The organism is Phyllobacterium sp. TAF24, from assembly GCF_052113785.1.
GTDB lineage: Bacteria > Pseudomonadota > Alphaproteobacteria > Rhizobiales > Rhizobiaceae > Phyllobacterium.
Genome location: NZ_JBFRDN010000025.1, coordinates 1 through 57,671, shown reverse-complemented (window position 1 = coordinate 57,671; position 57,671 = coordinate 1). Strand labels below are relative to the sequence as shown.

At 55.9% G+C, this 57,671-nt stretch carries 53 protein-coding genes and 1 pseudogene (1 of these 54 running past the window's edge); 25 read left to right on the top strand and 29 right to left on the bottom strand.

All coding sequences use genetic code 11. The features are described 5' to 3' along the window. From AB4Y96_RS19580 to AB4Y96_RS19520, 13 genes are all read left to right on the top strand, one after another. On the top strand, positions 1–88 hold the final stretch of the coding sequence (locus AB4Y96_RS19580) for a LapA family protein (protein WP_441919291.1). Its footprint begins 242 nt before the window's first position; only the last 88 of its 330 coding nucleotides appear in the window; its start codon lies beyond the left edge, outside the window; its stop codon occupies positions 86–88. A 24-nt stretch (positions 89–112) separates the two neighbouring features. Continuing rightward, complete coding sequence (locus AB4Y96_RS19575; RefSeq protein ID WP_441919289.1) at positions 113–1,087, top strand: ornithine cyclodeaminase family protein; 975 nt, start codon at positions 113–115, stop codon at positions 1,085–1,087. 270 nt (positions 1,088–1,357) lie between these two features. Continuing rightward, on the top strand, positions 1,358–2,323 hold the full coding sequence (locus tag AB4Y96_RS19570; RefSeq protein ID WP_441919310.1) for a class I SAM-dependent methyltransferase: 966 nt from the start codon (positions 1,358–1,360) through the stop codon (positions 2,321–2,323). Beyond that, positions 2,320–3,198: a TrmH family RNA methyltransferase gene (locus AB4Y96_RS19565; RefSeq protein ID WP_441919287.1), complete on the top strand. Its 879-nt coding sequence runs from the start codon at positions 2,320–2,322 to the stop codon at positions 3,196–3,198. The genes AB4Y96_RS19570 and AB4Y96_RS19565 overlap by 4 nt, the downstream gene beginning before the upstream one ends. A gap of 4 nt (positions 3,199–3,202) precedes the next feature. Continuing rightward, the gene (gene lspA, locus AB4Y96_RS19560) at positions 3,203–3,706 is read left to right on the top strand and encodes a signal peptidase II (RefSeq protein ID WP_441919285.1); all 504 of its coding nucleotides are present in this window, start codon (positions 3,203–3,205) and stop codon (positions 3,704–3,706) included. Between the two features lie 157 nt (positions 3,707–3,863). Next, positions 3,864–4,703 carry a GNAT family N-acetyltransferase gene (locus tag AB4Y96_RS19555; RefSeq protein WP_091880135.1) on the top strand — a complete coding sequence of 280 codons (840 nt, stop codon included), beginning with the start codon at positions 3,864–3,866 and terminating at the stop codon, positions 4,701–4,703. 147 nt (positions 4,704–4,850) lie between these two features. Further along, positions 4,851–7,571: a DNA mismatch repair protein MutS gene (mutS, locus tag AB4Y96_RS19550; protein ID WP_441919309.1), complete on the top strand. Its 2,721-nt coding sequence runs from the start codon at positions 4,851–4,853 to the stop codon at positions 7,569–7,571. Between the two features lie 71 nt (positions 7,572–7,642). Next, the gene (locus tag AB4Y96_RS19545) at positions 7,643–10,453 is read left to right on the top strand and encodes a [protein-PII] uridylyltransferase (RefSeq protein ID WP_441919284.1); all 2,811 of its coding nucleotides are present in this window, start codon (positions 7,643–7,645) and stop codon (positions 10,451–10,453) included. 37 nt (positions 10,454–10,490) lie between these two features. Next, complete coding sequence (murJ, locus tag AB4Y96_RS19540) at positions 10,491–12,089, top strand: murein biosynthesis integral membrane protein MurJ (protein WP_441919282.1); 1,599 nt, start codon at positions 10,491–10,493, stop codon at positions 12,087–12,089. Beyond that, the gene (locus tag AB4Y96_RS19535; RefSeq protein WP_441919281.1) at positions 12,086–12,472 is read left to right on the top strand and encodes a VOC family protein; all 387 of its coding nucleotides are present in this window, start codon (positions 12,086–12,088) and stop codon (positions 12,470–12,472) included. Before murJ ends, AB4Y96_RS19535 begins: the two co-directional genes overlap by 4 nt. Positions 12,473–12,581: 109 nt before the next feature. Continuing rightward, a complete protein-coding gene (trpS, locus tag AB4Y96_RS19530; protein WP_441919279.1) occupies positions 12,582–13,661 on the top strand; it encodes a tryptophan--tRNA ligase in 1,080 nt (359 codons plus the stop codon). A gap of 27 nt (positions 13,662–13,688) precedes the next feature. Beyond that, positions 13,689–14,177: a universal stress protein gene (locus AB4Y96_RS19525; RefSeq protein WP_091878892.1), complete on the top strand. Its 489-nt coding sequence runs from the start codon at positions 13,689–13,691 to the stop codon at positions 14,175–14,177. A gap of 99 nt (positions 14,178–14,276) precedes the next feature. Continuing rightward, the gene (locus AB4Y96_RS19520; RefSeq protein ID WP_091878894.1) at positions 14,277–14,855 is read left to right on the top strand and encodes a NifU family protein; all 579 of its coding nucleotides are present in this window, start codon (positions 14,277–14,279) and stop codon (positions 14,853–14,855) included. Positions 14,856–14,907: 52 nt separating this feature from the next. Here AB4Y96_RS19520 and AB4Y96_RS19515 read toward each other — a convergent pair whose 3' ends face one another. The 5 genes from AB4Y96_RS19515 to xylF all read right to left on the bottom strand — a co-directional run bounded on the left by AB4Y96_RS19515 (position 14,908) and on the right by xylF (position 18,936). After that, on the bottom strand, positions 14,908–15,327 hold the full coding sequence (locus AB4Y96_RS19515; RefSeq protein ID WP_441919276.1) for a type II toxin-antitoxin system VapC family toxin: 420 nt from the start codon (positions 15,325–15,327) through the stop codon (positions 14,908–14,910). Then, positions 15,324–15,572: a FitA-like ribbon-helix-helix domain-containing protein gene (locus tag AB4Y96_RS19510; RefSeq protein WP_441919274.1), complete on the bottom strand. Its 249-nt coding sequence runs from the start codon at positions 15,570–15,572 to the stop codon at positions 15,324–15,326. Before AB4Y96_RS19510 ends, AB4Y96_RS19515 begins: the two co-directional genes overlap by 4 nt. Positions 15,573–15,708: 136 nt before the next feature. Further along, positions 15,709–16,488 carry an ATP-binding cassette domain-containing protein gene (locus tag AB4Y96_RS19505; RefSeq protein WP_091878898.1) on the bottom strand — a complete coding sequence of 260 codons (780 nt, stop codon included), beginning with the start codon at positions 16,486–16,488 and terminating at the stop codon, positions 15,709–15,711. 13 nt (positions 16,489–16,501) lie between these two features. After that, complete coding sequence (locus AB4Y96_RS19500) at positions 16,502–17,809, bottom strand: sugar ABC transporter permease (protein WP_441919272.1); 1,308 nt, start codon at positions 17,807–17,809, stop codon at positions 16,502–16,504. A gap of 86 nt (positions 17,810–17,895) precedes the next feature. Then, complete coding sequence (gene xylF, locus AB4Y96_RS19495) at positions 17,896–18,936, bottom strand: D-xylose ABC transporter substrate-binding protein (RefSeq protein ID WP_441919270.1); 1,041 nt, start codon at positions 18,934–18,936, stop codon at positions 17,896–17,898. A 214-nt stretch (positions 18,937–19,150) separates the two neighbouring features. On the opposite strand from xylF, the gene AB4Y96_RS19490 reads away from it, so the two are divergent. Genes AB4Y96_RS19490 through xylA form a run of 3 tightly spaced genes read left to right on the top strand, consistent with a single transcriptional unit; the run spans position 19,151 to position 23,181 of the window. Next, positions 19,151–20,395 carry an ROK family protein gene (locus AB4Y96_RS19490; RefSeq protein ID WP_441919268.1) on the top strand — a complete coding sequence of 415 codons (1,245 nt, stop codon included), beginning with the start codon at positions 19,151–19,153 and terminating at the stop codon, positions 20,393–20,395. A gap of 24 nt (positions 20,396–20,419) precedes the next feature. After that, positions 20,420–21,874, top strand: coding sequence for a xylulokinase (gene xylB, locus AB4Y96_RS19485; RefSeq protein ID WP_441919265.1), 1,455 nt, complete (start codon positions 20,420–20,422; stop codon positions 21,872–21,874). After that, complete coding sequence (xylA, locus tag AB4Y96_RS19480; protein WP_441919263.1) at positions 21,871–23,181, top strand: xylose isomerase; 1,311 nt, start codon at positions 21,871–21,873, stop codon at positions 23,179–23,181. The genes xylB and xylA overlap by 4 nt, the downstream gene beginning before the upstream one ends. Before the next feature lie 198 nt (positions 23,182–23,379). Here xylA and AB4Y96_RS19475 read toward each other — a convergent pair whose 3' ends face one another. Next, positions 23,380–24,129 (bottom strand): SDR family NAD(P)-dependent oxidoreductase, encoded by a 750-nt coding sequence (locus tag AB4Y96_RS19475; RefSeq protein ID WP_091878906.1) that lies wholly within the window; start codon positions 24,127–24,129, stop codon positions 23,380–23,382. A gap of 172 nt (positions 24,130–24,301) precedes the next feature. Between AB4Y96_RS19475 and glpK the strand changes: the two genes are divergently transcribed. Continuing rightward, positions 24,302–25,792, top strand: a complete 1,491-nt coding sequence (gene glpK, locus AB4Y96_RS19470) for a glycerol kinase GlpK (RefSeq protein ID WP_441919260.1) — start codon at positions 24,302–24,304, stop codon at positions 25,790–25,792. 53 nt (positions 25,793–25,845) lie between these two features. Here the strand turns inward: glpK and AB4Y96_RS19465 are convergent, their stop codons facing one another. The 6 genes from AB4Y96_RS19465 to AB4Y96_RS19440 all read right to left on the bottom strand — a co-directional run bounded on the left by AB4Y96_RS19465 (position 25,846) and on the right by AB4Y96_RS19440 (position 31,780). After that, a complete protein-coding gene (locus tag AB4Y96_RS19465; protein WP_441919258.1) occupies positions 25,846–26,616 on the bottom strand; it encodes an amino acid ABC transporter ATP-binding protein in 771 nt (256 codons plus the stop codon). Between the two features lie 12 nt (positions 26,617–26,628). Then, positions 26,629–27,285 (bottom strand): amino acid ABC transporter permease, encoded by a 657-nt coding sequence (locus AB4Y96_RS19460; protein WP_441919307.1) that lies wholly within the window; start codon positions 27,283–27,285, stop codon positions 26,629–26,631. Positions 27,286–27,295: 10 nt separating this feature from the next. Next, positions 27,296–27,958, bottom strand: a complete 663-nt coding sequence (locus AB4Y96_RS19455) for an amino acid ABC transporter permease (RefSeq protein ID WP_441919256.1) — start codon at positions 27,956–27,958, stop codon at positions 27,296–27,298. A 60-nt stretch (positions 27,959–28,018) separates the two neighbouring features. Beyond that, a complete protein-coding gene (locus AB4Y96_RS19450) occupies positions 28,019–28,864 on the bottom strand; it encodes a transporter substrate-binding domain-containing protein (RefSeq protein WP_441919254.1) in 846 nt (281 codons plus the stop codon). A gap of 228 nt (positions 28,865–29,092) precedes the next feature. After that, the gene (locus AB4Y96_RS19445) at positions 29,093–31,285 is read right to left on the bottom strand and encodes a transglycosylase domain-containing protein (protein WP_441919252.1); all 2,193 of its coding nucleotides are present in this window, start codon (positions 31,283–31,285) and stop codon (positions 29,093–29,095) included. 93 nt (positions 31,286–31,378) lie between these two features. Beyond that, positions 31,379–31,780 (bottom strand): cupin domain-containing protein, encoded by a 402-nt coding sequence (locus AB4Y96_RS19440; RefSeq protein ID WP_441919250.1) that lies wholly within the window; start codon positions 31,778–31,780, stop codon positions 31,379–31,381. Between the two features lie 287 nt (positions 31,781–32,067). Here AB4Y96_RS19440 and AB4Y96_RS19435 point away from each other — a divergent pair, with 287 nt between their 5' ends. After that, positions 32,068–32,592, top strand: coding sequence for an EF-hand domain-containing protein (locus tag AB4Y96_RS19435; protein ID WP_441919248.1), 525 nt, complete (start codon positions 32,068–32,070; stop codon positions 32,590–32,592). A gap of 51 nt (positions 32,593–32,643) precedes the next feature. On the opposite strand, the gene AB4Y96_RS19430 is transcribed toward AB4Y96_RS19435, so the two are convergent. Next, positions 32,644–33,309 carry an O-methyltransferase gene (locus AB4Y96_RS19430; protein WP_441919246.1) on the bottom strand — a complete coding sequence of 222 codons (666 nt, stop codon included), beginning with the start codon at positions 33,307–33,309 and terminating at the stop codon, positions 32,644–32,646. Positions 33,310–33,403: 94 nt separating this feature from the next. Here AB4Y96_RS19430 and AB4Y96_RS19425 point away from each other — a divergent pair, with 94 nt between their 5' ends. After that, complete coding sequence (locus AB4Y96_RS19425; RefSeq protein ID WP_441919244.1) at positions 33,404–34,036, top strand: TetR family transcriptional regulator; 633 nt, start codon at positions 33,404–33,406, stop codon at positions 34,034–34,036. Positions 34,037–34,052: 16 nt separating this feature from the next. On the opposite strand, the gene AB4Y96_RS19420 is transcribed toward AB4Y96_RS19425, so the two are convergent. Beyond that, positions 34,053–34,850 carry a sensor histidine kinase gene (locus AB4Y96_RS19420; protein ID WP_441919242.1) on the bottom strand — a complete coding sequence of 266 codons (798 nt, stop codon included), beginning with the start codon at positions 34,848–34,850 and terminating at the stop codon, positions 34,053–34,055. 476 nt (positions 34,851–35,326) lie between these two features. Between AB4Y96_RS19420 and AB4Y96_RS19415 the strand changes: the two genes are divergently transcribed. Then, positions 35,327–35,515, top strand: coding sequence for a hypothetical protein (locus tag AB4Y96_RS19415; protein ID WP_441919240.1), 189 nt, complete (start codon positions 35,327–35,329; stop codon positions 35,513–35,515). A gap of 72 nt (positions 35,516–35,587) precedes the next feature. Here AB4Y96_RS19415 and AB4Y96_RS19410 read toward each other — a convergent pair whose 3' ends face one another. Then, the gene (locus AB4Y96_RS19410; protein ID WP_441919238.1) at positions 35,588–36,520 is read right to left on the bottom strand and encodes an FkbM family methyltransferase; all 933 of its coding nucleotides are present in this window, start codon (positions 36,518–36,520) and stop codon (positions 35,588–35,590) included. A 662-nt stretch (positions 36,521–37,182) separates the two neighbouring features. On the opposite strand from AB4Y96_RS19410, the gene AB4Y96_RS19405 reads away from it, so the two are divergent. Together AB4Y96_RS19405 and AB4Y96_RS19400 are read left to right on the top strand one after the other, a co-directional pair. Then, on the top strand, positions 37,183–37,380 hold the full coding sequence (locus tag AB4Y96_RS19405; RefSeq protein ID WP_441919236.1) for a hypothetical protein: 198 nt from the start codon (positions 37,183–37,185) through the stop codon (positions 37,378–37,380). Positions 37,381–37,744: 364 nt separating this feature from the next. After that, complete coding sequence (locus tag AB4Y96_RS19400) at positions 37,745–38,872, top strand: acyltransferase family protein (protein ID WP_441919234.1); 1,128 nt, start codon at positions 37,745–37,747, stop codon at positions 38,870–38,872. A gap of 3 nt (positions 38,873–38,875) precedes the next feature. Here AB4Y96_RS19400 and AB4Y96_RS19395 read toward each other — a convergent pair whose 3' ends face one another. Continuing rightward, positions 38,876–39,493 carry a ribonuclease D gene (locus AB4Y96_RS19395; protein ID WP_091878933.1) on the bottom strand — a complete coding sequence of 206 codons (618 nt, stop codon included), beginning with the start codon at positions 39,491–39,493 and terminating at the stop codon, positions 38,876–38,878. Positions 39,494–39,509: 16 nt separating this feature from the next. Next, entirely contained in the window at positions 39,510–40,898 is a 1,389-nt protein-coding gene (locus AB4Y96_RS19390) for a M20/M25/M40 family metallo-hydrolase (protein WP_441919232.1), read from the bottom strand. 378 nt (positions 40,899–41,276) lie between these two features. Between AB4Y96_RS19390 and AB4Y96_RS19385 the strand changes: the two genes are divergently transcribed. Both AB4Y96_RS19385 and polA read left to right on the top strand, forming a co-directional pair. Further along, on the top strand, positions 41,277–41,882 hold the full coding sequence (locus AB4Y96_RS19385) for a YdeI/OmpD-associated family protein (RefSeq protein WP_441919230.1): 606 nt from the start codon (positions 41,277–41,279) through the stop codon (positions 41,880–41,882). A gap of 59 nt (positions 41,883–41,941) precedes the next feature. Beyond that, complete coding sequence (gene polA, locus AB4Y96_RS19380) at positions 41,942–44,929, top strand: DNA polymerase I (protein WP_441919228.1); 2,988 nt, start codon at positions 41,942–41,944, stop codon at positions 44,927–44,929. A gap of 82 nt (positions 44,930–45,011) precedes the next feature. Here the strand turns inward: polA and AB4Y96_RS19375 are convergent, their stop codons facing one another. The 12 genes and pseudogenes from AB4Y96_RS19375 to AB4Y96_RS19320 all read right to left on the bottom strand — a co-directional run bounded on the left by AB4Y96_RS19375 (position 45,012) and on the right by AB4Y96_RS19320 (position 56,874). After that, positions 45,012–46,595, bottom strand: coding sequence for an FGGY-family carbohydrate kinase (locus AB4Y96_RS19375; protein ID WP_091878937.1), 1,584 nt, complete (start codon positions 46,593–46,595; stop codon positions 45,012–45,014). A 34-nt stretch (positions 46,596–46,629) separates the two neighbouring features. Then, on the bottom strand, positions 46,630–47,310 hold the full coding sequence (locus AB4Y96_RS19370) for an HAD family hydrolase (RefSeq protein WP_441919225.1): 681 nt from the start codon (positions 47,308–47,310) through the stop codon (positions 46,630–46,632). Positions 47,311–47,314: 4 nt separating this feature from the next. After that, entirely contained in the window at positions 47,315–48,793 is a 1,479-nt protein-coding gene (locus AB4Y96_RS19365; RefSeq protein ID WP_441919223.1) for a mannitol dehydrogenase family protein, read from the bottom strand. Between the two features lie 64 nt (positions 48,794–48,857). Beyond that, on the bottom strand, positions 48,858–49,634 hold the full coding sequence (locus tag AB4Y96_RS19360; protein WP_441919221.1) for an L-iditol 2-dehydrogenase: 777 nt from the start codon (positions 49,632–49,634) through the stop codon (positions 48,858–48,860). A gap of 1 nt (position 49,635) precedes the next feature. Beyond that, entirely contained in the window at positions 49,636–50,634 is a 999-nt protein-coding gene (locus AB4Y96_RS19355; RefSeq protein ID WP_441919219.1) for an ABC transporter ATP-binding protein, read from the bottom strand. 42 nt (positions 50,635–50,676) lie between these two features. Continuing rightward, positions 50,677–51,507 carry a carbohydrate ABC transporter permease gene (locus AB4Y96_RS19350; protein ID WP_091878944.1) on the bottom strand — a complete coding sequence of 277 codons (831 nt, stop codon included), beginning with the start codon at positions 51,505–51,507 and terminating at the stop codon, positions 50,677–50,679. A gap of 4 nt (positions 51,508–51,511) precedes the next feature. Next, positions 51,512–52,384, bottom strand: a complete 873-nt coding sequence (locus tag AB4Y96_RS19345) for a carbohydrate ABC transporter permease (RefSeq protein WP_091878946.1) — start codon at positions 52,382–52,384, stop codon at positions 51,512–51,514. Positions 52,385–52,491: 107 nt separating this feature from the next. After that, on the bottom strand, positions 52,492–53,814 hold the full coding sequence (locus AB4Y96_RS19340) for an ABC transporter substrate-binding protein (protein WP_441919216.1): 1,323 nt from the start codon (positions 53,812–53,814) through the stop codon (positions 52,492–52,494). A 138-nt stretch (positions 53,815–53,952) separates the two neighbouring features. Continuing rightward, on the bottom strand, positions 53,953–54,903 hold the full coding sequence (locus tag AB4Y96_RS19335) for a sugar-binding transcriptional regulator (protein ID WP_441919214.1): 951 nt from the start codon (positions 54,901–54,903) through the stop codon (positions 53,953–53,955). 98 nt (positions 54,904–55,001) lie between these two features. Next, positions 55,002–55,274, bottom strand: a pseudogene (locus AB4Y96_RS19330) (SelT/SelW/SelH family protein); the annotation flags it as partial. An 834-nt stretch (positions 55,275–56,108) separates the two neighbouring features. Then, entirely contained in the window at positions 56,109–56,393 is a 285-nt protein-coding gene (locus AB4Y96_RS19325) for a GIY-YIG nuclease family protein (RefSeq protein WP_441919212.1), read from the bottom strand. Positions 56,394–56,724: 331 nt separating this feature from the next. After that, a complete protein-coding gene (locus tag AB4Y96_RS19320; RefSeq protein WP_175540544.1) occupies positions 56,725–56,874 on the bottom strand; it encodes a hypothetical protein in 150 nt (49 codons plus the stop codon). 201 nt (positions 56,875–57,075) lie between these two features. Here AB4Y96_RS19320 and AB4Y96_RS19315 point away from each other — a divergent pair, with 201 nt between their 5' ends. Continuing rightward, positions 57,076–57,411, top strand: a complete 336-nt coding sequence (locus tag AB4Y96_RS19315) for a helix-turn-helix domain-containing protein (RefSeq protein WP_441919210.1) — start codon at positions 57,076–57,078, stop codon at positions 57,409–57,411. Positions 57,412–57,671: the final 260 nt, after the last annotated feature.

Genomic DNA, 57,671 nt, shown 5'->3' with positions numbered 1-57,671 from the left:
GCGCAAACAGGAAGCGGAACTCCTGCGCATAGAAGCGCGGAAATCATCTGCCACGCAGTCAACACCCAATCTCCCATCGCTGCATTAAACAGCATACTTTCAAGGATTTATGATGAAACTGGTCTCACCGGCTGAGGTCGACGGGCTGTTGAACTGGCCGGATATGATCAATGCCATCGAAACGGCGTTCCGGCAGGGCGTGATCCAGCCTGTGCGCCATCACCATACGGTTGACCGCCCTGACGGCGCTGCGTCGACGCTTTTGCTGATGCCCGCATGGTCGGATTTCGATGCACTTGGCGATTCCACAAAAGGCTATATGGGCGTCAAGATCGTCACCGTCTCCCCTGACAATGGCGCCATCGCCAAACCTGCCGTCATGGGTGTCTATCTCCTGCTCGACGGCAAAACTGGTGAACCCAAAGCTTTGATTGATGGTCAACGATTGACCACGTGGCGCACCGCAGGTGCTTCCGCCCTCGCCGCCCGCTATCTTGCCCGCGAAGATGCATCCAAACTCGTTATCCTCGGCGCAGGCGCGCTATCAGGCTTCCTCGCCCGCGCGCACAGTTCTGTGAGGCCGATCCGCGAGATTTCCATCTGGAACCGCAATTTTGACAATGCGCAGAAAGTGGCTAGGGACCTAGTTGCCGACGGGTTCAATGCCAAAGCAGTCACCGATAAGGATGCAGCCATTGCCGATGCCGACATTATCGCGGCAGGAACGCTTTCTACCGAGCCACTCATTCTTGGCAGACACCTGAAGAAGGGCGCGCATGTCGACCTCATCGGAGCATTCACCCCTGCCATGCGCGAAAGCGATGATGAATGCGTCAAGCTTGCGCGGGTGTTTGTCGACACGAAAGAAGGCGCGCTGAAAGAAGGCGGCGATATTGTCCAGCCAATCAAAGCGGGTGTGATCAGCGAAAGCCATGTAATCGGCGACCTGTTCGATCTCACGCGCGGCAAGGTCAAAGGGCGCCAATCACCTGACGAAATCACCCTGTTCAAGTCCGTCGGTGCTGCCTTGGAAGACCTTGCGGCGGGTATTCTGGTCTATGAAAAGGCGATTGCTGCCTCGATTTGAGTGTTTTTGCTTTCGCCTTCCCCCATCTTGGCATAGGAAACCACGATTGGATCAAAGGCCAAGGGAATACGAGGGCATAGTCGTTTGAAATCGTCTGGCGGAAAAATCAGGAAATCCGGGGGTACTGGCCCCCGGGGTATTGACCCCCGGGGCGCAAGCCCCAAGGGTGCGAGCCCTAAGGGCGTAGGACCGAAGGCCGCTCCCTACAAGCAGCAGGCCACCAAGCCGCGTCCGCAATTTGCCAAGCCTGCTCCTGCGCCGGAAATTGACATCCGCGTCAAGGCCGCGCCGCGTTCAGAGCCTCTGCCAAAACGTGTCCTGAGCCGCCGCACCGGTGCGCGCCCGACCGAAAAGACCGGCTTGATCCTCGAAACACTGCCATCAGACGATTATGCGCTGCTTGACAGCGGCAACGGCCTGAAGCTTGAACAATATGGGCCCTATCGGATCATCCGCCCGGAAGGTCAGGCCATCTGGCTCCCGGCATGGAGTAAAGCCGAGTGGGACAAGGCGGATGCTGTCTTCACCGGCAATACGGATGAAGAGGGCGTCGGACGCTGGCATTTTCCACATGTGCCACTCGGCGAAACATGGCCTATGGCCTATGAAGGCATTCCGTTCTTCGGTCGTTTCACCTCTTTTCGCCATGTCGGTGTGTTTCCTGAGCAGGGAACACACTGGTCGCATATGGACCAAACTATCCGCAACGCCAAGCGTCCGGTAAAGGTGCTTAATCTGTTCGGTTACACTGGCGTCGCCTCACTCGTTGCCGCGCGCGCCGGTGCAGAGGTAACGCATGTCGATGCCTCGAAGAAGGCGATTGTCTGGGCGCGGGAAAATCAGGAAATGGCGGGGCTGTCCAGCAAGCCTATTCGCTGGATTTGCGAAGACGCGATGAAGTTCGTTGCCCGCGAAGAGCGGCGCGGCAGCGGCTATGACATCATCCTGCTTGATCCACCCGCCTATGGCCGTGGCCCGAATGGCGAGGTCTGGCAGCTTTTCGACAACCTGCCTGATATGGTCGATCTTTGCCGGTCGATCCTCACACCCAACCCGCTTGGCGTTGTTCTGACAGCCTATTCCATCCGGGCATCATTCTTTGCGATCCACGAGCTGATGCGCGATGCATTCACCGGCCTTGGCGGCGAAGTACAATCAGGCGAACTGATCCTGCGCGAACGCTCGTCGGGTCGCGCTCTCTCCACTTCCCTGTTCAGCCGCTGGGGTGCCAAATGACAAGACATGATGACCGCCAGCACGGCAGCTCGATTTCAAGCCCCGGCAGGGTCAAGGAAGTCACCAGCCTGACCAATCCCATCGTCAAGGATTTGCGCTCACTGGCGCTGAAGAAGTTTCGCGACCAGCAGGGTGTATTCCTCGCCGAGGGCCTGAAACTGGTTATCGATGCGCTTGATCTCGGCTGGGTGATCAAGACTCTTGTCTATTCCAAAGCCGGCAAGGGAAATTCTCTCGTCGAGCAGGTGGCAGCCCGCACCGTCGCCAAGGGCGGCGATGTGCTTGAAGTCAATGAAAAGGTGATTTCCGCAATCACCCGCCGCGACAACCCGCAAATGGTTGTCGGTGTTTTCGAGCAGAAGTTGCAGCCCTTGTCCGCGATCAAACCGCAGGGCAACGAAGTTTACGTGGCACTCGACCGGGTGCGCGACCCCGGCAATCTCGGCACGATCATCCGTACCGCCGATGCGGTAGGCGCCAAGGGGATCATTCTGATCGGCGATACGACGGACCCGTTTTCACTGGAAACCGTGCGTGCCACCATGGGTTCCCTGTTTGCCGTGCCACTGGCGCGCGCGACGGAAGCCGAATTCCTTGCCTGGCGTAAGGGTTTCTCCGGTCTCATCGTCGGCACGCATCTCAAGGGTGCCGTGGATTACCGGACGATCCCCTATAAGGGAAAACCCGTCATATTGCTGATGGGCAACGAACAGCAGGGTCTGCCCGATACGCTGGCATCGACCTGTGACAAGCTTGCCCGTATTCCGCAGGAAGGCCGGGCGGATTCACTTAACCTTGCCATCGCCACCGGCGTCATGCTGTTCGAGATCCGCCGTGAGGCGTTGACGCTCATCGGCGACAAACAGGATAAATGACCCCATGAAGAGCAAATCCTTCTTCAGCCTGCTCGCCATCGTGGTTTTTGCCGTGGCCAGTGACCAGATCATCAAATATCTCGTTGAGACCGGAATGGACTATCAGCAGCAGATCGACGTGCTGCCATTTCTTGCACTTTTCCGCGTTCACAATAATGGCATCGCATTTTCAATGCTCAGCGGCATGCATGACCTTGCCCTTGTTGGCATGACTGTCATTGTCATCGCCTTTGTCAGCTATCTCTGGTGGACCACCGCCGCAGCACGATGGATTTCGCGCATCGGCTTTGCGCTGATCATCGGTGGCGCTATCGGCAACCTGATTGACCGCAGCCTGCTTGGTTATGTCGTTGATTATATTCTTTTCCACCTGCCATCCTGGTCGTTTGCCGTCTTCAATCTGGCTGACGCTTATATTTCTGTCGGCGCAGCACTTGTTGTGCTTGAAGAAATATTTGTGTGGCTGCGAGAGCGCAAAACACCGAAGGGGCAGACTGGGGAAAACTGATCATAARCCAGTATTTGCAGCGTTCTGGACGTCATGCGCTCGTCATCCAATTGTTGTATTCAGGCATCTAGTGATTGCCGATCAACCATGATGAGAGCGAATCGTTATGAGCTTCGCCTTGCTTGAACCTGCGTCTATCTCTAAAGATCAGCACACGATGTCGCAGGTTGATTCAACACGCTCGCCGTTTACGGCGCCACACCTGGTCTCGGTGCTTGGACGCATTGGGACGATGGAAGTGTGTCTTGCCCAGACCGAGGACGAAATTGTCTCGGCTCAGCAGCTGCGTTTCAAAGTATTTTTCGATGAGTTAGGTGCCAAAGGTTCGGCTTCGCTGGAACAGCGTGATGCGGATCGTTTCGATCCGGTATGCGACCATCTTCTGGTTTATGACACTTCGATTGTCGGGCCAAAGCACAAGCAGATCGTCGGTACATATCGCCTGATGCGTTCGGAGGTTGCCCATAAGACCGGTGGCTTTTACACGACGAGCGAATACACCATTGACAATCTTGTGGCCGCCAAACCGCAAATGCACTTTCTTGAGTTGGGACGTTCCTGTGTTTTGCCGGAGTATCGCTCGAAGCGCACGGTTGAGCTGCTCTGGCAGGGTATCTGGAGCTATTGCCGCTATCACTCGATTGACGTGATGTTCGGCTGCGCATCCTTTCAGGGAACTGTCCCGGCGGCACATGCATTGCCGCTGTCGTTCCTCTATCACAATTGCCGCGCAACTGCGGATTGGGACGTTCAGGCTCTGCCTTCGCTGTACCAGCCAATGGATCTCGTCCCAAGCGAAGCGGTTAATCCAAAGGTCGCATTGTTTGCCATGCCGCCATTGATCAAAGGTTATCTGCGTCTCGGTGCCATGATCGGCGACGGTGCGGTAGTCGACTATGATTTTGGCACGACTGATGTGCTGATTATCCTGCCGGTCAGCCGGATTTCCAGCCGCTACGTCAGCCATTACATCTCAAACGCCAAGCGTTTCGACTGAAATTTGCCCTTCCCTGCGTGTTTGAACAACATCATCTGTGGAGAAAACCACTGATGATGTTGCCGCACGGTGTGTAAAGTTTTCGATAGCGCATAGATTGGTCTTCTGATCGGAATCGGTCAAATTCAGGAGAACGTCTTGGCCGACATGCCATTCACAGCAGAAACACCATCCTATGAAGCTGACCTCTCGGCGCGCCCAACGCCGATGATGGAGCAATATATCGAGATCAAGGCGACCAACCCCGATAGCCTATTGTTTTACCGGATGGGGGATTTCTACGAGCTGTTCTTCGATGATGCCGTGCAGGCATCGCGTGCGCTCGGAATCACGCTAACCAAACGTGGCAAGCATCTGGGCAACGATATTCCCATGTGCGGCGTTCCTGTGCATGCGGCGGATGATTATCTGCAAAAGCTGATTATGCGCGGCTTCCGGGTCGCGGTTTGCGAACAGGTGGAAGACCCGGCTGAAGCACGCAAACGCGGCTCGAAATCCGTGGTGAAGCGCGATGTGGTGCGTCTGGTCACACCGGGCACCATCACTGAAGAAAAGCTGCTTGATCCTTCCGAAGCCAATTATCTGATGACGTTGGGACGGGTCAAAGGTGCGGCACAGGGCCAGTTTGCCCTCGCATGGATTGATATTTCCACCGGCACCTTCCGCGTCAGTGAAACGGACCCGTCGCGGCTTCTGGCTGATATTCTGCGGGTCGATCCGCGTGAGTTGATCGTTGCCGACCCGGTTTTCCATGATCCGGAATTGCGCCCGACATTCGATGTGATCGGCCGTTCCGTCAGTCCGCAGCCACCTAGCCTTTTCGACAGTGCCACGGCAGAAAACCGCATCCAGCGCTATTTCGATGTGGCGACGCTCGACGGTTTCGGCAACTTCTCCCGTGCCGAACTCTCAGCGATATCAGGTGCTATTGCCTATGTGGAAAAGACCCAGATTGCCGAACGCCCGCCGCTGATGCGGCCGGAGCGGGAATCCGAAGGGTCCACGCTTTTCATCGACCCGGCGACCCGCGCCAATCTGGAAATGTTGCGCACATTATCCGGCCAACGCGATGGCAGCCTGCTGAAATCCATAGACCGGACAGTAACCGGCGGCGGTGCGCGGCTTCTGGCCGAACGCCTGACCTCGCCCCTCACCAATCCCGATGCCATCGCCGAGCGGCTTGATTCCGTATCCTGTTTTCTGGCGGGCCAATCGCTTGCCGATCTGACCCGCGAGGCCTTGAAGGGTGTTCCCGATATGCCACGTGCCCTGTCGCGGCTTGCGGTTGGACGTGGCGGCCCGCGTGATCTGGGTGCGCTGGCGCGTGGGCTGGAAGCGGCAGCTGAGATTGCCACTTTCCTTGGAAGAGAAGTGCTTCCGGCTGAACTTTCTGCAGTTCGCAACTGCCTTGGCGCTTTACCGGTTGATTTTGCCACCCATCTTGAGCATGCGCTTGATGATGAACTGCCTTTGCTCAAGCGCGATGGCGGTTTTGTGCGACCCGGATACAATGCGGAACTCGATGAAATGCGCGCGCTGCGCGATCATTCGCGCCGCATCATTGCCGGCTTGCAAGCCGACTATATGGATCTGACCGGTATCCGCTCGCTCAAGATCAAACACAATAATGTGCTCGGCTATTTCATCGAGGTAACAGCCAACAATTCATCTGTCATGACAGATACGGATGAAGCCAAAGGCAAATTCATTCACCGGCAGACCATCGCCAATGCCATGCGTTTCACCACCACCGAACTCGCAGAGCTTGAAACCAAGATTGCCAATGCGGCGGAACGGGCCTTGGCGATTGAACTTGGGATTTTCGAGACGCTCGTCACGGAAACCGTTGCCAATGCGGACGCGATCCGCGCCGGTGCAGCAGCACTGGCGGCGCTCGATGTTTCCGTATCGCTTGCCGCGCTTGCCGAAGAGCAGGGCTATTGCCGCCCGCTTGTTGATGACAGTCTGGCCTTCGAGATTGTTGCCGGTCGCCATCCCGTTGTCGAACAGTCCCTGCGCCGTCAGGCCGCCAATCCGTTTGTGGCCAATGATTGCAACCTCTCGCCCGAAGGAGCGAACAAGGGCGCCATCTGGCTTTTGACCGGGCCGAATATGGGTGGTAAATCGACATTCCTGCGCCAGAACGCATTGATCGCCATATTGGCACAGATGGGTTCCTTTGTTCCGGCGGGCTCGGCCCATATCGGTATTGTCGACCGGCTGTTTTCGCGCGTCGGCGCTTCGGATGATCTGGCGCGCGGTCGCTCGACATTCATGGTAGAAATGGTGGAAACCGCTGCCATTCTCAATCAGGCCAGTGATCATTCGCTGGTTATTCTCGATGAGATCGGGCGCGGAACAGCCACGTTTGACGGTCTTTCTATCGCTTGGGCGGCGGTGGAATATCTGCACGAAAAAAACCAGTGCCGGGCGATTTTCGCCACGCATTTCCATGAAATGACCGCGCTTTCTGAAAAACTGACGCGCCTGAGCAATGTCACCATGCGGGTCAAGGAATGGGACGGCGACGTGGTGTTCCTGCATGAGGTGGCCAAGGGTGCAGCAGACCGCTCCTATGGCGTGCAAGTGGCACGGCTTGCGGGGCTGCCCGAAGCGGTGGTTAATCGCGCCCGCGACGTTCTGCATCAGCTTGAGGCTGGAGAGACTTCAGGGAAGGCGGACAAGCTGATTGATGATCTGCCCTTGTTCTCGGTTGAGGTGAAACGCGAGGTGAAAGCACCCGCCAAGGGTAAGGACAGCGCTCTGCTGGCCGCGCTTTCGACAGTTAACCCGGATGAAATGACACCGCGTGAAGCGCTCGACGCCCTCTACCGGTTGAAAGGCCTTGCCACAAACCCGACATCGTGAGCGCATAGGGGCATTTCGTTTATAGCAAATACACGCTATAGCGTGCGGCCATCATTTATAAAGTCGTGTTCATGAGCGCAGACCTGAAACTGGAACAGATCGTCAGTCCGGCCAAACTTCATCGTCAATTTGAAGATCTGGTCAAGGCGGCAAAGAAACAAGGCGCCGCTTCCGTCAATCGCAATGACGTGCTGCAGCTCCTGAAAGAAACACTCGGTTCGGGTCGCAAGACTGCTGAAGAGATGTTGAAAAAGGACGGCGGCGGCACACGCTGCTCCGTGCGCTTGTCCTATCTGATGGATCAGATCATTTCGGCACTCTACGAGTTTGCCATCACCCACATCTACCATTCGACCAACCCCTCCTCGGCGGAGCGTATGACCGTGGTTGCCGTGGGTGGCTATGGTCGCGGCGGCCTGGCTCCGGGTTCGGACATCGATCTTCTGTTCCTTCTCCCCTATAAACAGACGCCGTGGGGCGAGCAGGTGGTCGAGTATATTCTTTATATGCTTTGGGATATGGGTCTGAAAGTCGGCCATGCCACCCGCAATATTGACGAATCCATTCGCCAGTCACTTGCTGATATGACCATCCGCACCAGCATTCTCGAAGCGCGCTACGTCTGCGGCAATGATGAGCTATTCACTACATTGGTGCGCCGTTTTGATGCGGAAGTCGTCAAGGGTACGGGACCCGCTTTCATTGAAGCCAAGCTCACCGAGCGCAATGAACGCCACCGCAAGGCGGGTGCCACACGCTATCTGGTCGAGCCGAACGTCAAGGAAGGCAAAGGCGGCCAGCGCGACCTGCACACGCTTTTCTGGATTGCCAAATATTACTACCACGTCAAAACCAGCGACGAGCTGGTCAAGCTTGGCGTGCTGTCGCGCGCAGAACACAATATTTTCCGTAAAGCCGAAGACCTGCTCTGGGCCGTGCGCTGCCATATGCATTTCTATACGGGCAAGGCAGAAGAGCGGCTATCTTTCGATATTCAGAGCGAGATCGCCCAGCGGCTCGGCTATACGGCCCATCCCGGCCAGCGCGATGTTGAGCGCTTCATGAAGCATTACTTCCTTGTAGCCAAGGAAGTGGGCGACCTGACCCGCATCATCTGCGCGGCGCTGGAAGAAGAGCAGGCGAAACACGTTCCGGGTTTCAACCGGATTTTCCTCACCTTTTCCCGGCGCAAACGCAAGCTTCCGGGAACATCGGATTTTGTCGTCGACAATCACCGCATCACCATCGCCAATGACGGCGTGTTCCATAAAGACCCTGTCAATCTCATCCGCCTGTTTCATCTGGCGGATCTGCATGGCCTTGAACTTCACCCGGATGCGATGCAGCTTGTTACCCGCTCGCTTTCCCTGATCAAGGCGGAACTGCGCGAAAACCCTGAGGCCAATAGCCTGTTCCTCGAAATCCTGACTTCCGAGCGCAATCCGGAATTGATCCTGCGCCGCATGAATGAGTCAGGCGTGCTGGGCAAATTCATCCCGGATTTCGGCAAGGTCGTCGCGATGATGCAGTTCAACATGTATCATCACTATACGGTTGACGAGCATTTGCTGCGCTGTATTGCTGTGCTTTCGGAAATCGAGCATGGCGATCTTGGTCAGGAGCATCCGCTGGCCAACCAGATTATGCCGGGTATGAAGAAAGACCGGAAGCTGCTCTACGTCGCGCTGCTGCTGCACGATATCGCCAAGGGACGCCCGGAAGATCATTCCCATGCGGGCGCCCGTATTGCCAAGCGTATCTGCCCGCGTCTGGGCCTGTCCAAGTCCGATACGGAAACCGTGTCGTGGCTGGTGGAACAGCATCTGACCATGAGCATGGTGGCACAGTCGCGCGATCTCAATGACCGCAAGACCATTGAGGATTTTGCCGAGATTGTTCAAACGCTCGACCGGATGAAGCTTCTCCTGATCCTTACGGTTTGTGACATCAAGGCGGTTGGACCGGGCGTATGGAATGGCTGGAAGGGCCAGTTGCTGCGCACCCTCTTCTATGAAACGGAACTGATGCTGACCGGCGGCTTCTCGGAAGTATCGCGCAAGGAGCGCACCGACCACGCCCGTGCGCAGCTTGAGCATGCCCTGTCGTCATGGCCGCAGGTTGAACGCCAGTCCTATCTCGCCCTGCATTATCAGAACTACCTTTTGACGGTCAGTCTCGATGATCAGGTGCGCCACGCCAATTTCGTGCGCGAGTCCGACAATACCGAAAAGACGCTGGCAACCATGGTGAAAACCCATGATTTTGAAGGCGTGACCGAAATCACCGTGCTTTCGCCTGATCATCCGCGCCTGCTATCGATCATCGCCGGAGCCTGTGCCGCAGCTGGCGCCAACATTGTCGATGCGCAGATTTTCACGACCAGCGACGGCCGCGCACTTGATACGATCCTCATCAGCCGCGAATTTCCGACGGATGATGATGAGCGCCGTCGTGCCATGCGGGTTGGCCGCCTGATCGAAGATGTGCTTTCGGGCAAATCCTATCTGCCTGAAATGCTGGCATCGCGGACCAAGCCCAAGCGTGCAGTCAAGGCATTCCGCATCACGCCGCGCGTCGAAATCAACAACAAGTTGTCGAACAAGTTTACCGTTATCGAAGTGGAAGGTCTGGATCGTCCGGGTCTGCTTTCTGAGATAACAGGCGTCATTTCCGATCTGTCACTCGATATTGCCTCGGCGCATGTGACGACGTTTGGCGAAAAGGTCATCGACGTGTTCTATGTCACCGATCTCGTTGGCCATCAGATCACCAATGCGGCCCGGCAAAACCGCATCCGCAAGAAAATGCTCGCGCTTTTCGGCGAAGGCGATATCACCACGGCTCAGCCGCAGCGGCACAATATCCTGATGTCGGCAGAATAGGTTCAGCACCCATGTTTATTCGAAAACTGGAACAGGTATGAGTCTGGTCAAAAAATTCGCGACGGTGGCCTCCGGCACCCTGATGAGCCGTGTTTTCGGGCTGACGCGCGAAATGCTGATGGCAGCAGCGCTTGGTACAGGCCCCGTCGCCGATGCATTCAATGCCGCGTTCCGGTTTCCCAACACGTTTCGCCGCCTGTTTGCCGAGGGCGCATTCAATGCCGCTTTCGTGCCGCTGTTCGCCAAGGAGATCGAGGCGAATGGCATGGAGGGCGCCAAGCGCTTTTCCGAAGAGGTCTTTGGTGTGCTCTTTACCGTCCTGATGGCGCTGACCATTTTGATGGAATTGTCGATGCCACTGATCGTGCGCACCGTGATTGCGCCAGGCTTTCTCGATGATCCGGTCAAGTTCGGCAACACGGTGTCGATGGCGATCATCATGTTCCCCTATCTCGCCTGCATGTCGCTGGCGGCGATGATGAGCGGCATGCTGAATTCGCTGCATCGCTATTTTGCAGCCGCCGTCGCGCCGGTGTTTCTCAATGTTATCCTGATCGGCGTCCTCGCCTATGCCTGGTACAAGGGCCATGACGGCATCAAGATCGGCTATGGCCTGTCCTGGGGCGTTATGGCGGCCGGTCTGGTGCAACTGGCGATCGTGTGGTTTGCCGTGCGCAATGCGGGCATTTCCATTGGCTTCCGTTTGCCGCATTTCACGCCGAATGTGCGACGCCTGCTGGTGCTTGCCCTCCCCGCCGCAATTACCGGGGGTATCACCCAGATCAATCTTCTGGTGAACACGAATATTGCGTCCGCCCGGGACGGCGCAGTGACGTCGCTTGCCAATGCGGACCGGGTGTACCAGTTGCCGCTTGGTGTTGTGGGTATTGCCGTCGCAACCGTGCTTCTACCTGAGCTTGCCCGCGCGCTGCGTTCCGGCAATCTGAAGGAAGCCGGAAGCCTGCAGAACCGCTCCGTCGAATTCATCCTGTTCCTGACACTGCCAGCCGCCGCTGCGCTTCTTGTCATGTCCGAGCCGATCATTCGCCTGCTGCTTGAGCGCGGGGAATTCACCGTCGAGTCGACACGGCGCGTCTCCAATATCCTCGCGGTTTATGGCCTTGGCCTCCCCGCTTTTGTCCTGATCAAGGCTTTCATTCCCGGTTTCTTTGCCCGCGAGGACACCAAGACACCGATGATCTTTGCGGCGGTTTCCGTGGTCATCAATGTTGCCATGGCTCTGACGCTGTTTCCGTTGATGGCGGAAACCGGCATTGCCACCGCTGAAGTGACGGCCGGTTGGGTCAATGCCATTCTCCTGTTTGCAACCTTGGTCTGGCGCGGTCATTGGGGGCGCGATATTCCGCTGCTCACGCGCATTCCGCGCCTGATCTTTTCCGCAGCAATGATGGCTGTTGCGCTTTACTACGCCATCCAATGGGCAGCACCCTATCTTGCGTCCCACACGCCTGTTCATGTTCAGGCACCTGTTGTCTTCGGATTGATCCTGCTTTCCATGATCATTTATTTCGCGCTGGCCTTTGCAACGGGCGGCGCGAGCTTCGGTATGATCCGCCGCAATGTGAAACGGGGCGCAAAGACACCTGTAGCGCCTCCGGAGGACCCTGCCGCATGAGCCGCCATATCGGGATGATCACCCTACTCGTGCATGACTATGACGAGGCGATTGCATGGTACACTGGGGTGTTGGGGTTTTCGCTGGTCAGCGATACCGCACTGTCCCCGACAAAGCGCTGGGTTGTCGTCGCGCCTGAGACGGATGGAGCAAAGCTCCTGCTTGCCCAGGCCGACACGCAGATGCAAGTCGCCAGCATCGGCAACCAGACCGGCGGGCGGGTTGCGTTGTTCCTCTATACGGATGACTTCGCGCGGGATCATGCGGCGATGGTGAAATCAGGCGTGCGTTTTCTTGAAGAACCCCGTCACGAAGCCTATGGCAGCGTTGCGGTGTTTGAAGATCTCTATGGCAACACTTGGGACCTCCTCGAACTCAAATGAACCAGCACGTTTCGATAGGGCTTGAATAGAGCGCCCTGCTCTGCCAAAACCTCCTCTCCATTGCCATCGGGTCCGATGACCCGATCCCCGAACGATCTAAGGACTGACCATGAGCACGTTTGAGCCGCTCGTCTTTTCCGGTGTCCAGCCAACCGGTAATCTGCATCTCGGAAATTATCTGGGAGCCGTGCGGCGTTGGGTTGCCCTGCAGGAAAATAACAACTGCATTTACTGCGTCGTTGACCAGCACGCGATCACGCAGGCGGTTTCCGTCTGGGGTGGACCGGCGGAGTTGCAGCGCAATACACGCGAAGTCACTGCCGCGTTTCTCGCTGCTGGTATCGACGCGGAAAAGCACATTGTCTTCAACCAGAGCCGGGTGCGCCAGCATGCGGAACTCGCATGGGTGTTCAATTGCATCGCACGCATGGGCTGGCTGAACCGCATGACCCAGTTCAAGGACAAGGCAGGCAAGGACCGCGAAAACGCTTCCGTTGGCCTCTTCGCCTATCCCAACCTGATGGCTGCCGATATTCTCGTTTACCGCGCAACGCATGTGCCTGTCGGTGAAGATCAGAAACAGCATCTGGAACTGACACGCGACATTGCCCAAAAATTCAACACGGATTTCTCCGACCGCATTGCCGAACTTGGTCTAGGCGTCGAGACCCAATCGGGCGATGAAACCATCCAGAGCTTCTTCCCGCTGACGGAGCCTGTCATTGGCGGTCCTGCCGCGCGGGTGATGAGCCTGCGCGACGGTACAAAGAAGATGTCGAAATCCGATCCCTCTGATCTGTCGCGCATCAACCTGACGGATGACGAAGACACAATCTCGAAGAAAATCCGCAAGGCAAAGACCGATTCCGAGCCGTTGCCATCGGATATTGAAGGTCTGAAAGAGCGGCCTGAAGCTGATAATCTCGTCGGCATCTATGCGGCGCTCACCGATACGGACAAGGAAAGCGTCATCCGTGATTTCGGTGGCCAGCAGTTCTCGGTGTTCAAGCCCGCTTTGGCCGATCTGGCCGTGGCAAAGCTTGCACCGATTGCCAGCGAGATGCGCCGCCTTTCCGCCGATACTGCCTATATCGACTCCGTCCTTAAAAACGGCGGTGAACAGGCAAGTGTGTTGGCAGAGAAGACGATGCGCAATGTGCGTGATATTGTCGGATTTCTTCAGGATTAGGATCAACAGTCAGGGCAGGTTGAACAGATGGTATCAAGACGTCTCAGCCGCGAAGCTGGTCACCGACGTAAATTTCTGGCGGTTATTGACGAAACGCCTGAATGCGAGCGGGCTGTCGCCTATGCCTCGCGCCGCGCCAAGACCACGAATGGCGTGCTGGTTCTGCTTTTTGTCATTGATTCCGCTGACTTCCAGCAGTTTCTCGGTGTCGAGCAGATTATGCGTGCGGAAGCCGAAGAGCGGGCGCACTCGACGCTGAACAAGTTTGCCGCATCCGTGCGGGAAACCATCAACATTGAGTCCGAGCTTGTTGTGCGTGAGGGAATCACTTCCGAACAGATCCAGAAGCTCATCGAGGAAGATCAGGATATCGCCATTCTGGTTCTGGCTGCTGGTTCCGGCAAGGACGGTCCCGGCCCGCTGGTTCAGGCTCTGGCGGGACGCGAATCCTTTTCTATTCCGGTGACTGTCGTGCCTTATAATCTCTCAAACGAGGATATTGACGCAATCACATGATTGCATCTTGAAACCGTGATACAATCCGCCTTGAAGAGACTGTCCGAAAGGCCTATATGCTTTTGAACTGTTCTAAACTAGACACGCGAGACATCCGCCATGTTCATCCAGACTGAAGCCACGCCCAATCCGGCGACCTTGAAATTCCTGCCTGGCAAGGTTGTGCTTGAGGAAGGCACGGCTGATTTCCGCGATGCGGCGACCGCTTCCGAAGCATCGTTGCTTGCAGCCAAAATTTTTGCTGTTCCCGGCGTTACCGGTGTGTTCTTCGGCTATGATTTTGTGACTGTCACCAAGGCTGAGGGCCCCGAATGGCAGCATTTGAAGCCGGCCATCCTCGGCGCGATCATGGAACATTTCATGTCCGGCGCCCCTGTCATGGCCAGCGCGACATCCGTTGCGGCCACGGCCCAGCTGGAAGGCGAAGGCGAGTTTTTCAATACGGCCGATACCGAGATCGTCGATACGATCAAGGAACTGCTGGAGACCCGCGTGCGCCCCGCCGTTGCGCAGGATGGCGGCGATATCACGTTTCGGGGCTTTGAGAACGGCACCGTTTACCTGCACATGAAGGGCGCCTGCTCCGGCTGCCCATCCTCAACGGCAACCTTGAAGCATGGCATCCAGAACCTTCTCAAGCATTTTGTGCCTGAGGTTCAGCAGGTCGAAGCCATCTGATTGCTTCTACATGATCATGACAAAGGCCGCTTGATGCGGCCTTTTTATTGTCTCACGCCAGCCAGGGATTGATGATATCCAATCCGCAATCCGCAAAATCCTTTCCATTCCGCGTCGCAAGCTTTGCACCTCTGGATTGCGCAATCGCCGCAATCTGCGCATCAAACTGGCTGATGGTTTTGCCAGCCCTGCGTCGCTCCAAAAAGATTTCGGGATAGGTTTCAGCAGCAGAACCGTCAAAAGGCAGAATACGACCGGCAAAATCTTCGTTGAACATGGACTGGGCGGTGTCCAACAATGCCGCTTTGCGCTTTCCATCTGAAAGCAGCGACAGGCCGTATAAAATTTCCGCCTGTGTGATCGTGGTTATAAACAGCGATGCAACGGGCTGCTCGCCAAGCCATTGCGCAACCCGTGCATCCGGCTCCAGCTTCATCATTTCCGAGATGATATTTGTATCGAGGATGATCATTCGCTAAAATCAACAGGATTACGGGCGGCTTCGCGTGGAGCAATCGGCAGATCGACACCACCCCATGCCTTGAAGCGCCCGTGAATTGCGTCAGCCAGATTGACGGGCGCAAATGGCTCGCGTGAAAGCGCCGCGCGCAGGATATCGCGCGCCTCATCCTCCATCGACTTCCCATGCTGCGCCGCCTGAATACGCAGCCGTGTTTTCAACTGGTCTTCAAGATTGCGAATTGTCATGCTGGCCATTATGATCTCCATCAATCACTGAATACATATTAATCAATGATTGCATTGCATTCAATGATTAATCATTGGCCGTGATAGTGCGAAACGTAAACAGCCCTGCATGGCAGGGCTGTTCGAACATTTAAATCGGCTGTAATCAGTTGACCGCGCCGGGACCGGGAATAGCTCCGGGCGGGCATTTGCCCAGAATGATCATCCCGAGCACTTCATCCTCGGTGACATCCCCCACCTTGGCGGTGCCGACCACCTGACCGTTTTTCATCACAGCCACGCGATCAGCCAGATGAAATACGTCGTGAATGTCATGGCTGATCAGGAAAATGCCGATGCCTTCGCTCTTCAACTGCTTGATCAGTTCACCCACTTGCGCGGTTTCCTGTGGTCCTAGCGCAGCCGTYGGCTCGTCCATGATCAGGATACGGGCATTGAAGAGGATTGCCCGCGCGATAGCCACCGACTGGCGCTGACCACCTGATAGCGCTTTAACAGGGTCCTTGAAGCGCTGGAAACGCGGATTGAGGCGGCCCATCACTTCGCGGGCACTGTGTTCCATGGCCACATCGTCAAGTGTGCCCCATGGCGTCATCAATTCGCGCCCAAGATAAAGATTGGCGGCTGTATCGACATTGTCGGCCAGAGCCAATGTCTGGTAGATCGTCTCGATACCATAGGCCTTGGCATCACGCGGATTGCCAATGGATGCTTCTTCGCCATTGACCTTGATTGTGCCGCTGTCGCGCTTGTAAGCACCGGACAGAATCTTGATCAGTGTGGATTTCCCGGCACCGTTGTGGCCGAGAAGAGCCACGACTTCGCCGGGAAAAAGATTGACGGAAGCACCATCGACCGCGCGGATACCACCGAACGCTATCGAGATATTATCCATGTCGATGAGAGGTGTCTGTGTATTGGTCATGATTTCTCCTCCATCAAGCCGTGCGGCGGCGATAGATCGTGTCAAGCCAGACAGCGACCACCAGAACAAGTCCGACGACAATATTCTGCAAGGGCGTATCAAGCCCGAGCAACACCATGCCTGAACTCAGCGACTGCATCAGCAGCGCACCGATCATGGCACCGGCAATCGTGCCGACACCACCGGCGAGTGACGTTCCGCCAATAACTGCCGCAGCGATAGTGAGAAGCTCGTCGAGTGTGCCCTGCGCATTGGTCGCCGCATTGAGGCGGGCTGTGGAAATCGCGCCTGCGATGGCGCAGAGAATACCCATGATGATGAAAATCTTCATAGTAACCCAGCGCGTGTTGATGCCCGCAAGGTCAGCGGCCTCCGGATTGCCGCCCATGGCAAAGACATAACGGCCAAAGCGCGTGCGCGTCGTCACGAAAGTCATGATGATGCCCGTTGCCACCGCAATCAGAACCGGGATGGCGATGCCATGCGAGATGAACAGGCCACCATCGGGAATGGTAATGTTGTTGGCTTCCGCATATTTGCGCACGATGCCAATGGGCCAGTAATAGGCATTGGCAATGGCGATCGCCCCGAGCACCAAAGCGCAGCTGATGGCTGTCATGAACACTTCGGCCCAAACAGGACGCCGTGGAAAATTGAACCGTTTGCGCTGACGGCGGCTGTTGACCACCATGATGATGATGGCGACACAGGCAACAATGCCAACGATCCAGCTCCACATGGAACCGATCGAACCTTCAGGGCCACCGCCCATCAGGCGGAAGGTGGAATCCATCGGCGCAACCGTGCGGCCTGAAGTGACCCACCACGCAGCGCCGCGCCAGACAAGCAGCCCGCCAAGGGTGACGATAAAGGCTGGAACGCCGAGAAATGCGATGATAAAACCCTGAAAACCGCCGATGACAGCGCCGGTGACAATGCCTATGCCAAGCGCGATAATCCATGTGGCGGGATGCTCGAAGCCGATAAGCTTTGGCAGCATTTCCGTCTGCATCACACCCATGATCATGCCGACAAAGCCCAGCAGCGAACCCACCGACAGATCGATGTTACGCGTGACGATGATCAGCACCATACCCGTTGCCATGACGGCTACGGATGAGGTCTGCACGGACAGATTCCACAGATTGCGCGGCGTGAGAAACTGTCCGCCGGAGAGAACCTGAAATGCAATCCAGATAACGACCAGCGCGCCGATCATACCGAGAAGACGGGTATCAAGCTCGGTCGCTTTGAAGAAACGGGCGACAAGGCCAAGTTCGGAGGCACGGGCCCGGTCAATACTGCCTGCCGGATCACTCATTTTTCTCTCCCCATTTTAAGGTTCTTTTTAAAACGCCGCCGATCCTGTGGATCAGCGGCGCTCAATTTTAACAGATTATCTCAGGTTTACTTGCAGGCCGCGACAGCGCCAGCCTTGACGCCCTGGCAGACAACGTCCTTCTTCACCCAACCGGCGTCGATGATGACGTTAAGGTTGTCCTTGGTGATCGGAACCGGTGTCAGGAACACGGCATTGACTTCCACTTTGTTCGCACCGCCAGCAAACTTCTGGACTTTCGGGATTTCAGTCATCTTCTTGCCATCGGCAAGCGCCGCAGCAATACCGGCAGCTTCCTTGCCGAGTTCACGCGAGTCTTTCCAGATCGTAACGGTCTGGGTGCCAAGCGCGATGCGGTTCAGCGCGGCAAAATCCGCATCCTGCCCGGAGACGGGAACCGTACCGGCAAGACCCTGCGCCTGCAGAGCAGCGATTGCGCCGCCAGCAGTGCCGTCATTGGCCGCAACGACAGCGTCGATCTTGTTGTCGTTTTTGGTCAGGAACTGTTCCATGTTCTTCTGCGCATTGGCTGGCAGCCAGCCATCCGTATAGGCTTCGCCAACATTCTTGATCTTGCCGGATGCAATGGCGTCCTTGAGGACTTCCTGTGCGCCCGAGAAGAGGAAATCGGCGTTCGGATCAGCGGAACTACCCTTGATGAAGGCATAGTTGCCTTCCGGCTTCACGGCGAGAACGCCGCGTGCCTGCATACGGCCCACTTCCTTGTTGTCGAAAGTGATGTAGAACGCATCCTTGTTTTCGATCAGACGATCATAACCAACGACCGGAATGCCTTCTGCAACGGCCTTTTCAACGGCTGGTCCAATCGCGCTCGAATCCTGAGCCAGAATGATCAGCGCATTGGCGCCCTGTGAAATCAGGCTTTCAACATCGGTCAGCTGCTTGGAAGCGGATGACTGCGCGTCGGCTGAAATGTATTTGTCACCATTGGCTTCCAGCGCCTTCTTGATGGCAGCTTCGTCAGTCTTCCAGCGCTCTTCCTGAAAGTTTGACCAGGACACGCCAATGATTTTGTCCTTTGCCAGCGCAGGGCCAGCCAAAGAGACAGCAAGAGCAACGCCCGCCAAAGCGGTTGCGTATTTTTTCATGATAATCCTCCCAGTGCACATGGCACGTTAATCCCGTCAGATATCCAGCCTTTCACCTCCGGCCAGATATCCAAACCTCTTTATTTCGAGGCTCGAAAAAAATAGTGACTTAATTTGATTTCCATGTCAACATAGAATCTGATCTGCTAAGTTATTGCATTGCAACAATATTTTTGCATCGCATCAAAAAAAGATTTCGGGAGGAGATCCTTTGTTGATTGATGAGATAGCCAGACCCGATGATGTTCGACGCCAGAATCGCAGGCTCGTGCTGGCCGCATTGCGTGGCCATGACCTTTTGTCACGCACGGATATTGTTGCCCAAACGGGCCTCAGCGCGTCCACGGTTTCGGCCATCACGACAGCGCTGATCGCCGAGGGAATCATCAATGAAAGCCGTGACGGCGATGTCACTGCCAACCGTCGTGGCCGACCACAGGTTGCGCTGACACTCAATCCTGAGATTGCCACCATCGCGACCGTTGAATTGGCGCTTAATCTCGCTCACGCCGTGCTGTTCGACTACAAAGGGCAGGTGATCGGCGAAGAAATCCGGCGCATTCCGACACTGGATGCAACCACTGGCGATCTGACACGGGCAATCTGCGAAATGCTTGACGCGCTGCTATCGGCCATGCCTGACAGTGCAGGCAAGCTCATGCATATTTCGATGGGCGTGCAGGGTGTGACCGATGCAGCCAGCGCAACCATGCTGTGGTCGCCAATTACACCCGACAATAATGTGGCTTTCGGCGAAGTCCTTTCAGCACGATACGGTGTCAGCGTTTCAGTTGCCAATGATTGCAGCATGATTGCCGAAGCGCTGCGTTGGACCGATCCGGAACATTATACGGAAGATTTCGCCGCCATCCTGCTTTCGCACGGTATCGGCATGGGCCTTTACCTCAAAGGCAAGCCCTTTCTTGGCGTGCAATCTTCAGGGGCTGAATTTGGTCACATGCTGCATGTGCCCAACGGCGCACTTTGCCGCTGCGGCCGGCATGGCTGTATCGAAGCCTATGCCAGTGATTACGCCATCTTGCGCCGAACAGCTGGCGAAGATGAACGATCTCAGCCCGCGCAGGACGTGGATGCTGTCACGTTTGACGACGTGGCAAATCGCGCCCGCGCCCGTGATGGGGTGGAACGCGAGGCGTTTCGCAAGGCCGGACAGGCTATCGGCTCCGGCTTGCGCAGCCTCTTCTCATTGATTGATCCCATCCCCATCGCGCTGGTTGGACCGGGTGCGGGTGTTTTCGATCTCATTGAAGCCGATCTTCGCGAGATGGTATCCGGCACAACCGGCTGGGGTGGCAAGCCTGACCTGACCATCCGCTGCTATCCTGACGAGCATCCTCTCATCCTGCAGGGGTGCATGATGACATCTTTGCTGCATCTTGATACCCAGCTTTTCGCTCCCGGCGACCTGCGTGAAACGCCGCTTCGACGCGTGATCTAGTTTTCATATTTCAAAGGATTTTCCATGTATCTCGGTCTCGATTTAGGCACATCCGGCGTCAAGGCGCTGTTGATTGACGACAAACAATTGGTCATCGGCTCCGGCACGGGAACGCTGGAGGTTTCACGGCCGCATTCCGGCTGGTCGGAACAGGACCCCGCCCATTGGATACGCGCGACGGAAGAGGCGATTGCAGCGCTCAAGGCCAGCCATCCCAAGGAACTTGCAGCGGTCAGGGGGATCGGCCTGTCCGGACAGATGCATGGCGCAACGCTCCTCGACGGCGATGACAAGGTGCTGCGGCCCTGCATGTTGTGGAACGATACCCGCAGTCACAAGGAAGCAGCGGAACTTGACGGCAATCCCATCTTCCGCGCGCTGAGCGGCAATATTGTTTTTCCCGGCTTCACCGCACCGAAAGTGGTGTGGGTCAAGAACAACGAGCCGGAGATTTTCGCCAAAACCCGGCGGATATTGTTGCCGAAGGATTATTTGCGGCTTTGGCTGACGGGCGAGCATGTCTCTGAAATGTCCGATGCAGCGGGCACGTCGTGGCTCGATGTCGGCAAACGTGCATGGTCGGATGAATTGCTCGCGGCATCCGGGCTGGATAAGAGCCATATGCCGTCTCTCGTCGAGGGAACAGAGGTTTCCGGCACGCTAAAAGCCGATCTCGCATCCCGCTGGGGTATGAGCAATCAGGTGGTTGTTGCCGGTGGTGCCGGTGACAATGCGGCCTCTGCCTGCGGTATGGGAACGGTTGCCGAAGGTCATGCCTTTGTCTCACTTGGCACTTCAGGCGTGCTTTTTGCTGCCAACAACGCCTATCTGCCCAATCCTGAAAGCGCGGTTCACACCTTCTGCCATGCCCTCCCCGGCACATGGCATCAGATGGGCGTGATCTTATCCGCCACCGACGCGCTCAACTGGTACGCGGGCATTACAGCGCGCAAGCCGGCTGAATTGACAGATGAGCTGGGCGACAAACTCCGCGCTCCATCGGGCGTTACCTTCCTGCCCTATCTCTCCGGTGAGCGCACGCCCCTTAACGACTCGGCCATTCGCGGCTCGTTTCAGGGGCTTGAACACTCCAGCGACCGTGCAAGCCTGACACAGGCCGTTCTCGAAGGTGTTGCCTTTGCCTTCCGTGATTGCCTGCAGGCACTTGCCAGCGCGGGCACCAAGCTTGATCGCGTCACCGCCGTTGGCGGCGGATCACGTTCCGCCTATTGGCTGAAAACCATTGCAACGGCACTCGACATTCCAGTCGACGTTCCCGCTGACGGCGATTTCGGCGCGGCATTCGGCGCGGCAAGGCTTGGCCTGATCGCTGCGGAAAAGGCCGATCCGCGTGCCGTCTGCGCTCAGCCAGCAACGGAAAAGACCATCGAGCCTGACAAAGCGCTCACATCAGATTTCGACGCCGCTTACCGGCGCTACCACAACCTCTATCCAGCATTAAAGGGAGTTCAATCATGAGCAGCGGATTTTTTGGTGATATCAAACCAGTCAAATATGAAGGGCCGGACAGCACCAATCCGCTTGCCTATCGTTTTTACAACCCGGAAGAACTGATCAACGGCAAGCGCATGGAAGATCACCTGCGCTTTGCCGTCGCCTATTGGCATTCCTTCACATGGCCGGGCGGCGATCCCTTCGGCGGTCAGACCTTTGAACGCCCATGGTTCAATGACACAATGGCAGGAGCAAAGCTGAAGGCCGACGTGGCTTTTGAAATGTTCTCGCTGCTTGGTGCGCCCTATTTCTGCTTCCACGATGCCGACGTGCGCCCGGAAGGCGACACGCTCGCCGAGAGCAACAAACGTCTCTACGAGATTGCCGATTATTTTGCCGGCAAGATGGAAACAACAGGCACGAAGCTCCTCTGGGGCACGGCAAACCTTTTCTCCAACCGCCGCTATATGTCCGGTGCCGCGACCAATCCTGATCCTGATGTGTTTGCCTATGCGGCAGCCACCGTCAAAACCTGTATCGACGTGACGCAGAAGCTTAAAGGGGAGAACTACGTGCTGTGGGGTGGCCGTGAGGGCTACGAGACTCTGCTCAACACCGATATGAAGCGTGAACTGGACCAGATGGGCCGTTTCTTAAGCCTCGTTGTCGACTACAAGCACAAGATCGGCTTCAAGGGTGCCATCCTGATCGAGCCGAAGCCGCAGGAGCCGACAAAGCATCAGTATGACTATGATGCGGCAACAGTTTATGGCTTCCTCAAGCGCTTCGGTCTTGAGAATGAAGTAAAGGTCAATCTTGAACAGGGTCACGCCATTCTGGCGGGTCACTCGTTCGAACACGAGCTGGCAACTGCTGCGGCACTTGGAATTTTTGGTTCCATCGACATGAACCGCAATGATTACCAGTCCGGCTGGGATAYGGACCAGTTCCCTAACAATGTGCCTGAGGTAGCGCTGGCTTATTATGAAATTCTTAAAGCTGGCGGCTTTACCTCGGGCGGCACCAATTTCGACTCCAAACTGCGCCGTCAGTCGCTCGACCCGCAGGATCTGATCATTGCGCATATTGGAGGCATGGATACCTGCGCCCGCGGCTTGAAAGCAGCAGCCAAGATGGTCGAAGACAAGGCACTGACAGGCTTTGTCGAGGAACGTTATGCCGGTTGGTCAAAGCCAGATGCGCAGGCGATGCTATCGGGCAAACTATCGCTTGATGATATTGCTGCCCATGTCGAAGACAAGAAAATCCAGCCGCAACCGCGTTCCGGGCGGCAGGAATATCTGGAGAATGTCGTCAATCGGTATGTTTGATGGCTTGGGGGTGTTTTCACCCCCCTCTGCCCTGTCGGGCATCTCCCCCACAAGGGGGGAGATCAGCTGTATTACTGCCTTAGCACAATCTGAAACTGTTCCTGTTGTGCAAAGGCGTTCATGTCAAAGTGATCTCCCCCCTTGTGGGGGAGATGTCCGACAGGACAGAGGGGGGTGAAACCGACAACCAACACAAACCTAAACGTGCTGACCACCATTGATATGGATTTCCGAACCCGTGACATAGGACGACGCCTCGGAACACAGAAAATAGATCGTCTCAGCCACTTCAGCGGTTTTGCCGAGACGGCGCAGCGGCAATTGTTCCACCAGCTTGTCCGTTCCCGGCGACAGGATTGCCGTATCAATCTCTCCCGGCGCTATCGCGTTGACGCGAATGCCATGCGGGCCGAAATCCGAAGCCATTTCGCGTGTGAGCGAGGCGAGCGCGGCTTTCGATGTTGCATAGGCGGTACCGGCGAAGGGATGGACGCGGCTTCCGGCAATGGAGGTGACATTGACAACCGATCCCTGCCCCGCTTCCAACTCCTTGAAGAGACCACGCGCCAGCATGATGGGGGCGAAGAAGTTCACCTGAAACACCGTCGACCATGTGTGCATCGGTGTTTCGATGGAATCGAGGCGGTTTCCACCGGAGTTCTTGGGTGAAATACCGGCATTGTTGATCAGCGCGTGCAGTTTGCCACCTTCAACCTCAAGCCTTTTGCGAATTTCCAGAACGGCGTGATCCACATCGGCAGGGTCGGCGAGATCGACCTTGATATGATCATCAGGGCCTGCGGGCCAGGGACAATCATCGGAAAAATCCTGACGCGAACAGGTGATGACACGCCATCCGGCGCGGGAAAACCGTTTGACTGTCGCGTGGCCAATGCCACGGCTTGCGCCAGTCAGGACAAGGACCTTGCGTGCTTCATCGCTACTCATGGGAAAACTCCGTTTGCATGAGCCATAGAGCAACCGCCTGATAAAGGGAACTGCCGCCAGTTTCATTTTGGCGTGTGCATCGGCACGCTTTACGAAATTCACGGATATTCCATCGCTGCGGTTGATCCACCGGAGCGAAGCAAATATCGTGGCCGAAATTTGAGGGGGAAGCATGAACGGATATATCCTCGCGATCGATCAGGGCACCACATCGAGCCGCGCCATCATCTTTGACAAGAACCGCAAGGTGGTTGGAAAAAGTCAGCAGGAATTCACCCAGATTTATCCCCAGTCCGGCTGGGTCGAACACGATCCGGAAGAAATCTGGCAGTCTGTGCTCAGCACCTGCGAGGTGGCCATAGAGAATGCCAAGATTCAGGCTGGCGATGTTGCCGCCATCGGCATTACCAACCAGCGGGAAACCGTCATCGTCTGGGACAAGGCAACGGGAAAACCCATCCACAATGCGATTGTCTGGCAGGACCGGCGCACCGCGTCCCTCTGCCAGAAACTGAAGAAGCAGGGGCTGGAAAAGAAGTTTACCAAAAAGACCGGTCTGCTGCTCGATCCCTATTTTTCCGGCACCAAGCTTGCGTGGATTCTCGACAAGGTGCCCGGCGCGCGCAAACGCGCGGCAAATGGTGAGCTGCTGTTCGGCACGGTTGATAGCTTCCTGATCTGGCGTCTTACCGGCGGCAAGGTTCATGCCACTGACGCCACCAATGCCTCACGCACTCTGCTGTTCAATATTGCGACCAATGAATGGGACGATGAGTTGCTGGAAATCCTGCGCATTCCGCGCGCAATGCTACCCGATGTCAAGGATTGCGCGGCCAATTACGGTTCCGCCGAAGCATCGCTGCTGGGTGCCGATATTCCTATTCTCGGTGTGGCCGGTGACCAGCACGCGGCAACCATCGGTCAGGCATGTTTTGAGCCTGGCATGTTCAAATCCACCTATGGCACGGGCTGCTTTGCCATCCTCAACACTGGCAGTGACATGGTGCTGTCAAAGAACCGACTGTTGACGACGATTGCCTACCGGCTGAACGGCAAGACAACTTATGCGCTTGAAGGTTCGATTTTCATCGCCGGAGCGGCGGTGCAGTGGCTGCGTGATGGATTGAAGATCATTGGTTCGGCACCTGAAACCGGCAAGCTCGCCGATCAGGCCGATCCCAGCCAGAATGTCTATCTCGTGCCTGCCTTCGTTGGCCTCGGCGCACCGCATTGGGATGCGGAAGCGCGCGGGGCGATCTATGGCCTTACGCGCAATTCCGGCCCGGCGGAATTTGCCCGCGCGGCACTCGAATCTGTCGCCTATCAGACCCGCGACCTGCTCGATGCCATGCGCAAGGACTGGAAATCATCGGATACGAAAACAGTGCTGCGCGTCGATGGCGGCATGGTCGCGTCAGACTGGACCATGCAGCGCCTTGCGGACATTCTCGACGCGCCTGTTGATCGCCCGACGATCCTCGAAACCACCGCGCTTGGCGCCGCATGGCTTGCCGGGTCAAAGGCTGGAATCTGGCCAAACCGGCGTGAATTCTCAAAAACATGGGAGCGCGATATGCGCTTTACCCCCGAGATGGATGAGAAAACCCGCAAGGCAAAAATCGCCGGATGGAAGATTGCCGTCAAACGGACCCTGACGCACTAGGGCGGCGGGAAAGCACTGAGCTGGAAGAGATCAGCACCTGAACCGGCTGCGGTTCAGGCAAAACTTGATGTTTTCAGAAATTCGGCGAGGCGCTCGCTCTTGGGTTTATGAAACATATCGCGTGGATTGCCTTCCTCGCCGATAAGTCCCTGATTCATGAAAATCACCCGGTTGGACACCTCATAGGCGAAGCGCATCTCGTGGGTGACGAGCAACATGCTCATTCCATCCTGTGCCAGGGATTTTATCACCTGCAGCACCTCGTTCACCAACTCCGGGTCCAGCGCCGAGGTGACTTCGTCAAAGAGCATCAAACGGGGATTCATCGCGATGGCCCGGGCAATGGCAACACGCTGCTGCTGGCCCCCGGATAATTGTCCGGGAAAATGATCAGCACGGGAAAGCAGCCCGACGCGGTCCAGCCACTTTTCGGAAACGGCGCGCGCTGCGTCCTTCTCCATTTTCTTTACCTTGACCAAACCCAGCATCACATTGCCAACGGCGCTCATATGCGGGAACAGGTTGAACTGCTGAAAAGCCATGCCCGTCAGGGCGCGCTGGCGGGCAATTTCCTTTTCTCGCTTGCGCCGGCGCTGTGTTCCGGCCATTTCGTAACCGATCTCCTCCCCATCAATGCTGATAGAGCCGCTTTGAAACTCTTCCAGCATATTGATACAGCGCAACATGGTGGTTTTACCGGACCCGCTTGATCCGATGATGCTCACCACATCCCCCTGCTTCATGGTGCAGTCGACGCCCTTCAGAACCTCGACATTACCGTAGCTCTTGTGCAGGCCCCGGATTTCGAGAAGGTTTTCTGACATCCCGGAATCCCCTTAGGATGGAACCATGATCTTGCGCTCGACATAACGGCCTAGACGCTCGATGGCATAGTTGATGATGAAATAGAGAAAGCCTGCGAAAAAATAGAATTCGAGGCTCATGAAGGTTCTGGAAATCAGTTCCTGCGTGCGGAGCAGCAACTCGGCGACCCCGATGATCGACAACAATGTCGACGCCTTGACCATTTCAGCGGCGGTGTTCACCCAGGCGGGCACGACCTGTCGCAATGCCTGCGGTCCAAGCACATAGGCGAAGGTCTGGGGGAACGTCAGCCCGATAGCCTTGGCCGCCTCGGTTTGCCCCTTTGGGATGGCTTGCAGGGCGCCGCGAACAATCTCGCCCACGTGGGAGCTGCAGAAGACGGCAAGCGCAAGAATGCCTGCCTGAAAAGGCCCGAGGTCAAGGCCCACGGTTCCAAGCACGTAATAGCTGGCCAGAACCAGAACGAGAACCGGTGTTCCGCGAATAAAATCCGTGTAGCCACGCACAATCCACCGCAATGGCGCCTTGCTGTAGGTCAGCGCCAGACCAACGAAGACCCCGAGCACAGTGCCGCAGCAGATCGCCAGAAGCGAAATGGAAAGCGTGACACCAATGCCTTTAAGGATGGGCCAGCGGGCGAGCCAGAGAACGTCGAGAAAGTGCGCCATATCCATCACATCACCTCGGCAGGGCCAGACGGCGTTCCAAGGCACGCATCAGCGCGGCGAGGATCGAGCAGGTAAAGACATAGAGGCAGCTTGCGACCATCCAGGTCTCGATGACCCGAAAGGTTTCGACATTGATCTTGCGGGTTTCGAAGGTCAGCTCCGGCACGGCAATTGCCGCCGCAAGCGACGTATCCTTGAACAGCGAGATGATTGTGCTGCTCAGGGACGGCAGGATGTTGCGAAACATCAGCGGCGCGATGATCGATGTCCGTATCTGTGTTTCCGTCAAACCGATAGCCAAACCGGCCTCTCGCAATCCCGGCGGGATCGACAAGAGACCAGACCGAAACACCTCCGCCAGATAGGCACCCGAATAGACTGCCAGCGTGAACACGAAACTTTCGATCTTGCCAAGACGAACGCCCAATTGGGGAAGGGCAAAATATGTAAACAGAACGAGCACAAGGATTGGCGTATTGCGGATGATGGAAACATAGATTGCCGCTGGCCGTTTCACCCATCTGTTTCTGGCCATCAGGGCAAAGGCTACTCCCAGTCCGATGACCGCGCCCATGAGAATTGCGCCAAAGGCAAGGACAAGGCTGAGCCCCAGCCCCAACAGCAGATCATCAAAGCTGCGCCAGACGGCAGCAAAATTCAGCGTGTAACCCATGGATATCCGCCACCAGAAACAAAAGAAGGCGCCTGCACCAAACAGGGACCGCCGGAGCAATTATTTGTATTCGACGGGAAAGCCGATCTGTGGAGGCGCAAGATCCTTGCCGAACCACGTCTTGAACGATTTCGCATAGGAATCAAATTCAACGCCGGTCATGGCTTCGTGCAGCGCCGTATTGACGAAGTTCAGCCAATCCTGATCGCCGCGTTTCACGCCACAGGCGTAGGTTTGCGGGTTCCAGCCATAACCTGCATCCTTGTACCGGCCCTGGTTCTGAGTCATGTACCAGGCCAGCGATGACTGATCCGTGGCAACCGCATCCGCGCGGCCGGATTCAAGTGCCTGATAGATCAGATCGACGGAGTCATACTGATCGACCTTGGCTTCTGGCAGGGCTGCATGCACCATGGACTCGGCATAAACATTCTGCAGCACAGAGATTGTCACCGAAGACCCCGCCGCCTTGAGCGCGGCATAGTCGGCATATTTGCCATCGGCCTTCAGCATGAGGCCGACACCCTCCCGGTAATAGGGGATGGTGAACGCAATCTGCTGGGCTCTTTCACCCGTCACCGTCATGAACTGGCAGGTGATATCAACCTTGTTCGTGGTGATATTCGGAATCCGCGCGTCGGACGACTGGTTGACGAACTCCACCTTGTCAGGATCGTTGAACAGCGCCTTTGCAATGATACGACCCATATCAATGTCAAAGCCCTGCAATGTGTCATCGGCACTCTTGAAATGCCAAGGGGCATTGGTGCTGCCTGTACCCAGAACCAGATGGCCGCGGGCCAACACTTCATCAAGCTTGCTCTTGTTTTCCTGAGCGAGCGCTTGCCCCGACAGGTGTACAAGAAATACGGCCGCAGCGGCCGTTGCGTAAAATAATCTGGACATTTTTAGTTCCCCTATCCGTCGAGCGAATATTGTGCTTGATCCATTATTATGGAATATAATATTTAATAATGGATTTCGCGATAGGATAACAAGCCCTGTAACTTGTCAAGCGGGATTTCGCGCATGGAAAACCGGCACACGCCTGAGGTGGCGCGCGCTGGATCGATTGGGAATGCATAATCTTTGACAGCGATAGCGGAACGGGAGACGTCGTGCCTGATCCGGTGATCAGTTGCCCATGATCAGGTCAAACAAGGTGGTCTTGCGACCTTTCTGGCCATTGCCGCCGACATCGCCCGGCGGTGTAGGACGTGTCGAGCCCGTCTGGTCTTCCAGCCCGACGGAGGGCACAGGTGCACCCGGATTAAGCTGAGCCGATGGAACACCTTCTGCGGCTGGAACGGAATCGGGCAGAGCATCATTCCCGTCTATAACGGTTTCATTCATGCGATAACTGCCGGGCAATTCAGCAACCGGCACGCCCTTATGCGCGGCAACCATGAACTCTTTCCAAGCCAGCGCAGGCAGACCGCCGCCGGTGACTTTCTTTGTCGGCTTGCCATCATCATTGCCGAACCAAACACCGGTGGTCAGGTTCGATGTATAGCCAATGAACCATGCATCGCGGAAATTCTGGCTGGTGCCGGTTTTGCCTGCTGCTGGCCAACCAAATTTTGCTTTGGTCGCCGTACCGCTTTCGACAGTCTGGCGCAGCATCGCATTCATCATGCCGACATTGCGCTCGCTGATCACCTGATCCTGCTTGGGGCTCTTATATTCGTAAAGCACCTTGCCCTCATTGGTGGTGATACGGCGGATGATATGAACCGGTGCCTTGTAGCCGCCATTGGCAAAGGGCACGAAAGAATCGGTGAGTTCCAGAAGGGTGACTTCCGAGGTTCCCAGCGCAAGCGAAGCATTGGCGTTAAGGTTCGAGACAATACCAAGCCGATGCGCGGTATCCACGACCGTGCTCGGGCCGACTTCCATAACCAGCTGCGCGGAAACCGAATTCAGCGAACGAGCCAGCGCCTCCGCCAAGGTGACCTTGCCGAAATATTTGCCGTTGTAATTACCGGGCGTCCAGTTGCCGATGCGGATCGGCGCGTCGACACGCACGGATTCGGGCGTGCGTCCCTGCTCCAGTGCCGAGAGATAGACAAATGGTTTGAACGTGGAGCCCGGCTGGCGTTTGGCTTCGCTGGCCCGGTCGAACTGGCTGTTGGCGTAGTCATAGCCGCCTACCAGTGCGCGGACAGCCCCCGTACCATCGACGGAAACAAGCGCGCCTTGTGAAACATTCAGCTTTTCGCCGTTTTTCTGGATGAGGTCACGGATTGAGGCCTCACCAAGCTTTTGCAAGCCAAGATCAACCGTCGTGTCGATGATCACGTCAGCGCGCACATCACCGATAAGGTCAGGCAGTTCTTCCATCACCCGGTCGGCAACATAGTGTTCCGAACCGCTCCAATAGGCGGCAGCACGGGTCGCGGGCTGCTTCATGGCGAAGGTCAGTTCCTTGTCGCCAATCATGCCCTGATCACGCATGGCAGCGAGCACAAGCTGCGAGCGCTCGGCGGCAGCTTTGGGATCGCGGGCCGGTGACAGGCGCGAAGGTGCTTTCAGGAGCCCAGCGATAACAGCCGCTTCGGACAGACTGACATCATGGGCCGATTTGTTGAAATAGCGCCGTGAGGCAGCGGCAACGCCATAGGAGCCGGAACCCAGATAAACCCGGTTCAGATACATCTCCAGTATCTGATCTTTCGAGTATTTATGCTCAAGCCACAGCGCAAGCAGCACTTCCTGTACCTTGCGCTCCAATGTGCGGTCCGGGGTCAGGAACAGGTTTTTTGCCAACTGCTGCGTGATGGTCGAGCCGCCCTGCACCAACCGTCCGGAGACCACATTTGTCGCCATGGCACGGGCAAAACCGATGGGATCAACACCAAAATGCGAATAGAAACGCCGGTCTTCAATGGCAACGACGGCCTGCGGCAGATAGGGCGACATCTGGTGCAGTCCAATGGCTTCGCCGCCCGTGGCGCCGCGATTGGCAATCAGATCACCTTCAACCGAAACGATTTTCACATTGGGCGGACGATCAGGGATCGACCATGTGGTCGTCTGGGGCATTTTTGCAGCAAAATAGATGACAGTGCCTGCCACTGCGATACCGCCCCAGATACACAGAACAAACGACCAATAGACGAGACGCCGCAAAAGGCCGAAGAAGCCGCGACGCTGCCCCCGCCCGGAACGGCTGCGCTTCGATTTGCTCGATTTGCGAGGTGCCGTCTTGCGCTTCTGGCTCCGCACGGGTCTGTCCTCCGGGTCAGCACGCATGTCATCGTCATCCGAACGGCGGTTCGAACTGAACCCCGGCTCGATGCGTTGTCTGCCCTTGTCGCGTGATGCCATTGACTGAAATACCCGCCCCAACCGGTGCCGCAAAATCCTTTGCGACCCGTTGCAGGGTAAATGCGGCGATTTAAGGTGGGGTTAAAACCGCGTTCACTTTTCCGGAACAACGACCGGCTCGCCTTTTCTGACGATATATGTTGCAAGTTCCGACGTTTTGCCGCTGCTGACATTCTTCGCCACATGGGCAACACCATCGGGAATAAACAGCGCCTCGCCCGCCTTGAGCGTTACAGGCGGTCTGCCTTCAAGCTGGTACTCCATTGTTCCTTCAAGCACATAAGCAACCTCAACGCCGGGATGGGAGTGTTTTATGGAGACGGCGCCCGGTTCGAAATCGACCCGCACCTGACTGAATTCGCGCCCGGCGACACCAAGGTCATTCTGCAGAACATCAGTCCGTTGGACCGCCTGTTGCTGTGCGTGTGCCAGAGACAGCGGCATGCCGATCCCGAAAGCCAGCACTGCAGCAGCCATGATACGCGTTGTTTTCATGTCATCATCCTTTCGCACATTAAAATGGCGGGTGAACTTCCCATTCATCCGACATCAGGATTTGAACGCAGACATGTATCCGGGATGTTTCGGCTTGGAGGATTTTTGTAACACCATGTATTTGCCCTAAGGATATATCGGTATGTACGTTCCGCAGCCGGGGCATATCGAACCAATTGTTTTCATTACGAAATCGTAATGCCACCAGTCATCTCCCGTTCATTTTCGCAACGTTAAGTTGTCTTCACGGAGCGAAACAATCCGCTCGCGCTACAAAGGAGACGACCATGAAACGCATTACTCTTCTCGTCCTTTCGGGCACCTTCCTCACGGTATTTGCTGCCGGTGGAGCATTCGCCCAGACCGAGACCCCTGCAAAGGACCCTGCCCCGGTAGCAACGGACGCAGCAGCGAATGCCGGCCATTCAAAACGCGCAAAAATCGATGCCAATGATGATGGCGTGGTTGATCTTGCCGAATTCACCAACATGGATCGCCTGAAGCAGGCCGATACCAATGGGGACGGCACGCTCTCCAAGGATGAAATCGATGCCATGGCGTTGAAGCAGTTGGTGGAACAGCGGGCGCGCCGCATTACCAACCGACTTGATGTCAATGGCGACGGGGTGGTGACAATCGCCGAAGTTGAAAAACAGAAAGCAAAGCGATTTGCGCTATTGGATCGCAACGATGATGGAAAGCTCGAAAAGAGTGAATTGCGGCACGGTTGGAAGCATCATAAAGGCCGCGAACATGACGGGCACAAGCATCGTCATCATGCCGATAGTGAGAAGCCAGCTCCCAAGGAATAATTGACAAGCTGATGACGGTCGCCCCAGTAGGCGACCGTCATTAGGCTGGTATCAGCCAAGCCGCATCGATAGCTCAACATCCTCACCAAACGGCGTGGAAAGATACCCGTTCGCAGGCGAGCGCACATAAGCAAGATAGTCGGGGCTATAATCGGCGTTATCAGCGACGATGAATGCTCCCGGCCGCAGACGGCTCTCCACCAGATTGAGGATTTCCGGATAAAGTGCCTTGGCACCGTCGAGCAGAAGCAGGTCGACTGCTTCAGGAAGATCAGCGCTCAGCGTCTGCAAGGCATCGCCCTCCCGGATTTCCACCAGATCGATGAGACCACCATCGGTCAGGTTCTTGCGCGCCCGCGCCACCTTTGATGGTTCAAATTCACTGGTGATCAGGTGGCCACCGCCATTGTCCCGCAAGGCCGCGGCCAGATGCAGGGTTGAGATACCGAACGAAGTTCCAAATTCCACGACCGTGCGTACATTGCCGCTTCTTGCCAACATATAGAGCAAGACGCCGGTCTCCCGCGAGACGGCAAGCGGCAGATCCTTGAGGCGGCCATAAAAATCGAGGTAGTCGGTCTTGCTGCGCATAAGGCGCGACCGCTCCGCAGAAGAGAGCGCGGCCACCGCAGGGCTCGCCTGCACGGACTGGCTGTCGGCCTCTTCGAACAAACGATCCAGCAGCGGCGCAAGCGGGGTTGATGTCAGGGTGGTCATAGGCAGTCTCCGGTTTGAATTGAGCGCTTACTTGCGCCGGATCGAAAATACGACTAATTCGTCATATTCGCTATTCGCATTGCCGGAGGCCGCCATGACGGATCGACCAAGAGCCCAGATTTCCTCAAGAAAACAGCCCAAACAGGCACGCTCGGCTGACCTTGTTGCCGCGATTTTGGATGCAGCTGTTCAGGTTTTGGAAAAGGAAGGTGCCCAGCGTTTCACCACCGCGAGGGTGGCTGAGAAAGCCGGTGTCAGCGTCGGCTCGCTCTATCAATATTTTCCGAACAAGGCAGCAATCCTCTTCCGGCTTCAAGGCGACGAATGGCGGCAGACGAGCGATTTGATGCGCAACATTCTCGAAAACGTTGCGCAGCCGCCTTTTGAACGGCTTCGCATATTGGTTCACGCCTTCATTCGCTCCGAATGCGCCGAGGCGGCGATCCGTATGGCACTCCACGATGCCGCCCCTCTCTATCGCGATGCACCGGAATCCCGGGAAGCGCGCGCCTCGGGAGCCCGTACCTTCGCAATCTTCATGCGGGAGATACTACCCAGGGCTTCGCCAGAGGTCCTCGCCTTGGCCGTTGATCTGATCGCAACGACATTCAGCAGCGTGGGAAAACAGTTTTCGGAAAGCCCACGAACACCGGATGAAATCGAAGCCTATGCGGAGGCCATGGCCGATATGTTTTGCGCATATCTCAAGGACCTCGGCAGCCGCTGAAAATACTTTAACCGGGCTAGAGCCTCAGCGGCATGGAAAGCAAAGCGCGGAATCGTCCCGTCTCATCATGCCCCGCATTGCACGAGCCAACACCGGGAAACCGGGTTTCCAAGCGATGGGCAACGTTGGCAAGACCGATACCCATGCCCTGGATTTTAGCCGACCCGGCCGTACTGGACTTGGCACTGTCATTTTCCACCGTGAGATACAGAACCTGCCCGCTGCTTGTGGCGCTGATGGTTATCTCGACCATACCCGGCGTGGTACCCACACCATGTTTGATGGCGTTTTCGATCAATGGTTGAAGTATGAGATTTGGAACAAGCGCGTCTTCAAGCTCCGCTGCAACATTGATGCGCACCTTCATTCGATCAGAGAAGCGTTCGCCTTCAATGTTCAGGTACTCAGCCTGCAAGGCGAGTTCCTCGCCCAGCCGAACGTCATTCATTGGGTCAATTTCAAGGGTGGTGCGCAGGAATGAGGAAAGCGACAACACCATACGCCCAGCGCTCTTGGTTGCGCCCTCTTCTATCAGCCCGGCTATGGAATTGAGCGTATTGAAGAGAAAGTGCGGATTGACCTGATAGCGCAGCGCGCGCATTTGCGCCGAAAGGGCTTCCTCCCGTGAGGCCGCCAGCAACCTTTCGTTTTCCCGCATCTCATAGGCATAGAGGATGGATATGAACAGACATGACCAGCCGAAAAACAGCGACATATCGTAAACGAGTGTATAGCCAAAATCAGTGAAGTTGAATTTTGCCACCTCGGGCCAGGCGCTCACCACATAGACAAGGTGATCGCAGAGCGAATGCATGGCGCCACCCATTATGGCCAGTGAAAAGCACGCGAATATTTTTACGGCCAAGTTGGCATTTCTCAATCTGAATAAGACGAATGTGATTGAGAATGTTATGAGCAAACTGAACAATGACAAGATGAGCTTGGCAATGATCGAGTTGATCTGCGTCAGGCCCAGAATCTGGAACAGCGTATTGCTGATGACAAACTCACTGGCCCAATAAAATATACCCAGGCGGAATGTTGTTCGCCGTATGTCTGTGACATACGTACCATCACTCACCGCGACCCTTTCTTGGACATATTCCATAGCGCTCTTATCCCCCAAACAACCGCATCTGTCGAGGAACACGTAACGACGTGAGCCAACGGGATTGGGGAGACGAGAAAACCCAAATTCTCTATTGTTTTCAGAGCACCAGCGCTGCCTGGGCTTGTTAACGAAAGAAACGGACGCTATGCCCATCCGGTAACAAAGAGAAAGGCAATTCCATGAACATGATGTCCCTGCCAGCTATCCTCGGCATATCGGCTGGAGCCGCTATCGTGACCACATTCTCAAAAAAGAATCGCGAGAAAACAGCAGCAAAAAGGGCATTGTTATTTGTTGGCGGCTTTGCGGCCACTCTCGTGGTGCTTCTCGCTCTCAACTTCGGCATCTATTATTCCAAGAATGCCTGAAGCCTTTCTTAGAGCTTTGATAGAAACGCCGCCCCGCCCTTACCGGCGGCGTTTGACTTTTCGTAACAGCGATCAGATAGGCTGTGCCAGAAAATCGATGTGATCACCGTCAAATGTGTTCACATCATTCATGATTGCAGCAATGTCAGTTCCCCGGTGAAGCAGGTTTCCTTCCGGGGTAATGACCGAAACCTTGTAGCCAAGCGAAAACAGAAACCCCAGATAATCTTCCGGTTTGACACTCGATATCCATCCGATCAAGCTGGGATTGAATTCACTGATAATCAGCGGACGGAAACGCCGGAGTGTCCGGGTCATACCGTTCAGTGCCTTGTACTCCGCCCCTTCAATATCGATCTTGACGAAATCCACCCTGTCCCATTCATGCAGGACATCATCAAGACGCACACATGGCACGAGCCGCTTGATTTCAAGCGACTGGCCGGAAAAAACTGTCGCCGTTGTTCCATTTGATGATGACCCGCTCAACGAGAGAACATCCGTTCTGTCGCTCACCGCTGTCAGCAGAATTTCGATCTGGGTGAAGGCATTGGCGTCACGGCTTGCGGCAAGCAACCGGCCATTTTCCACATTCGGCTCAACAGAAAGAACGCGCCCCGTATGGCCCACCAGGGACGCAGACAGCATTGAGAAATATCCGATATTGGCGCCAATATCGACCACGCGCATACCCGGCTTCACGCACTCCTGGAAAATGCGGGTGACATTCGGCTCATAGGCGCCGGAGACGATGTGTTCGCCGACATCACCGTCGTTGCGATCCGCAAAGACCCAGGTGTTATTGATGAACACTTTCTCCAAACCCGTCTGCGCCGGGGGATCGAGCATGCGACGGCCCTGAAACTCAAGGGAGTTCAGATATTTCCTCACGACAATTTCAAGCGGCAAACCAACAAATGTGTAGTGGTCTTTCTCCACTTCGTTCATCAGGCGTCCAAGTATCAACCGGAAACAGTAGTCAATGTCTGCCGCTGTCGCTTCCATAGGCTGGCCGTCCTCCTTTTAACTTTACGCATCACGTTATGACGTCATGTATACAAAATTAGATTGCAGAAAATCGAATCTCACAAGATTTTTTTCATTCGCCTATTTGAAAAAATACTTTGAGCGGTTTTTGCCACTTGGCAGTTTAACTTTATGCCTTCGACGTAAATCATTGGAAATCGACAGAACTGCCAATCAATGCTTTGATTGACATATCCGGTCGATCGCCAATCAATTGAAGTAAAATAAGAAGCGGATAGAACGGCCTCATTCATACCGGGGACAAATCCGATGAAACTATCAGGTGCTGGAATGATGGGCCGCGCCAAGAACCGCCGGGTCGTTCTGGTCAAGCTGAATTAAACGGAATTCAATCGGGCCGCGCCTGAAAAGGTGCGGCTCACGGTTGAGAAGTCTGCGACAGACGGTTAGGCTATGAGGAGAAGCTGCGTCAATGCAGTGCGTGGTGCGTGGTGCGTGGTTCGACAAGCTCACCATGAGGGAGATGGGTGATGAAAGGCTGATCGCAGAGATTGCACTTCGCCAAGTTTACAGAACTTGACTCCCTTTCATCACCCATCTCCCTCATGGTGAGCTTGTCGAACCCCGAACCCGTGAACCACTCACTATAGCCTGCAGCGCCCCCTATACTGGAGTAGATAATGCGGTTTGTCGTTCTTGCCTGTGCGTTGATGATCCTGAACGGTTGCGGTGGCGGCGCCATTGCACGGCTGAACCCATCGCCCGACTCCGAAGCGCAATACCGTCTTGGCGGGTGTCAGCTGCGAGGGCACGGAACCTGCAAGGAACAGCTTGATCCGGCGGCCACGCCAGCGCCGACGGGCACGCCAGCCAGCTGAAATTGCTCTTCGATCCGAATTAATACATTGGCGCATTCTGTCGATTCTTGGCGCGCGAAAAGATTATTATTCTTGTGCCCTTGAAAATTAAACGCAGCAGTTATATTTTAGTGTTGCGTAACGAGCGGTTCTCCTCCCATTTTTTCGCTCGTTGCGTGTTCCCCTCTGGACGCATTTGCGTTCACAATTCGCCGGGCTCTTGCCCGGCTTTTTTGTACCTTGATCCGGCAAGATGATATTTCGAGCCAATTGGCCATCCGGATTGCCCATTCGCAGCGCATTTTTGCTACCATCACCTGAATTTTACTTCCCGTTTTGAATTATCGCGTATCAAAGAGAGTAAAATCGGGGGGACGGGCTAATCATGAACGCTGGCGAGAAAATGCGTGTCGACTGGGTCGATATTGCCAAAGGCATCTGCATTATCTTTGTCGTTATGATGCACTCGGTGCTCGGCGTCGAGAGCGCCGCCGGAGCGCGTGGCTGGATGCACCCGGTCGTGTCTTTTGCCCAACCATTCCGCATGCCTGATTTCTTTCTGATCTCGGGTCTGTTTCTCGGGCTGGTAATCGACCGGTCATGGCGGCGCTATGCCGATCGAAAGATCGTGCATTTCATCTATTTTTATCTGCTCTGGCTGACGATCCAGTTTCTGTTCAAGGCACCGGGTATCATCGCCGAAAGCGGTGTTGGCGGTGCTGCCGATGCTTATCTGCTTGCCCTTGTTCAACCGTTCGGCACGCTCTGGTTCATTTATCTCCTGCCGATATTCTTTGTCGTCACGCGCCTCGTCAAATCCGTCAATGTCTGGATCATTCTGCTTATTGCCGCCGCTCTCGAAACATTCCCTGTTCATACGGGTTGGCTTGTGCTTGACGAGTTCTGCAGCCGCTACGTCTTTTTCTTTGCCGGTTATGCCTTTGCGCCGGTGATTTTTGATCTGGCGCAATGGTTGAGACAACGGCCATGGACAGCGCTTCTCATTCTTGGCGTATGGGCACTCGTTAATGGCTGGCTGGTGTTTCATCCGGCGTCGGCACCCTTTGCTGACTGGATACCCGAAGAGGCCTATACGTCAGGCGGGCTTGGCGGGTGGAGCAATGTGCCCATCATCTCACTGCTGGCAGGTTTTGCCGGGGCATTGGCGATCGTTTCAATTTCGGCTTTGATCGCCAGACTTGGCTCGATACCCGCAGCACAATGGTTGGCCCGCGCCCTGCGTTGGCTAGGCGCTCATTCCATTGTCGTCTATCTCGCCTTCTTCCTGCCGATGGCGATAGCAAGAACGGTTCTGCTGCGATCAGGCTTCATTACGGATATCGGCACGATTTCTCTGCTCACCGTCATCAGCGGCGTGCTGGGACCGGTTATCCTTTATGGACTGGTCCAGTGGACAGGTTATGGCCAGTTCCTGTTCAAGCGCCCGCAATGGGCCCATATAGACAGCGCGCCCACACCACATGGCAGGGGCGCGCTCGCATCGGCCGAATGAGTATCAGCTGTGGGCGAAAATATCCTGTTCGTCCCAGCCCATCAGATCGAGCTTGGAGCGGGTCGGCAGGAACTGGAAGCAAGCAGCGGCTTCTTCCGCGCGTCCATCACGCTTCAGCCGCTCGATGAGAATTGCGCTCAAGCGATGCAGATAAAGCACGTCCGACGCCGCATATTCGAGCTGTGCCTGTGACAGTTCAGGGGCCGCCCAGTCTGATGATTGCTGCTGCTTGGACAGGTTCACGTCAAGCAATTCGCTGCAGATCTCTTTCAGGCCATGCCGGTCCGTATAGGTGCGGGTCAGGCGCGAGGCAATCTTGGTGCAGAAAACCGGCTTCGGCATGACACCGAAGGCGTGATAAAGCACGGCAAGGTCGAAACGGCCAAAATGGAAAATCTTGGTGATGGCGTCATCACCAAGAAGTTTCACCAGATTGGGGGCTGATGTCTGTCCCTTGTCGATCTGGATGACGTCCGCCGAGCCATCGCCGGGCGAAATCTGCACAACGCACAGCCGGTCACGATGCGGGTTGAGCCCCAACGTTTCCGTGTCAATGGCGACGGCATTGACCTGATAATTGGCAAGGTCGGGCAGATCATTGCGGTGAAAGCGGATGGTCATCAAAATCTCTCCGGTTTTATTTCGCCAGCACGTCAAGAATGCGTGCCCACGAGCGCTGCCCCTTGTGGAAGGAATTCAGCTCATATTTTTCATTGGGGGAATGGATGCGGTCGTCCTCAAGGCCGAAGCCAACGAGCAGCGATTCCATGCCGAGCATATGCTGGAAATCGCCAACAATCGGAATGGAACCACCCATGGCAATGAGAACAGCGGGCTTGGGCCATTCATCACTCAGCGCGGTCTTCGCCTTGGCCAGAAGCGGCGAGTCATAGGAAAGCTGAATTGCTGGCGATCCACCATGTTCATGGAATTCCACGGAGCAGTCAGCAGGAATACGCGCCTGTACGAAGGCACGGAAAGCCTCGCGGATTTTTGCCGGGTTCTGCTTGTGAACAAGGCGGAATGACACTTTTGCGGAGGCTTGAGCCGCAATCACTGTCTTAAATCCCTGTCCGGTATAGCCACCGATAACGCCGTTGATCTCGGCAGTTGGGCGTGCCCAAACCAGTTCCAGAATAGAACGGCCCTTCTCGCCTGATGGAATGGAAAGGCCGATAGGTCCAAGGAAGTTTTCAGGCGTGCAATCAAGCCCCTTCCATGTCTGCAATATCTGCGTTGGCGTCTCTTCAACCCCATCGTAGAAACCCGGAATGGTTACGGCCCCTGTCTCATCATGCAGATCAGCCAGAATCTTCGTGAGAATATGGATCGGGTTGGCAGCGGCGCCACCAAACGAGCCGGAATGCAAATCGCGATCCGCAGCCTTCACAACAATTTCTTCACCGACCAGACCACGCAGACCAACGGAAATTGCCGGGGTTTGCATATCCCACATACCCGTATCGCAAACGAGCGCAAAATCGGCCTTGAGTTCGTCCTTATGAGCATTCAGGAAAGGTTTTAGCGACGGTGAGCCAGACTCTTCCTCTCCTTCGAACAGAATGGAGATCTTTACCGGCAGCTTACCGTGTACTTCCTTATAAGCGCGGCAAGCTTCGACAAAGGTCATCAACTGCCCCTTATCATCGGCTGTGCCGCGGCCTGTCAGAATCTTGCGGCCATTGCCCATATCTTTGATCTCAGGTGCAAAGGGATCGTTTTCCCACAACTCAAGCGGGTCAACAGGCTGCACATCATAGTGACCATAGAAGAGAACATGCGGCGCATCGGCGCTTGGTCCTTCGTGGTGAGCCACGACCATGGGATGCCCCGGCGTGTCGCGCACGCTGGCGTCAAAACCAATGGTCTTCAAATCGGCAACCAGCCATTCGGCAGCCTTGCGGCATTCGGCCTTGAATGCTGGATCGGTCGAGATGGACTTGATCTTCAACAGTTCGAATAGCCGTTCCAGACTTTTATCGAGATTGGTATCAAGGGCGTTCAAGACAGGTTCAAGCGCTGACATGGTATTTCCTGAATTTGTTGGACCGGGACTTGTGAAGGGAATTCTTCTTAGCCCATTTTCGGGAAAACGGCAGAAAAAAATGGACCCGGAAAAGAAATGGCCGCCGTGGCGGGGGGACCACAGGCGACCAGATCACTACACTCAGATGCGACAACCCGGAGAGGGGGGATGAGGTTGCCGCAAGACCGGGGAAGGCGGGGGACGAGCCTTAAATCCCGGACATCGATCTAACGTCGACAAGTTGGATTTGGGTCTCAAACCGTGGCATTTCAAGGGCACGGAACATTACATCTTTGTAACAAACGCGTGATGAGAGAGTGATATGTTCATGACACGGGATTTCCGGCATAACGTTCCCTCAAACGAGGGGCGAATCTCATGCCGAAAGCCGCGACGGACTTGCCAGTGCTTTTCTTCCCGACAGGCGCAGATTGGGAAGCATGGCTGGTGATCAATCATGAAATCTCTCAAGGCGCTTGGCTCAAATTCGGCAAGAAGTCAGCCGAGATAAAAACCCTGTCCAGACAGGAGGCAATTGATGGTGCGCTTTGCCATGGCTGGATCGATGGCCAAGCCGACAAGTTTGACGAGCACTATTGGCTCGTCCGCTTCACGCGGCGCAAGAGCACGAGCCCTTGGTCCGACATTAATCGGAAGCGCGCCAATGAACTCATCGACCAGAACCGCATTAAACCTGCCGGTCTTTTGGAAATCGAGCGGGCAAAATCCGATGGGCGTTGGGACAAGGCCTATCTGCCACAAAGCAGGGCAACCGTGCCCGACGATTTGCAGGCCGCCCTTGACGCAAATGCCGAGGCAACAAAGATGTTCCAACTGCTGACCAGCGTGAATCGGTATGCCATCATTTACCGCGTCAATGATGCGAAGAAACCGGAGACAAGAGCGCAGCGCATCGAAAAGTTCGTGGCGATGCTGGCGCGCGGTGAAACCATTCACCCGCAAAAGACCAAGCCAGCAGGGTGAGAACCCCCAGCTCCTGAATTTTGTCAGGATGAGTCGGTTATCAGCGCATCTTTCAGTGCATGGGAAAGACAGATCATTTCCTTTTTCGGGATGTTCATTTAATCGTAGGCACCATGAAAAAAGGTGATCATCTCTTTCTCGTCGACGGCTCCGGCTATATCTTCCGGGCCTATCATGCGCTGCCGCCCCTCACCCGCAAATCGGATGGCCTGCCTGTCGGTGCCGTGTCCGGTTTCTGCAACATGCTGTGGAAGCTGCTGCGGGAAGCCAGGGATACATCCGTGGGCGTAACGCCGACGCATTTTGCCGTCATTTTCGACTATTCGTCGAACACGTTCCGCAAAGAGATTTACCCCGAGTATAAGGCCAATCGCTCGGCACCGCCGGAAGACCTTATTCCGCAGTTCGGCCTGATTCGTCAGGCAACCAAGGCTTTCAACCTGCCCTGCATTGAAAAAGAAGGCTACGAGGCGGATGACCTGATCGCCACCTATGCGCGGATGGCCGAAGCCGTTGGTGCGGAAGTCACCATCATCTCATCAGACAAGGATCTGATGCAGCTCGTCACACCCATGGTGTCCATGTATGACAGCATGAAGGACAAGCAGATCGGTATCCCTGACGTTATCGAGAAATGGGGCGTGCCACCGGAAAAGATGATCGACCTGCAGGCACTGACAGGTGATTCGACCGATAATGTGCCGGGTATTCCCGGCATTGGTCCAAAGACAGCCGCGCAGCTGCTGGAAGAGTTTGGCGATCTCGATACGCTGCTTGCCCGCGCAGGCGAAATCAAGCAGCAGAAGCGCCGTGAAAACATCATTGAGTTTACCGAAATCGCCCGCATCTCGCGCCAGCTTGTGACGTTGAAAACCGATACACCTGTTGATGTCGGGCTTGAAGATTTTGTGCTGGAACCGCAGGACGGGCCAAAGCTCGTCGCGTTCCTCAAAGCCATGGAGTTCACCTCCCTCACCCGCCGCGCCGCCGAAGCCACCGGCGTTGACGCGTCCCTCATTGAGGCATYGCAGGTAGGGATTGATACGGTTGCCGAGGCGCATGGCCCGGATGTTGAAATTTCCACCGGTGCGACGACATCGGCTGCATCTGACGACAAGCCACAGGATAAATCGGACACGGGCGCAATGCTGCCCGCTGATCTGGTCAAGGCGCGCACGGACGAGGCCCTGGCCTCCAAGATCGACACATCAGGTTATACCTGCATTCGCGATCTTGCGACGTTGCAGGCTTGGGTCAATGAGGCGATGGAAGCGGGAATCGTTGCTTTTGATACGGAGACGACATCGCTTGATCCTATGCAGACCGAGCTTGTCGGCGTCTCCCTCGCTATCCGGCCCGGACATGCCTCCTATATTCCACTCAATCACAAATCGGGAACCGGTGATCTTCTGGGTGGCGGCACTGTCGAAGGACAGATCCCGCTTGATGATGCCTTGCGGGTGTTGAAACCGCTGCTTGAGAACCGCTCGGTGCTCAAGATCGCGCATAATATGAAGTATGACTGGCTGGTCATGCACCGTTACGGCATCGACGCACATCCCTTCGATGATACGATGCTGATTTCCTACGTGCTTGATGCCGGTGAAGGCACTCATGGCATGGATGCCCTGTCCGAGCGCTGGCTGGGTCACACGCCCATTGCCTACAAGGATGTGGCGGGTAGCGGTAAGTCATCGGTTACGTTTGACATGGTCAATATTGATCGCGCCACCGCCTATGCGGCTGAGGATGCCGATGTAACGCTGCGCTTGTGGCGCCTGCTCAAACCGCGACTGGTCGAAGACGGCCTTGTCTCGGTCTATGAGCGGTTGGAGCGTCCTCTCGTTGCCGTATTGGCGCGGATGGAAGAGCGTGGCATATCCGTCGACCGGCAAATCCTGTCGCGACTGTCGGGCGATCTTGCCCAGGCAGCGGCCGCCATCGAACACGAGATTTACCAGCTTGCCGGGGAAAAGCTCAATATCGGCTCACCCAAACAGCTTGGCGATATTCTCTTTGGCAAGATGAGCCTTCCCGGTGGATCGAAAACCAAAACAGGACAATGGTCCACTTCGGCACAGGTGCTGGAGGACCTTGCTGCGGAAGGGCACGAACTGCCGCGCAAGATTGTCGACTGGCGTCAGCTGACCAAACTCAAATCCACCTACACCGATGCCCTGCCCGGCTATATCCACCCGGATACCAAGCGTGTGCATACATCCTACGCCATGGCGGCGACTTCTACCGGACGGCTTTCCTCATCGGAACCGAACCTGCAAAACATTCCTGTGCGCACCAGCGAGGGCCGCAAGATTCGCACGGCGTTTATTGCTGCGCCGGGCAACAAGCTGATATCGGCCGACTACAGCCAGATCGAATTGCGGGTTCTGGCGCATGTCGCCGAGATACCCCAGCTTACCCAGGCCTTTGCCGACGGGATCGACATTCATGCGATGACCGCTTCGGAAATGTTCGGCGTTCCCGTCAAGGACATGCCATCGGAAGTGCGGCGACGTGCGAAAGCGATCAACTTCGGCATCATCTATGGTATTTCCGCCTTTGGCCTTGCCAATCAGCTTTCCATTCCGCGCGAAGAAGCCGGTCAATATATCCGCACCTATTTCGAGCGGTTTCCCGGCATCAAGGACTATATGGAGGCAACCAAGGCCTATGCCCGCCAGAACGGCTATGTCGAGACGATTTTTGGACGCCGCGCGCATTATCCTGAGATTCGCTCATCCAACCCGCAGGTTCGCGCTTTCAATGAACGCGCATCAATCAATGCGCCGATTCAGGGTTCAGCGGCTGATATTATCCGCCGCGCCATGGTGCGGATGGAGCCGGCATTGAATGATGCAAAACTTTCGGCACGTATGCTGTTGCAGGTGCATGACGAATTGATTTTCGAAACCGCGGAAGCGGAAGTCGAAGCGACCATTCCCGTTGTCCGCGAGATCATGGAAAACGCCGCCATGCCGGCGATTTCCCTGTCTGTACCGCTACGGGTTGATGCCCGCGCCGCGAATAATTGGGACGAAGCGCATTAAGGTGAGTTTCTAACGAACTGAAAGTGGGCTTGGCACCCACCCTCCCCCACGTGGGGAGGGTAAGATGGTGCTATCTTAATCCTTACTGCAACCTGTCCAGCACTTTGCGCTGGGCGTGCATTTCCAGAAAAATACGGTAATCCCGGTCAAAGCGTGTCCGAGCCTTCGGTTCTGGCTGGCGGGGACGCCCGCCCTGTTTCATGGCCATGCAAGCGGCGGGTAGATCAGGATAAAGCCCCGCAGCCGTTGCGGCGACCATCGCTGTTCCAAGCAGCACTGCGTCTTCAGCAGCCGATGTAATGACAGTGCAGCCGGTAGCGTCGGCGTAAAGCTCCATCAGCAGTGGGTTCTTGGTGTGCCCGCCGGTGACATGCATCGTATCAATGGCATAGCCGCGCTCGTTCAGCGCGTCGAGAACATGGCGCACGCCAAGCGCAATGCCGACGGAAGTGCGCCAATAGAGACGGCACAGACTGTCAAACGAGGCATCAAGTGTCAGACCGCTGATCACGCCCACCGCATGCGGGTCCGCCAAGGGCGACCGGTTGCCGTGAAAATCCGGCAGGACGTGCAGGCGGCCAGCGAGATCAAGCCCCTCCTTTTCCCGCAGCTCCATAACACGATCGGTGATTTTCTTGTGCAGGGCGGCATTGGGCTCTCCTGCGGCACCATGCCAGCGAATAATATGATCGAGCAGCGCCCCAGAAACGGACTGCCCGCCTTCACTCAGCCAGCAATCCGGCAGCGCGGCACCATAATAAGGCCCCCAGACACCATTGAAGGAAATCGGCTCCTGCGACAGGGCCATCAGACAGCTTGAGGTTCCCGCGATCAAAGCCAGATGCCGGTCAATCTCCGAGAGGTCCCCGGCAAAGCCACCGAGGACACCAAGCGCTCCGGCATAAGCGTCGATCAGACCTGCGCCGACGTGGCAGCGCGTGGTCAACCCCAGAGCCTTTGCCGCTTCCGGTGTCAACGTGCCGACGTCGGTGCCGACAGGACTTGCCCGCACAGGCAGATTACCGCGCTCGACCATATCATCAAGACCAACCGCTTTGAGATAGTCGGTCTGCCAACCCGGCTCTTCATGCGCAAGATAAGTCCATTTGCAGGTAATCGTACATTGCGAGCGCGCCAGTGATCCCGATGCTTTCCAGCTGAGGAAGTCGGCAAGGTCGAAGAAATAGCCTGACTTGTTCCATGTTTCAGGCAGATGCCGCTTCAGCCACATCAATTTCGGCGTCTGCATTTCCGGCGACATGACGCCGCCGAGATATTTGAGCACGTCGTGGCCCGTCGCCGTGCATTCATCCGATTCGTCAAGAGCACGGTGATCCAGCCAGACGATCGTGTCCCAGCGATTATCGCCATCGGTCGAGACGGTCAGCGGCTTGCCGTCCGTGTCGCGCACTACCAGCGAACAGGTGGCGTCAAAGCTGATACCCGTAACATCCGATGGATTGACCTTTGCCGCCGCTATCGCGCCCTGCACGGCTATACAGACGGACTTCCATATATCTTCCGAATTGTGCTCGGCATGGTCAGGCAGTGGACGATTCATCAAAATGGGGTGCTCAACCCGCCCCAGCAGATTGCCTTTTGTGTCAAGAATACCCGCCCGGGCGCTTCCTGTTCCCACATCCACAGCACATACGAAATCTGGCATTCGAACCTTCCGGCTTGTCGTGAACCGGAACGCTCTATTGAACGTTTGTTCGGGCTTGCAATATCGATAGCAAACCTGGCAATTCCAGCATATCGCCGAATATAAGGTCTGGCCCGAGAGACGCAAGCGCAGCTTCCAGCCTACCACCGCGTGCATGGGTTCCGCCCGTGAAGGCAAAGACTTTCATCCCGGCACGTTTGGCCGCTTCAATGCCCGCAGGACTGTCTTCAATGACCACGCATTCCTCAGGCTGTGTATTCATGGATTTGGCCGCGTGCAGGAACAGATCGGGGGCCGGCTTGCCGTGCTTCACCATTGTCGCGCTGAAAATATTCGGTTCGAGCAGATCAAGAAGCCCGGTCAATTTGAGCGAGAGCCGAATGCGCTCCGGCTGGCTCGATGAGGCGACGCAGCGCGGCAGGTCAAGCCGGGTCAAGGTCTCGGCAATACCGGGGATCGGCTTCAGGTCCTCGCGGAACCGCGCATAGAGATTGGCGCGCATATCCTCCAGATCCGCATCACTGGCGGCAAAACCATAATCCTCATGCAGAATCTTGCTGATCGTCGTCATGCTGCGCCCGAGAAACATCTCGTATGCTTCATCTTCGGACAATGACGTGCCGCTTTTCGCGATCATGTCGAGCAATACGGCAATGGAGATCGGCTCGCTGTCGACCAGCACTCCATCACAATCGAAGATGACGAGCTTTGTCATGGCATCAAAGCTTATCAGCGAGATAGAGCGTCAGCGTCTCGCGCGTGCCCTTTTCCCAAAGGGTTTTGAGAATACGGGAAAAGGATTCCACGAAAACGGGGGATGTTCCGACGTCGCCAAAAATATCTGACATTGCCAGAAATGCCTTGGGATCGCTCTTCGCTTTCACTGCTACCGTCTTCAATCGTTCCGCATTGGCATCAAGGTAATTCGTCGGCTTTCCACTATCGGTTGCTCCCTCGCAGAACCGGCACCAGAGCGCGGACACCAGCGAAAGACCGGTAATGCTCTGCCCCGCCTTTAGCCGGTCCGCCGTTGTCGGCAGAATGAATTTTGGCTGGCGGTTGGAACCGTCCTGACACAGACGCTGGATCGTATCGCCGATCTTTGGATTGGAAAAACGCCGGTCGATCAGATCGTAATATTCCTCGAAGGTAATGCCGGGCACCGGCGGCAGCACCGGTATGATTTCTTCGCGTTCCAGTTTGCCGAGAAAACCACGGATCAACGGCTCTTCCATCGCCTCGTGGACGAAATGGATATCCATCAGCGCAGCCGGATAGGCGATGGTTGCATGGCCACCGTTGAGGATGCGGATTTTCATCAGCTCATAGGGCGCAACGTCCTGCACAAAGGTAACGCCGACCTTTTCCAGTGCCGGACGGCCCGCGGGGAAATGGTCCTCAAGCACCCATTGCTTGAAAGGCTCGCAGAAAACCGGCCAATTGTCCTCGACACCGAAATCGTCCGCAAGCATTCCGCGCTCGCGGTCTGATGTCGCCGGTGTGATGCGGTCAACCATGCTGTTGGGGAAAGCGACATTGTCCTTCACCCATTTGGCAAGGTCCGTATCGACAAGCGCCGCAAGGCCGCTGATGGCATCGCTGGTCACATGGCCATTACCCGGAATGTTGTCGCAGGACATGACGGTAAACGGTGCTGTGCCCTCAGTGCGGCGACGGATCAGGCCAGCCAGTATGAGGCCGAAAACCGTCTTGGGATCACTGATATTGGCGGCATCGGCAACAATTGCCGGATGCTGCGGGTTGAACACGCCGGATGCCGGATCGATGAAATAGCCGCCTTCGGTGATGGTCAGTGACACGATGCGAATTTTCGGATCGGCAAGGCGCGCAATAGTGTTTTCTGTTTCACCCGGCTTCAGATAATCGATCATCGATCCGGTGACATGCGCCGTGCGGTGACCGCTGTCCTGTTCGACCACAGTGGTCAGCCAGTCCTGTTCTTTCAGCTTCTGGCGCATTGTCTCATCGGAAGCCAGAACCCCGGCACCGACGATGGCCCAATCATGATCGCTGCCCGCATTGAAAAGATCGTCGAGATAGACGGCCTGATGGGCGCGATGGAAATTGCCAATGCCGAAATGCACGATACCGGCGGTCAAATCGGCCTTGTTGTAGCCGGGTACGGCGACATTGGCGGGAAGCTGCGATAGCGCGCTTCCGGAGAGTTTAACAGTCATCGGGCCTAACCCCTTTTTCTCAAATGAAGATGCGACTGCGCCCGCTTTCAGGGCGCAATTCCGCCTAGTTCATCCAGTTGCCGCCATCGACATTGTATGTCTGGGCAACCACGTAATCGCTGTCACTGCTGGCAAGGAAAATCGCCATGCCGGTCAAATCTTCCGCTGTGCCCATGCGGCCATAGGGAACCGCCTCGCCAACCAGACGCTTCTTCTCGCCAAGTGGCCGGTTTTCATATTTGGCAAAGAGCGCATCGACGCCAGCCCAATGCTCGCCATCGACAACACCGGGTGCAATCGCGTTGACATTGATCTTGTGCTTGATGAGGTCCTGCCCGGTCGACTGGGTGAGGCTGATAACGGCAGCCTTTGTTGCGCAATAGATTGCAACCAGTGCTTCACCGCGACGGCCAGCCTGACTTGCCATATTGATGATCTTGCCGCCTTTGCCGCGTGCAATCATCGCTTTCGCCACAGCCTGAAGCGTGAAGAGCGTGCCGGAGAAGTTCACGGCAAAAAGCTTGTCATAGCTCGCACGAGTGATCTCGACCGTTGGCGACATATCGAACAGTGCTGCATTGTTGACCAGGATGTCGATCCCGCCAAACTTGTCGACGGTTTCCTTGACGGCGGCATCAATGGACGCCTGATCCGTTACATCAAGTCGCACCGCATAGGCACCGTTACCAAGTTCCGATGCGGTTTCCTGTGCCCGCTTCAAATCGATATCGGCAATCACCACATGGGCGGCGCCTTCCTTAAGATAGGCTTCCGCGAAGGCACGGCCGATGCCCCGCGCCGATCCCGTGATGAACGCCGTCTTGCCTGCCAGTCTGCTCATTTCAAATCACCTGTCCGTCCGCGCCAAATCGATGAAGCCGCGCCGCATCCGGCGTGAGGAAAATCGGCTGGCCATGTTTTGTGTCAAAATCACCATCGGTACGCACGGTCACCTGACCGATGCCGTCGACCTGGGTATGAATGAAGGTGTCGGAACCGAGATGCTCGGTGACACCCACCTTGCCTTTCCACGCGCCTTCCGTCGTCGAAATGCGGATATGTTCGGGGCGAACGCCAAGCGTCGTCACATTGTGCTTGGCCGCTTCGGCGCCTTCAATGAGGTTCATGCGCGGTGAACCGATAAAGCCCGCAACAAACACATTCTTCGGGCTGCGATAAAGCTCCATCGGCGAGCCCACCTGTTCAATGCGTCCGGCATTCAGCACGACGATCTTGTCAGCCATGGTCATGGCTTCCACCTGATCGTGGGTCACGTAAATCATTGTCGTCTTCAACTGATGATGCAGATCGCTGATCTCCAGCCGCATATTGCCGCGCAGCGCCGCATCAAGATTGGACAGCGGCTCGTCAAACAGAAACGCTTTTGGCTGACGGACAATCGCCCGGCCGATGGCAACACGCTGGCGCTGACCGCCCGACAATTGTCCCGGACGGCGGTCCAGATAATTGGTGAGGTTGAGGATATGCGCCGCATCCTTGACCTTCTTGTCGATGGCGGACTTTTCCTGCCCGTCCATTTTCAACGGGAAGGCAATGTTGCCGTAGACGGTCATATGCGGATAGAGCGCATAGGACTGGAACACCATGGACAGGCCGCGCTTGGCCGGAGCCTCGCTCGACATGTCTTTGCCGTCGATGATGATGCGCCCGCCGCTCAGGTCCTCAAGACCGGCAATCATGCGCAGGAGCGTGGACTTGCCGCAGCCGGACGGACCGACAAACACAACAAACTCACCATCATTGATTTCAAGATCGATTTCAGGAATGACCGAAGTGGTTCCAAATGACTTCGATACTTTTTCGAGTGTAATGCTTCCCATAATATTTTTCCAATCTCTTTTGGCTACGCCAAAGGCCGAAATCTATTTCACAGCGCCAAACGTCAGACCGCGTACCAGTTGCTTTTGCGAGAACCAGCCCATGATCAGGATGGGGGCAATCGCCATGGTGGATGCGGCGGATAGCTTGGCCCAGAACAAACCTTCGGGGCTTGAGTAGGACGCGATAAACTGCGTGAGCGGCGCTGCATTGGAAGTCGTCAGGTTCAGCGTCCAGAACGCTTCGTTCCATGCCAGAATGATGTTGAGCAGCATGGTGGAGGCGATACCGGGCACAGCCATCGGCGTGAGCACATAGACGATTTCCTTCATCAGCGATGCGCCATCCATGCGCGCCGCTTCGAGAATTTCGCCGGGAATTTCCTTGAAGTAGGTGTAGAGCATCCAGACGATGATCGGCAGATTGATCAGGGTCAGCACCCCAACGAGGCCGATGCGCGTATCGAGCAATCCCCAATCGCGGAAGATGAGATAGAGCGGCACCAGCACACCGACCGAAGGCATCATCTTGGTGGACAGCATCCACATCAAAATGTCCTTGGTGCGCTTTGTCGGCGAGAACGCCATCGCCCAGGCCGCCGGAATGGCGAGCGCCAAACCAATCAGCGTCGATCCGACCGAGATCACCACGGAATTGCTGAAATGCTTGAAGTAGTTGGAGCGGCTCTGCACCTCGTGGTAATTTTCCAGCGTCCAGTCGAAGAACAGGAATTGCGGCGGCGTTGCGATGGCCGTGCCTTCCGTCTTGAAGCTGGTCAGGAACGTCCACAGGATCGGGAAGAAGATCAGAAAGCCGATCGTCCAGCCTATAACCGTAAAGATGACCTTGCTGCGTGTTGTCGTTGAGCGGGCCATGATTCTACCTCTCCAGGTTCTTGCCGATAAGGCGAATGAGGAAGAAGGCGACGATGTTGGCAAGGACCACCGCGACGATACCGCCAGCGGAAGCGCCACCCACATCGAACTGCAAAAGTGCCTGCATATAGATGAGATACGGAATGTTGGTCGTCTGGATGCCCGGTCCGCCATTGGTCGTGACCAGAATTTCGGCGAAGACACTGAGCAGGAAGATTGTCTGGATCAGAATGACAACCGTGATCGCCCGCGACAGATGCGGCAGCACCAGATAGATGAAGCGTGAGATCGCCCCGGCACCATCCATTTCAGCCGCTTCCTTTTGCTCGCCATCAAGCGATTGCAGGGCGGTCAACAGAATGAGCGTGGCGAAGGGCAGCCATTGCCAGGCGACAATGAGAATGATCGAGAACATCGGCAGCTGGGCGAACCAGTCGATTGGCTGGAAGCCGAACAGCCGGGCAATCCATGCAAAGAGCCCGTTGACCGGATGCATCAGCATGTTCTTCCACACCAGCGCCGACACCGTCGGCATGACGAAGAACGGCGCAATGACGAGCAGGCGGACGATACCCTGTCCGAAGAACGGCTGATCCAGCACCAGCGCCAAGAGAATGCCGCCAATGACTGTGATAAGCAGGGTACCGCCCACCAGAACCAGTGTATTGCCAAGCGCGGTGAAGAACGCGGGATCAGTCAGAAAGTACTGATAGTTGAGAAAGCCGATAAATTCCTCGGTTCCCGGCATCAACAGATTGTAGCGCAGGAACGAGAAATAGAGGGTCATGACAAGCGGCACGATCATCCACAGAAAGAGCAGGATGACAGCGGGCGACATCATGATACGGGCTGTTGCACGTGTCTGAAGCGTAGCCATGGTCAGGTTCCGATACAGTTTGTGAAAACCGAGAATCCAAATACCCCAAAGGAGGCCCGGGCGGCTTCTGACATTCGCGTCAGGAGCCGTCCGGAGCCAGGAGGATTCTACTTGATATAGCCGCCCTTTGTCATCTCACGTGTTGTGAGAGCCTGAGCGCCCTGCAAAGCCTGATCCACAGTCATGGAACCGGCAAGCGCAGCGGAGAACTGCTGACCCACGGCGGTGCCCAGCCCCTGGAATTCAGGGATGGCAACAAACTGGCCACCCGTATAGGGCACCGGCTTGATGGTTGGCTTGCTGGTGTTCGCGGCGGTCATCGCATCGAGCGTGATCTTGGCGAAAGGCGCGGCCTTCTGATATTCCGGGTTGGCATAGAGCGAGGAGCGCGTGCCCGGAGGAACGTTCGCCCAGCCTTCCTTGCTGGCGACGAGTTCCGTATAGGCTTTATCGGTCGCCCAGGAGATAAACTTCTGCGCAGCTTCCGCCTTCTTGGTGCCCGCCGGAACGCCGAGGTTCCATGCCCACAGCCAGTTGCCGTGGTTTTCAACACCGCCAGTCGGGAAGAGCGCATAGCCCACCTTGTCGGCAACCTTGGATTCCTTCGGGTTGGTTACGAAGGAAGCAGCCACCGTCGCATCGATCCAGATGCCGCACTTGCCTGTTTGAAACAGCGCAAGGTTTTCATTGAAGCCGTTGGAGGATGCGCCGGGAGGTCCGGCTTCCTTCATCAGGTCCACATAGAATTTCAGCGCATGCTTCCATTCCGGCTGGTCGAACTGTGGATGCCACTTTTCATCAAACCAGCGCGCACCGAACGAGTTGGCGGTTGCAGTCAGAAGCGCCATGTTCTCGCCCCAGCCAGCCTTGCCGCGCAGGCAGATGCCGTAAGTCTCGGTGGACTTGTCGGTCATCTTCTTTGCCGCATCGGCAATCTGGTCCCAGGTCGGCTTTTCCGGAATGGTCACACCGGCCTTTTCAGCCAGATCCTTGCGGTACATGACCATGGCGCTTTCGCCGTAGAATGGCGAGGCATAGAGCTTGCCATCAACCGAAACCGCATCGCGGATCGCAGGCAACAGGTCGTCCTTGTTGTAATCCTTGGCAAGACCATCGAGCGGCAACAGCCAGCCCTGCTTGGCCCAGATCGGCACTTCATAGGTGCCGATGGTCATGATGTCGTACTGGCCGCCCTTGGTGGCGATATCAGTGGTGACACGCTGGCGCAGCACGTTTTCTTCGAGCGTTACCCATTCCAGCTTGATGTCAGGATTTTTCTTGGTGAAATCATCGGTCAATTTTTGCATGCGAACCATGTCGCCATTATTGACCGTGGCAATGGTCAGCGTTTCAGCCGATGACGCGCTTGCGGCAAAACTCGCCACAGCCAAAGCCGACACAGCGCCGAGCAGAAGCGTTCTCGTTAACATCTCATTCCTCCCGTGAATGTTATGAGCAAATGCTTGTCTTATGAGCAAATACTCACACAAACACAAAACAAGTCAAGTGATAATCGTTGCTGCGTCGCAACATCAAGCCCTCATATAGTCGTACAACTTTAGTCTATGTTAGTTGAGAAGCGCTTCCGCGGTTCGCTCATCCGTGATCAAGCCATTGATAAGGTTGCCTTTTATCGCAGCAACAATACCCGGAAGCTTCTTCGCACCCTTGGCGATGGCAATCACCGTTGCCGTCTCCCGCGAGGGGATGTGCGCGCTGGCCACGCGGTCATTCGTGAGGCCCTGAATGGCCACTCCATCGCGATCAAACGCCCGTCCGACGATCTCGCACACGGCGCCCGCCTGCCGCAAAGCCAGCAATTCAGCGCGGGAAATGAAGCCGTCAACATAGAGCGGCGCATCATCTTCAAGGTCGCCAATGCCGAGAAAAGCCACATCGGCCTGCGCCGACAATTCGAGCACCGGACGGATCATCGCCTGCGCATGCAATAGCTCGCGCTCCTGCGGCGAGGAGGCGATAACCGGCAGCGGCATCGGGAATGAGCGCGCCTTGATCTTGTCGGCAATGTTGAAAATGACGTTATAAAACGCCGCCGAACCATCGGGCGAAATATTGCCGGTGAGCGACACAACCTTGTGTTGCGGACAGTCGATGGGCGACAGCAGTTCAATCGCCGCTTTCAGCGTGCGGCCCGTGCCAATGCCCAGAATGATCGGCGCTTCGGATTTCAGCCAGCGGGTCATCTCAGCTGCCGCCGCATCGGCCACACCCAGCGTGGTCGAGGACGATCCCGGATCAGTCGGCACCACCTCGACCATTTTCAGATCAAAGTGCTTTTTCAACTTCTCCGCGAGGTCAAGACAATGGGCGATGGGATGATCCAGCGTCACCTTCACCAGCCCCTCCGACATGGCCAGCGACACCATGCGCTGCGCCGACTGGCGCGAAATGCCAAGTTTTGCCGCGATTTCGTCCTGCGTGTTGCCCGCAACATAATAAAGCCAGCCGGCCCGTGCCGCATCATCCAGCCGTGATGGCGTAACCTCGGGCTTGCTCATTTCTCGGCCTGTTTGGAAAAGCCGGTGGCAGCACCTGCGCGTGGTTCGACGGACTCACCATGAGGGAGAGTGGTGCTTGCCTCAACGGCCTTATGTCCATCGGAATGGCCAAGATCGCGCTCGGGCCAAACGATATCGCGCACCTTCTGCTTGAGCACCTTTGCCTCGGGAAACCCGCCATCGCGCTTGCGCTCCCAAATGAGATCACCTTCGACGCGGATTTCAAAAACCCCGCCGGTGCCGGGGATCAGCGCCACTTCACCCAGATCGGCGCCAAAGGTGGAGAGCAGTTCCTGCGCCATCCAGGCGGAGCGGAGGAGCCAGCTGCATTGGGTGCAATAAAGGATGGTAATGCGCGGTTTGACTGTCATACCGGTTTCTTAGCATTTCCACATCGGTATGTAAGCTCCCCCGTTTATGCGGAGAGCCGCTGCGCCAATACTTCAGCATTGGGATGAGGTCTTCACCCCCCTCTGTCCTGTCGGACTGCCGGGGCAGAGGGGGGGTGAATGCCGCCGTGGTTCGTGGTTCGACAAGCTCACCATGAGGGAGAGTGAGGATGCAACGATAATCGCCAACGTTGTAGAGTTTGATTTCCTACAACTCTCCCCCCGTCATCCTCGGGCTTGACCCGAGGACCCATAATTCAAAAGTGCTGAATAGATGGTTTTATCTGGCTTCCTTAGCCGTGGGTCCTCGGGTCAAGCCCGAGGATGACGGGGGTTAGGTGGATTGCAGGGAGCTCTATTCTGCAACGTTGGCGATTATCTTTGCAGCCCATTCCTCTCCCTCATCCTGAGCCTGTCGAAGGGCCAGCGATGTTACTGCAACCACCTATTTTCAAAAAATCACGCCAACTTATCCAACACCATCTCACCTCGCTTATTCTGATGGTGTCCTTTCCGGCGGGAATGCTCCGGAAACTTTCGAAGTCAGGAAAGGATCGGTGATTTCATCTGCGGGGAGAACCCAACCGCAGGGGAAAAGGTTTTATCTCACAAGGATAAAACCAGTCATCGGGGCGGGTGGTCCGGGAGTTTTCTTACCTCAAATTAGAAAACGCCGGGGAACGCACTCACTACACTACCTCTACCAAGACCCCGCGTTCCCTTAAGGACCGCCCGTCTTTCCCACCTTTCAATAGCCAGACGCAAAAGCGGGCGTGGCAAAGGGGGAGGTATGTGGTTCTTTCTCAGAGATGGAATTTACCCAAGCGTCACATACAGATCGTCCCAATCGGGATTGATGCTTTCGATCAGCTCGATCTTCCATTGGCGATACCAGCGCTTCAAAGATTTCTCCCGCTGAATCGCATCCCCAATCCGCATATGCTCCTCATACCAGACAAGCCGTGTGCAACCATATTTCCATGCAAAACCGGGCGTATGTCCCTCGCGGTGTGCGTAAATGCGGCCCTCAAGATCAGACGTCACGCCGATATAAAGCGTTCCCCGCTTATGATTTGTCAAAATGTAAACATAACCAGCCACGCCAAACCTCCTTGGCGGATTTTGGGTGTGGCTGATGTTTTCGTAAATTCGACGAAAGGTGGAGATGATGGGAATATTTTATCGGCTTGTCCTCGCCGTGTACTCCTCCCTGCAAATTGTGGTGCATCTCTCTCTGTCTTCCTCGGACACCTCCTTCGCCGCGAAACCGCAGTGCACCTCCTTCGCCGTCATCCTCGGGCTTGACCCGAGGACCCACGACTGAGGAGCACCTCATTTGCACGAAATGCTTCGCATTCCAGAAGTTTCTATAGGTGGTCCTCGGGTCAAGCCCGAGGATGACGGTGGGGGGAGAAGAGTGAAACGCACCACCTCACCCCGCTTCCCGGCGCTGCAACTCGCGGCGCACGCGCCGCCAGATGCCCTGCTGGACCGTGTCACAGTGACGCCAGGCACGATCTTCCTCGATATAAGCGCGATAGGCGGCGCGCGGTCCATGCTCCGCAATCAACTGGTCAACCATCCCGTCGATTTTCTCCTTCGGGATCAACCGCGGCTTTATGGAAAACTCCCACTGATGGAACAGAAAAGTGCCCCAGATGGGAGAGGTGAAAATGAACCACTTAAAAAAACAAAACACAATTATAACCTATAACGAAATGTGGTAGTATAATCGCTCGTATTGTACATCGACCCGTGGCATTTGCCAGAACATTTTGTTCCGATGGAACAGTTTGCATCGAACCTGAAAAAACGCGCAGCCGAACTCGGCATTTCCAACTCGGAAGCTGGCCGCCGGGCAGGTTTGAGTGAAAGAAGATACGGAAATTATATCGCTAATAGCCGTGAGCCCGACCTTGCAACTGTGGTTCGCATTGCAAAAGTCCTGGAAACGACACCGAACAAACTGTTGTCATTCGGGGAAGATGCGGATGACCCCGAGCCGATGGAGCGGCAACGTATCCGGGCTGCCATCAGGGTACTGCTACCCGACGATCTTGAGACCGTTGCAATCATGGTCGAGGCTCTGGCAAGCAAGCGCTACAAGAGCGTGGAATAGGCAACGGGAAACCCATTGCAACAACATAGTGCGTGGTTCGACAAGCTCACCATGAGGGACATGGGGGCTGCAACGCTAATCACCAACCCTGCAGAACTTGGCTCCCTGCAATCCTCATCTCCGTCATCCTCGGGCTTGACCCGAGGACCCACGGCAAAGAAGCACGCGCGCGTCGCCCCGGAGCATACAAGCTATTTTTAAAGGTGGGTCCTCGGGTCAAGCCCGAGGATGACGGAGATGAGGATTGCAGGGAGCCAAGT

Bases quoted from the DNA above. Each gene is read 5' to 3' on its own strand.
- AB4Y96_RS19575 (WP_441919289.1), top strand. From the start codon at position 113: ATGAAACTGGTCTCACCGGCTGAGGTCGACGGGCTGTTGAACTGGCCG.
- AB4Y96_RS19565 (WP_441919287.1), top strand. From the start codon at position 2,320: ATGACAAGACATGATGACCGCCAGCACGGCAGCTCGATTTCAAGCCCC.
- lspA (WP_441919285.1), top strand. From the start codon at position 3,203: ATGAAGAGCAAATCCTTCTTCAGCCTGCTCGCCATCGTGGTTTTTGCC.
- AB4Y96_RS19555 (WP_091880135.1), top strand. From the start codon at position 3,864: ATGTCGCAGGTTGATTCAACACGCTCGCCGTTTACGGCGCCACACCTG.
- mutS (WP_441919309.1), top strand. From the start codon at position 4,851: ATGCCATTCACAGCAGAAACACCATCCTATGAAGCTGACCTCTCGGCG.
- AB4Y96_RS19545 (WP_441919284.1), top strand. From the start codon at position 7,643: ATGAGCGCAGACCTGAAACTGGAACAGATCGTCAGTCCGGCCAAACTT.
- murJ (WP_441919282.1), top strand. From the start codon at position 10,491: ATGAGTCTGGTCAAAAAATTCGCGACGGTGGCCTCCGGCACCCTGATG.
- AB4Y96_RS19535 (WP_441919281.1), top strand. From the start codon at position 12,086: ATGAGCCGCCATATCGGGATGATCACCCTACTCGTGCATGACTATGAC.
- trpS (WP_441919279.1), top strand. From the start codon at position 12,582: ATGAGCACGTTTGAGCCGCTCGTCTTTTCCGGTGTCCAGCCAACCGGT.
- AB4Y96_RS19525 (WP_091878892.1), top strand. From the start codon at position 13,689: ATGGTATCAAGACGTCTCAGCCGCGAAGCTGGTCACCGACGTAAATTT.
- AB4Y96_RS19520 (WP_091878894.1), top strand. From the start codon at position 14,277: ATGTTCATCCAGACTGAAGCCACGCCCAATCCGGCGACCTTGAAATTC.
- AB4Y96_RS19515 (WP_441919276.1), bottom strand. From the start codon at position 15,327: ATGATCATCCTCGATACAAATATCATCTCGGAAATGATGAAGCTGGAG.
- AB4Y96_RS19510 (WP_441919274.1), bottom strand. From the start codon at position 15,572: ATGGCCAGCATGACAATTCGCAATCTTGAAGACCAGTTGAAAACACGG.
- AB4Y96_RS19500 (WP_441919272.1), bottom strand. From the start codon at position 17,809: ATGAGTGATCCGGCAGGCAGTATTGACCGGGCCCGTGCCTCCGAACTT.
- xylF (WP_441919270.1), bottom strand. From the start codon at position 18,936: ATGAAAAAATACGCAACCGCTTTGGCGGGCGTTGCTCTTGCTGTCTCT.
- xylB (WP_441919265.1), top strand. From the start codon at position 20,420: ATGTATCTCGGTCTCGATTTAGGCACATCCGGCGTCAAGGCGCTGTTG.
- AB4Y96_RS19475 (WP_091878906.1), bottom strand. From the start codon at position 24,129: ATGAGTAGCGATGAAGCACGCAAGGTCCTTGTCCTGACTGGCGCAAGC.
- glpK (WP_441919260.1), top strand. From the start codon at position 24,302: ATGAACGGATATATCCTCGCGATCGATCAGGGCACCACATCGAGCCGC.
- AB4Y96_RS19465 (WP_441919258.1), bottom strand. From the start codon at position 26,616: ATGTCAGAAAACCTTCTCGAAATCCGGGGCCTGCACAAGAGCTACGGT.
- AB4Y96_RS19460 (WP_441919307.1), bottom strand. From the start codon at position 27,285: ATGGCGCACTTTCTCGACGTTCTCTGGCTCGCCCGCTGGCCCATCCTT.
- AB4Y96_RS19455 (WP_441919256.1), bottom strand. From the start codon at position 27,958: ATGGGTTACACGCTGAATTTTGCTGCCGTCTGGCGCAGCTTTGATGAT.
- AB4Y96_RS19450 (WP_441919254.1), bottom strand. From the start codon at position 28,864: ATGTCCAGATTATTTTACGCAACGGCCGCTGCGGCCGTATTTCTTGTA.
- AB4Y96_RS19445 (WP_441919252.1), bottom strand. From the start codon at position 31,285: ATGGCATCACGCGACAAGGGCAGACAACGCATCGAGCCGGGGTTCAGT.
- AB4Y96_RS19440 (WP_441919250.1), bottom strand. From the start codon at position 31,780: ATGAAAACAACGCGTATCATGGCTGCTGCAGTGCTGGCTTTCGGGATC.
- AB4Y96_RS19435 (WP_441919248.1), top strand. From the start codon at position 32,068: ATGAAACGCATTACTCTTCTCGTCCTTTCGGGCACCTTCCTCACGGTA.
- AB4Y96_RS19430 (WP_441919246.1), bottom strand. From the start codon at position 33,309: ATGACCACCCTGACATCAACCCCGCTTGCGCCGCTGCTGGATCGTTTG.
- AB4Y96_RS19425 (WP_441919244.1), top strand. From the start codon at position 33,404: ATGACGGATCGACCAAGAGCCCAGATTTCCTCAAGAAAACAGCCCAAA.
- AB4Y96_RS19420 (WP_441919242.1), bottom strand. From the start codon at position 34,850: ATGCATTCGCTCTGCGATCACCTTGTCTATGTGGTGAGCGCCTGGCCC.
- AB4Y96_RS19415 (WP_441919240.1), top strand. From the start codon at position 35,327: ATGAACATGATGTCCCTGCCAGCTATCCTCGGCATATCGGCTGGAGCC.
- AB4Y96_RS19410 (WP_441919238.1), bottom strand. From the start codon at position 36,520: ATGGAAGCGACAGCGGCAGACATTGACTACTGTTTCCGGTTGATACTT.
- AB4Y96_RS19405 (WP_441919236.1), top strand. From the start codon at position 37,183: ATGCGGTTTGTCGTTCTTGCCTGTGCGTTGATGATCCTGAACGGTTGC.
- AB4Y96_RS19400 (WP_441919234.1), top strand. From the start codon at position 37,745: ATGAACGCTGGCGAGAAAATGCGTGTCGACTGGGTCGATATTGCCAAA.
- AB4Y96_RS19395 (WP_091878933.1), bottom strand. From the start codon at position 39,493: ATGACCATCCGCTTTCACCGCAATGATCTGCCCGACCTTGCCAATTAT.
- AB4Y96_RS19390 (WP_441919232.1), bottom strand. From the start codon at position 40,898: ATGTCAGCGCTTGAACCTGTCTTGAACGCCCTTGATACCAATCTCGAT.
- AB4Y96_RS19385 (WP_441919230.1), top strand. From the start codon at position 41,277: ATGCCGAAAGCCGCGACGGACTTGCCAGTGCTTTTCTTCCCGACAGGC.
- AB4Y96_RS19375 (WP_091878937.1), bottom strand. From the start codon at position 46,595: ATGCCAGATTTCGTATGTGCTGTGGATGTGGGAACAGGAAGCGCCCGG.
- AB4Y96_RS19370 (WP_441919225.1), bottom strand. From the start codon at position 47,310: ATGACAAAGCTCGTCATCTTCGATTGTGATGGAGTGCTGGTCGACAGC.
- AB4Y96_RS19365 (WP_441919223.1), bottom strand. From the start codon at position 48,793: ATGACTGTTAAACTCTCCGGAAGCGCGCTATCGCAGCTTCCCGCCAAT.
- AB4Y96_RS19360 (WP_441919221.1), bottom strand. From the start codon at position 49,634: ATGAGCAGACTGGCAGGCAAGACGGCGTTCATCACGGGATCGGCGCGG.
- AB4Y96_RS19355 (WP_441919219.1), bottom strand. From the start codon at position 50,634: ATGGGAAGCATTACACTCGAAAAAGTATCGAAGTCATTTGGAACCACT.
- AB4Y96_RS19350 (WP_091878944.1), bottom strand. From the start codon at position 51,507: ATGGCCCGCTCAACGACAACACGCAGCAAGGTCATCTTTACGGTTATA.
- AB4Y96_RS19345 (WP_091878946.1), bottom strand. From the start codon at position 52,384: ATGGCTACGCTTCAGACACGTGCAACAGCCCGTATCATGATGTCGCCC.
- AB4Y96_RS19340 (WP_441919216.1), bottom strand. From the start codon at position 53,814: ATGTTAACGAGAACGCTTCTGCTCGGCGCTGTGTCGGCTTTGGCTGTG.
- AB4Y96_RS19335 (WP_441919214.1), bottom strand. From the start codon at position 54,903: ATGAGCAAGCCCGAGGTTACGCCATCACGGCTGGATGATGCGGCACGG.
- AB4Y96_RS19320 (WP_175540544.1), bottom strand. From the start codon at position 56,874: ATGGTTGACCAGTTGATTGCGGAGCATGGACCGCGCGCCGCCTATCGC.
- AB4Y96_RS19315 (WP_441919210.1), top strand. From the start codon at position 57,076: ATGGAACAGTTTGCATCGAACCTGAAAAAACGCGCAGCCGAACTCGGC.